We start from the raw sequence: 52,958 nt of genomic DNA, 5'->3' as shown, positions 1-52,958 counted from the left end.
TGATTGCCTCGGTCTCGGCCACGGACGCACCTTGGGTGCAGCCCGGGTCGCGGCGACTATATGAAGTTCGCTGTATAGGGGCAAGCGGTTTTCGCGTGGGGAAGGTGACGTCGGTGCGCCCGGCGATGTGCATCGGAATGCGCCCGGCAAAGCGGCCGTCGCGGAACGGCCGCTGGGCAGGGCGGGGGCGCGGCCGCGGATCGCGGCGCAGGCCGCCCGGCGCCGGCCGGGGGCCGGCACCGGCGCGGGAAAAGCGGGCCGGTCAGCCGGCCTCTTGCATCAGGGCATCGACCGCCTTCTGCCAGGGCTTGAGCTTCGGCAGGGCGCCGAAGAGATCGTTCTTGCGCAGGAACTTCGCCATCCGGCCCCGCGCGCGGCTGGCATCGACGAAGAACGGCTCGAGATCCGGATCGCTCACCTTGTGCGCGATGCTCTTCACCTGATTGTCGAGATCCGCCGCGGTCTTGCGGATGTGATCGATGGTCTTCTCGGCCTTGAAGCCGGCCTTCCTGGCTTCCTCGATGATCTTGTCGAGTTCCTTCAGCGCCAGCAGTGCCGACTTGAAATCGTAGTTCTCGACCTCGGCCGGATCGGCGTCGTAGAGCGCCTTGCGCACGGTGCTGGTGAGTCGGTCGACCGGGCGTTCGGTCTTCTTTCCGGTCTTCGTGTCGGCTTCCTTCAGCTTGGCGAGCGCGCCCTCCAGCTCGTCCTCGATGCGCTCGAGCTTGGCGATCAGGTCCTCGGCCTCGTTGCGCTTGGCGACGGGGTCGACCGGGATCTCGTCGACCTGCGGGTCGTCCTTGTGCTCGATCAGCCAGCTGACCTGGCTGAGGAACTTTAGCGCGAGGGCGTAATCGCCGTCATCGGCGAGCATCTTCGCCGTCGACCAGTAGCAGAGCATCGATTCGTGGTCGCCCTCGCCGTTCCGCCGCATCTCGACGACCTGGGAAATGATCGGCGGTGCCGAGCGCTCCCATTTCTGGCGGTCCGGCTCCGGGCCGGGGGTGTATTTCTCGAGCATCCGCTCGATCGCCGCGGCGGCCTTCAGCGCGCTGTCGAACTGCCCCTTCTTGGCGCCGGCGACGGCCGCCTTCCACATGCCCTGGACCTTCTTGTAGGGGCCCCAGGTGTCGGCGACACAGCGCTCGACCTTGCCGGCGAGCGCGATTCGCTTCTTCTGCCAGGCCAGCAGCTCGGGGGAGAGCGCCTGCGCGCCCTCCGGCGCCGGCTTCACCGCGGCGGGTTTCGGCGGCGGCGGCGCCTTCGGCGGCGGCGGGGGCGGCGGCGGCGGAATGTCCGCCTGCTGCATCGCCTCGTATTCCTCCTTGGAGAAGGAGCTCTTGACCGTGTTCGGGTCCTCCTCCTCGACCTCGAGATCGAGCGCGTCGAGATCCTCCGCCTCGATCTCCTCGGTCGGCAGCTCGTCGCCCTCCTCCGCCGTCGAGGCCTCGACCTCCTCGCCGTCCTTGATCACCACGACGTTGTTGAACATCGAGATGCCGAAGGCCTTCAGCGTCACCCGGACCCGGCGGGCGAAGCTCGGCACCATCGGGCCCTGCACCACCAGCACCAGGGTTGCGGCGGGGTAGCTCGCGCCCTCGTAGATGCCGCCGCCATAGGCAATGCCCCAGGTCAGCTTGCGCGGGGTGACGTCGTTCTTCAGCGTGTTGGCGAGGCTGCGCGGCGCCTTCTTGTTGTGGAACAGGAAGCGCTGGTCGGTCGGCTCCTGCGCGACGAGCGCAAAGCCGAAATGGAAGGGCAGGCGCTTCAGCCGCGGCATGGTGCGCTTGAGATAGGCGCTGTGCGCGGCCGGCGTGACCATCGGCGCGTCGACCGCATCGCCGTCGAAGCTGTCGAGCATCTCGTTGAAATCCTGCACCGCGGCAGGCACCGTGCTCTTCAGGATCCTGGCGAGCACCTCGTAGGTCTTGCGCTCCTCGACGAGCTTCTTGTCCTTGGCCTTGAGGAGATCCTTGGCCCGCTCGGCGCAGTAGTCCATGAACTCCTTGCGCGGCTTCTCGATCTTGACGATCAGCTCCTTGGCCTTGCGCAGCTCGGCGAGGTCGGTGCTGGAGAGCTGGTCGTCGCCGGCCTGGATGTCGAGCCGGCGCTCGGCATCGCCGAAATCGTCCATCGCGTCGATGAAGCGCGTGAACTTCTTCTCGCGGAACAGGTCCTTCGGACACTGCTTCTTCCACCACGTGCTGTCGAACTTGATCTTGGAGTTCGCATTCAGCGCCATAGCTACCTCCTCGCCTGCACGGAGGCGGGGCCGCTCGCCCGTTCGCGCACGCCCCGCAGACCCGATGCCGAGGCTAGCGGAGATCGCGCCGCTTTGCCATTCTGAATTGCGCGGCGGCAGCCATTGCCGCCGGGAGGGAACATGCCGGCCATGCAGCGGACGGCCAGCGGGGAGGGCGGCACGCCATGATCGGGCTTCCGGCCCAGTTCGACATCGTCGCCGGGCTCCTGTTCTGCGCCGGCACGGTGGCGCTGGCGCTCGCAACCTATGGCCTGGCGCGCCTCGTCGCCGCGCCGCGGCTCACCGCCGACACCCGCGCGCTGGCCGACAGCATGGTGTTCCGCATCGGCGCGCTGCACGGGCTGATCCTCGCGCTGGTCTTCGCGCAGGAGCTCTACGAGCACCAGCAGATCCGCGACCAGACCCGGCTCGAGGCCACCGCCATCGCCGACATCTATTTCGACGCCGGCCGCCATGGCGGCGAAGGATCGGCGGAGATCCGCGACCGCATCGCCGCCTATCTCCGCCTCGCCGCCGGCGCGGAGTGGCAGGGGCTCGGCAGCGAGAAGCGGCTGTCCTCCGATGCCTGGGCGGCCTGGGACGGGGCCTATGGCGCGGCGCTCGACCTCGCCGCCGACACGCCGCGGGCGGAGTCGCTGCGCGCGCATATCCTAGAGCGCATCCACGACATCGCCGAGCTGCGCGTGGCCCGCGAGAACGCCGCGCTGCACCGCATCAGCCCCTTCTTCTGGTTTGCCGCCTGCGTCGGGGTGGTGCTGGTGGCGCTGCCCTATTTCAGCTTCGCGCCGAGCGGGATCAACCTGATGCTGCTCGGCCTCTTCGCCGGCTATACCGGGCTCGTGCTGTCCTTCATCTATGCCTTCTCCGACCCCTATGTGCCGCCGGGCGCGCTGGCGCCGGTGGCCTTCGAGCGGGTGCTGGAGGGCGAGATCGGCCGCCACGGCGGCGCCGGCGGCTAGGGCGGCGCGGCGCGGCTCCGGGCCGGGAGGATCGCCGCCGCCAGGGCGCAGAGGGCGAGCAGCGCCGGGGCGTCGAAGAGCAGGGTCTTCAGCCGGATGTTCGGCAGGAAGACGAAGGCCACCGCCGCCGCCGCCAGCAGCGACAGCCCCACCGCCGCGGGGATGCCTGCCCGCCCGAGCCAGGCCAGCGCCAGAGCGGCGCCGAGCGCGGCCAGCGTGAAGCCGGCCTGCAGCCAGTCGGCCGGGCCGCGCAGCGAGAAGCCGAAGGAATGGGCGAGCTTGGCCGCGCCATAGCGCGCCTGCCGGAGCGGGTCGTCCGCCCAGGCCGCGGCGGCGAGGCGGCCGGCGAGCGCCTCGCGGCCGCGCACCCGGGCCTGCCGTTCCGGGCCCCCGGCGGCGGCCTTGGCCGCGCGCTCGGCGGCGATCATCGCGGCGGCCTCGGGGCCGGGCAGGGCGGTGCGCGTGTCCCCGACCTGCCGGAGCGCGGGGAGATGCCGCTGCCGCCAGGCCTCCGGCAGCCCGCCATTGCCCGCCGAGGCGCTGCCGAAGCCGAAATCGTGGTGCCCGGTGCCGAGCAGCAGGTTCTTCGCGCCGCTGGTGGTGAGCCGCGGCGCGCCCATCTCGGCAGTCACGAAGGCGACCCATGGGGCCAGCACTGCGCCGGTGCCCAGCGCCATCACGGCCGCGAGCCCGGCGCCCCGCCCGAGCCCCCCGCCGGCCCGCGCCGCGAGGCAGGCGGCCAGCGGCAGCAGCATCAGCGCCGCATTGGCCTTGGCCAGCGTCGCCAGCCCCACCGCCGCCCCGGCCGCCAGCGCGCGCGGCAGGGCCGGCCCGGGGCGCAGCGCGAGCGCCAGCCCGAGATTGACCAGGAAGAACCCCGGCGCCTCGGCCATGGCGGCCTCCGCCAGCAGGTGGAATGGCGGCCAGAGCGCCGTCGCGGCCGCCATCAGGTGAAACATCCGCCGCTCGGGACCGCTGGGCGCCAGCGCCCACCAGAGCGCCGGGATCGCGGCGGCCGTGAGGATGTTGGCGAGCCGCGCCGCCCCGGCGAGCGCCTCGGCCGGCACCAGCCGGTCGAGCCCGGCGATCAGCAGCGGCAGGAACGGCGGGCGGTAGCCGTCGGCCAGCGCGGCCCAGCCCTCGCGGGCGAAGCCGGTGCCGCGGGCGAGATAGTCGGTCTCGTCTCCCGCAGGAGCGGCGGCGAACACCCCGAGTGCCAGTGCCGCGCCGAGCCAGAGCGTTGCCGTCAGCCCGAAGAGCGCGAGCGCCCCGGCACCGCGGCCCATGCTCAGCCGCCGGTGGTCGACATGTGCCGGCCGACCTGGCCCTCGACGCGCTGGCGCGAATAGTCGAAGTCATGGCCCTTCGGCTTGCGCGCGATCGCCTCGCGGATCGCCGCCGCCAGCGCCTCGTCGGAGGCGCCGCCGCGCATCACCGCGCGCAGGTCGGCATCGTCGTCCTGCCCGAGGCACATGTAGAGCTGGCCGGTGCAGGTCAGCCGCACCCGGTTGCAGCTTTCGCAGAAGTTGTGCGTCAGCGGGGTGATGAAGCCGATCCGCTGCCCGGTCTCGGAGACGCGGAAATAGCGGGCCGGGCCGCCGGTGCGCTCGGCGGTCTCGGTCAGCGTCCAGCGGGTGGCGAGATCCGCGCGCAGCCGGTCGAGGGGATAATACTGGTCGAGCCGGTCCTCGTTGCCGAGATCGCCCATCGGCATCACCTCGATGAAGGTGAGGTCCATGCCCCAGTCGTTGCACCACTCGACCAGCCGGTGGATCTCGTCGTCATTGGTGCCCTTGAGCGCCACGGTGTTGATCTTGACCCGGAGCCCGGCCGCCTGCGCCGCCTCGATGCCCTGCAGCACCTGCGCGAGCCGGCCCCAGCGGGTGATCTCGGCGAACTTGCGATCGTCCAGCGTGTCGAGCGAGACATTGACGCGCCGCACCCCGGCGGCGGCGAGATCCGGCGCGAAGCGCGCGAGCTGCGAGCCGTTGGTGGTGACGGTCAGCTCGTCGAGCGCGCCGCTCTCCAGATGCCGGCCCATGCGGTCGAAGAAGGTCATGATGCCCTTGCGCACCAGCGGCTCGCCGCCGGTCACGCGCAGCTTGCGCACGCCGAGACCGATGAAGCGGGTGCAGAGCCGGTCGAGCTCCTCGAGCGTCAGCAGATCGCGCTTCGGCAGGAAGGTCATCTGTTCCGCCATGCAGTAGACGCAGCGGAAGTCGCAGCGGTCGGTCACGCTCACGCGCAGATAGGTGATCGCGCGGGCGAAGGGGTCGATCAGCGGCGGGGTCTGCATGGCTCTCCCTCGGTGATTTCAGTGAACCTAAGCGGCGGCCCGGCCGAGTGCAATCCCGCCCGCAGGGGGCAGGGCCCCGGCGCTGGACATGCGCGGCCGGCCCGGGCCAGATGGCCGCCGAGTGAAGGGGAGGGATACGATGATTCTCTACGGACGGAACCTGTCGCCCTATGCCCGGCGGATCGCGATCTGGTGCGCGCTGCAGGGCCGCGAGGTCGAGCGCCGGATGATCGCGCCGATGGGCGAGACCTGGGACGAGGTGCGCGCGCACAACCCGGTCGGCCGGGTGCCGATCCTGATCCTCGACGACGGCACCGAGATGATCGAGACCTTCGCGGTCTGCGACTGGCTCGACGAGACCGCGCCCGAGGGGCGGCGGCTGGTGCCCGCCACCGGCGATGCGCGGCGCGCCTGCCTGCAGCGCCTGGCGCTGGCCAACTCGCTCTCGGAGAAGGCCGTGGCGATGGTCTACGAGAAGAACCGCCGCCCCGAGGAGTTCCAGTGGCCGGCCTGGCAGGAGCGGCTGACGACGCAGATCCGCGGCGGGCTCGCCGGGCTCGAGGCGCTGGCGCCGGAGGCCGGCTTCATGGGCGGCGAGGCGCCGGACGGCTCGGACATCGCCGCGGTGATCGCGCTGCAGTTCGTCGAGGCGACCAATCCCTGGCTGATCGAGCCGGCCTGTCCGCGGCTCGCCGGCCTCGCCGAGCGGGCGCTGGCGCTGCCGGCCTTCGCCGAGACCCGGCCCGAGGTCTAGCGCCGCCGCCGGCTGACCCTTGCGGCAGGGGCTGGCCAAACGCGCCGCGCTCGCGTATGCACGCTGCCCATCTTGTCTGGAGGATAGCGATGCAGGCGTGGCGCGGCGTGGGCCTTGGCGTGGCGGCGATGGCGGTGGTGGTCACCGCCTCGAACATCCTGGTGCAGTACCCGGTCGGCGACTGGCTGACCTGGGGCGCCTTCACCTATCCCTTCGCCTTCCTGGTGACCGATCTGGCGAACCGCGCCATGGGGCCGGGGGCGGCGCGCCGCGTGGTGCTGGCGGGCTTCGCGCTGGCGGTGGTGCTGTCGATCTGGCTCGCCGGCCCGCGCATCGCGGTCGCCTCGGGCACCGCCTTCCTGGTGGCGCAGCTGCTCGATGTCCAGGTCTTCCACCGGCTGCGCGCGGGCTCCTGGTGGCGCGCGCCGCTGGTCTCCTCGACCATCGGCTCGGCGCTCGACACCGCGCTCTTCTTCTCGCTGGCCTTCGCCCCCGCCTTCGTGATGTTCGGCGACGATGCCGGCTGGGCGCAGGAGACCGTGCCGCTGCTCGGCCAGGGGCCGGCGGCGGCGCTCTGGGTCAGCCTCGCGGTCGGTGACTTCCTCGTGAAGATGACGCTGGCGCTGCTGGCGCTGGTGCCCTTCCGCCTCGCCCTCGCCCTGGTACCGGCCCGCCCCTGAGCCGATGCTCCGGATCACCGACCAGATCGCGATCCAGGACTGGGAGATCACCGAGAGCTTCGCCCGCGCCTCCGGCCCCGGCGGGCAGAACGTCAACAAGGTCGAGACCGCGGTGGTGCTGCGCTTCGAGGCGCAGCGCTCGCCCAGCCTGAGCCCCGAGGTCAAGGCGCGCCTGCGCCGCCTCGCCGGCCGGCGCTGGACCCAGGACGGCGCGGTGATCATCCAGGCCGATGCCCACCGCAGCCAGGCGCGCAACCGCGAGGAGGCCCGCGAGCGCCTCGCCGCGCTGATCCTCGCCGCCACCCACCGGCCCAAGCGCCGCGTGCCGACCCGCCCGACGCTGGCCTCCAAGCGCCGCCGGCTCGACGCCAAGACCCAGCGCGGCGTGGTGAAGCGCCTGCGCGCGCCGCCGGAGACCGAGTGAGCCGGCCGTGGCAAGACGGCACGGCTTGATCGAAGTCATGTCCCGTCCGCGCGGCGGCACCCTATCTTTCCCGTGAGGTCCGGCGCTCGGCATCCGGGCGCTTCCAGATGCCGCAGCCATGCGTGTTGTTGCGCAGAGGCCGGGCGGGGCATATCAGTGACCGTTGAGCACGGTCGTACGGTCGGGAGATGGCGATGGACTACGAGGGTTACTTCCAGGAGCGCCTCGAGGCGCTGAAGGCGGAGGGCAACTATCGTGTCTTCGCGAATCTCGAGCGCCATCTCGGGCAGTTCCCGGCGGCCACCCGGCGCAGCGGCGGGCGCGAGCACCCGGTCACCGTCTGGTGCTCGAACGACTATCTCGGCATGGGCCAGCACCCGAAGGTGATCGCGGCGATGCAGGAGGCGCTGGCGACCTGCGGCGCCGGTGCCGGCGGCACGCGCAACATCTCCGGCACCAATGTCCACCATGTCGCGCTGGAGGCCGAGCTCGCCGATCTGCATGGCAAGGAGGCGGCGCTGCTCTTCACTTCCGGCTATGTCTCCAACTGGGCGGGCATCGGCACGCTGGCGGCGAAGATCCCCGGGCTCGTGGTGCTGTCGGACGCGCTGAACCATGCCAGCATGATCGAGGGCATCCGCCATTCCCGCGCCGAGAAGCGGATCTGGAAGCACAACGACCTCGAGGATCTCGAGCGCCAGCTGGCGGCGCTGCCGGCCGAGGCGCCGAAGATGATCGCCTTCGAATCGGTCTATTCGATGGATGGCGACATCGCCCCGATCGCCGAGATCTGCGACCTTGCCGACCGCTACGGCGCGATGACCTATCTCGACGAGGTGCATGCGGTGGGGATGTACGGGCCCCGCGGCGGCGGCGTCGCCGAGCGCGAGGGGCTGATGCACCGGATCACCGTGATCGAGGGCACCCTCGGCAAGGCCTTCGGCGTGATGGGCGGCTATATCGCGGCCAGCGCGGCGCTCTGCGACTTCGTCCGCAGCTTCGCCAGCGGTTTCATCTTCACCACCGCGCTGCCGCCCGCCGTCGCCGCGGGGGCCTGCGCGGCGATCCGCCATCTCAAGGCGAGCGACGCGGAGCGCGCCGGCCAGCGCGCCGCGGTGGCCGGGCTGCGCGCGCGGCTCGACGCGATCGGCGTGCCGCATATCGACAACCCTTCCCATATCGTGCCGGTGATGGTGGGCGATCCGCACAAGTGCAAATGGCTCTCGGACCTGCTGCTCGAGGAGTGGGGGATCTACGTGCAGCCGATCAACTATCCCACCGTGCCGAAGGGCACCGAGCGGCTGCGCTTCACCCCCGGCCCGCTGCACGGGGAGGCCGAGCTCGACCGGCTCGCCGCGGCGCTGGAGAGCCTCTGGAGCCAGTGCCAGCTGGCCCGCATGCCGAAGGCCGCCGAGTAGCCATCCGGCGCCGACGCGCGGCGGGGCGCTGCCCGGCGCCCGTTTCCGCGCCGCGGCAGCAGCCGCAGCGGAAAGGTCCCCCCGGAGGTCCGAGCGGGAGGTTCGCCCCGGAGGTTCTGCCGGGAATGCCTCCCGGAGGTTCGGGACGAACATCTGTTCCGGCGCATCCGAACCCCGGCCCCGGATGCCGGATCGCCTGCCATACCGAACCCATACCGAAACCATACGCCGCGTTTCCGCCTCCCCGGCGGGCGGATGCTTTACGGTAGCTCCCTGCGACGGACGATGTTACCCTCGCGGCTGAATTGCCTCGACAGGAGACGTCCATGCGCCGTACCGCCCGTCTTTCCGGCCTGCGCGCTGCCCTCGCCGCCGGCCTGATCGCGCTCGCGGCACCGGCCGGGGCGGGCACGCTCACCTTCTCGGATCCGTGGGGCGATCCGGGCGTTGTGATCACCGGCACGCCGGTGGGCGCTGTGCTTGACTTCGACTTCGAGGTCTCGCTCCGCGTGCCGCTGCTGCCCGGCACGGCCTATTCCGACCCGGCCATCGCGGTGATCGAGTACAATGTCTCGCGCTTCCTCGACCACGGTAACCCATCGGGATTCCTGGAGTTTCTGCTCCAGAGCGAGGACATCAACATGGGCGCGCCGGTCGGCGGCGCGCAGTTCTACGGCAATGGCGGCGGGCTCGACTTCATCATCGCCGCCGGCGCGGATCTCTCGGACGGGCTGCAGGCCAGCGAGCTCGAGACGCTGCCGGATCTCGGCTACGACAACCTGATCGACCTCTCGAACCCGGCGATCCTGACCCCGCCGCTGATCCCGCTCAACGACGACAACGCGATCCTGGTGCTCGATGCCCGCGAGGACGGGACCGGGCGCTACCACCCGCCGCTGCTGGTGCTGAAGAACGACGGCACCGGGTTCATCATGAACTCCAACAACACCGGCGTGAACGGGCAGACCATGCGCGACATCGTGGCGACCGACGGGCTCGATTACGGCCTCGAATACATCGTCACCTTCACCTTCAACCCGGCGGAGCTGACGCTGGTCTCCGACCCCGTCAACGCCAATGTGCCGCTGCCGGGCGGGCTGGCGCTGCTGGCCGGCGGGCTGGCCGCGCTCGGGCTCCGCGCCCGCCGCCGCCGCGCCCCCGCCTGATCCCCCGCAACGCCGTCATTGCATCGCGCCTTGCCGCAGCCTATATATGCTCACTGTGAGCATATAAGCCCGGGAGGACCCAGCGATGCTGATGAACACCCAGACCCCGATCGCCGATGCGCGGGCGACCCTTGCGGCGCATTACGACCTCGCGCCCTCGCTGGCCGCGGCCGAGGCGCTGGCGGACCGCTATGCCCGCGTCGCCCGGGTGATCCCGCAGGCGGAATGGGCCGTGCACGCGCCCTATATCCGCGAGATCGACCGGCTGAAGCGCGAACGCGGCGCGGTGATCCTCGCGCACAACTACATGACGCCGGAGATCTTCCACGGCGTCGCTGATGTCTCGGGCGACAGCCTGGCGCTGGCCATCGAGGCGACCCGCGTGCCGCAGCAGGTGATCGTGCAGTGCGGCGTGCATTTCATGGCGGAGACCTCGAAGATCCTGAATCCGGAGAAGACCGTGCTGATCCCGGATGCGCGGGCCGGCTGCTCGCTGGCCAGCTCGATCACCGCGGCCGACATCGCCGCGATGCGCGCGCAGTATCCCGGCGCCAGGGTCGTGAGCTACGTCAACACCACGGCGGCGGTGAAGGCGGCCTCCGACATCTGCTGCACCTCGGCCAATGCGCTCGAGGTGGTGGAGGCGATGCCGGGCGACACGGTGATCATGACCCCGGACGGCTTCCTCGCGCGCAACGTCGCGGCGAAGTCCACCAAGCGGATCGTCTGGTGGGAGGGCACCTGCATGGTGCATGAGCGCTTCACCGCCGAGGAGCTGCGCGCCTATCGCGCGGCGGACCCCGACATCGCCATCATCGCCCACCCCGAATGCACGCCCGAGGTGGTGGCGGAGGCGGACTATACCGGCTCGACCTCCGCGATGATCGGCTGGGTCCGGGCGAATCGCCCGCGGAAGGTGGTGATGGTCACCGAGTGCTCGATGTCCGACAACGTCGCCGCCGAGCTGCCGGAAACCGAGTTCGTCCGCCCCTGCAACATCTGCCCGCACATGAAGCGGATCACGCTGGAGAACATCCTCTGGTCGCTGCACACGATGACCGAGGAGGTGACGGTCGACCCGGCGCTGATCCCGAAGGCCCGCGCGGCGGTGGAGGCGATGATCGCGCTCGGCCGCAAGCCGGGCTGAGGGCGGCAGCTATGGCGCGCAACCGCATCCTGCTGCTGATCCTGGTGCTCGGCTGCGCCATCGTCGGCCTGCTCGTCTGGCTTTCGGTGGAGCTCGGCCCGATGCCGGTGGCGGCGGCCGGAGGAACCACCCTCGCCGCCGCGCCGGCCGGGGCGAACGGCTGAGGACACCGCCGCGGCCCCTGCCGGCGCGCGGCCTGCAAACGGACGGATCCGAGATGACCGAGACCAGTTACCAGACCGGCGGCGCCCTCGTGGTGGGTGCCGGGCTCGCCGGGCTCTTCACCGCGCTGAAGCTGGCACCGCTGCCGGCGCTGGTGCTCTCGCCGCAGCCGCTGGGGCAGGGCGCCTCCTCGGCCTGGGCGCAGGGCGGCGTCGCCGCGGCGCTGGCCGCCGGCGACAGCGCGGCGGCCCATGCGGCGGATACCGTTGCGGCGGGCGCCGGCACCGTCGATGCGGGTGTCGCGGCGGCGGTGGCCGCCGAGGCCGCGGCGCGGATCATGGATCTCGTGGCGCTCGGCACGCCCTTCGACCGCGATGCCGGCGGCGCGCTCGTGCAGTCCCGCGAGGCGGCGCATTCGGCGGCGCGCGTGGTGCGGGTGCGCGGCGACACCGCGGGCCGCGCGATCATGGAGGCGCTGATCGCGGCGGTGCGCGCCACGCCCTCGATCCGCGTGCTCGAGGGCGTGGCGGCCGAGTCGCTGCTGCTGGAGGCCGGCCGGGTCGCCGGGGTCCGGGCGCGGGCCGGGGGGCTGCGGTTCGCGCTCCGGGCGCCGGCGGTGGTGCTGGCCACGGGCGGCATCGGCGGGCTCTATGCGGTCACCTCCAACCCCGCGGGCGTGGCCGGCCAGGGGCTCGGCATGGCGGCGCGGGCAGGAGCGGTGATCCGCGACCCGGAATTCGTGCAGTTCCACCCCACCGGTCTCGCGGTGGATGCCCGCCCCGTGCCGCTCGCCTCGGAGGCGCTGCGCGGCGAGGGCGCTTGGCTGATCGACGAGACCGGCGCGCGGGTGATGGCCGGCATCCCCGGCGGCGAGCTCGCGCCGCGCGACGTGGTGGCCCGGGCGCTGCACCGGCACATCGCGGCGGGCCATCGGGTGTTTCTCGACACCCGCGCGGCGATCGGCGCGGCGATCGACCGGCAGTTTCCCACCATCGCGGCGTCCTGCCGTGCCGCGGGGATCGACCCGGTCGCCGAGCCGATCCCGGTGCAGCCGATCCAGCACTACCACATGGGCGGGGTCGCGACCGATGCCGAGGGGCAGACCAGCCTGGACCGGCTCTGGGCGGTGGGAGAGGTCGCCTGCACCGGCCTGCACGGCGCGAACAGGCTGGCCTCCAACTCGCTGCTCGAGGCGCTGGTCTTCGGCGCGCGGGCGGCGGCGGCGATCCGCAGGGCGGTGCCCGAGGCCGCCGGTCCGGGCGACGCGATCAGCCTTCCCGCAGGCGCTGCGCCGGGGCCGGGAGATCCCTGGCCGGAGGCGCTGCGCCTGGCGATGACGGCGGAGGTCGGGCTCGAGCGCGATGGCCCGGGGCTCACCCGTGCGCTGGCGGAGATCGCCCGGCACGAGGCGGCCTCGGCGGAACCGGGCCTGCGCAACATGACCGCGGCGGCCACGCTGGTCGCGGCGGCGGCGCTCCGGCGCAGGGAGAGCCGCGGCGGCCATGCCCGGCGCGATCATCCGGAACCGTCCCCGGCGCAGGAAAGGCCGACGCTGCTGACGCTGGCCGAGGCCGAGGCGGTTCGCAGGGACGCGGCGCAGGACCGCGCGGCCTGAGGCGGCGCGGGTCCGTCAGGGTCAGCGGCGGGAGAGGCGCACCCGGCGGCGGTAGAACATGTGCTCGCCGATCTTGGCGGTGCGCACCAGCTTGCGCGACCATTTCGGGGTGACGTGCAGCGCGTGGTAGTGGGTCGCCTTGTCGGTGAGAATGCGCGGCTTGCCCTGCAGCATCACCCAGGCGACCTTGCCGACCCGCTCGAAGGCTGCCCGCTCGGCCGGGTGGTCCGACTGCCCGTCGCAGCGATAGGAGAACTGGCAGGCCCGGCCGCGGTCCTCGCCCTGGCTGACGACACCGCAGACGCTGTTCGGGTAGCGGCTGCTGTCGACCCGGTTGAGGATCACCTCGGCCACGGCGAACTGGCCGAGCAGGCTCTCGCCGCGGGCCTCGAAATAGAGCGCCTCGGCGAGGCAGGCCCATTCGCGGGTCTGCTCGCCGATCTCCACGCTGTCGATCGCCGCGAGATCCACGGCACCGCTGCCATCGGCGCTGAACAGGGCCTCGGAGGCCCGGTCCTGTGCACCGCGGATGGCGTCGGCGGCGTCCTCGTCCTGCGCCGCGAGATCGTCGAGCCGGGCGCGGGCGCGGGCCCAGGCGCGATCGGCCTCCGGGCTCTGTCCGGCGCGCGCCTGCAGGCGGCTGACCTGCCGGAAGGTGTCGGATGCGGTGAAGGCGGCGAAGGAGGCGCGCTCGGTGTCGAGGGCGCTCAGCACGGGCGTCAGGCCCGCCTGGCTGCGGCTCGCCGCGCCGGCGCCGAGCGAGCCTGCCACGGTCCCCGCGACGCTGCCCGCCGGTGCCGTATCCGCCAGCGCCGTGAGCGCCAGCGGCCCGGTCAGCGCGGCGCCCGCCGCGATGGGGAGCAGGGCGCGGAGCAGCGCCCGAGCGAATCGGATTGTGACGAAGCGGCGCGCGCGCAGCCTGTTGGCCATGACCTAACCTCTCACCGTACCAGCGAAAAACCGTCGCGGGGTCCCACGGACTCCCACGGCACGGTTGCGCTGAAATTCACATCACCCGGGGGTGATACCCCAGAACGCCTTCAAAGAAAATCCCGGCGCCGACGTCAAGGGAATTGCTGCGGTGCAGCAGAGATCTCGGCCAGCACATGTTGCAGTGCAGCATCAAATCTGCCGCTGCGCCGGGCGGCGGCGGCGAAGGGGGCGGGCTCGGGCGGGCTGCCGGGCCGGCGCACCAGCGCGGCAAGCCCGGCCCGGCCGAATCGGTGGAGCACCTGCGTCTCCTCCCAGGCGGCGATCTGGGCGGCATGGGCGGCGCGCCGGGCCGCCTCCGGCCGGACCGCGGCCGCGTCCACCGCCCCGGCGAGCTCGGCGAGCCCGCCGCCGCCCTGCGCCGATACCGCGAGCACCCGCGGCGCCGCCGCGCCCTGCCGCCCGGCGGTCACCGAGAGCGCGCCCTTGAGATCGGCCACCGTGCGCGCGGCCAGCGGCCCGAGATCGGCCTTGGTCACGGCGACGATGTCCGGCACCTCCATGATCCCGGCCTTCAGGAACTGCAGCGCATCGCCGGAGGCCGGCTGCGCGCAGAGCAGCACCAGGTCGCAGAGCCCGGCGATCGCGGTCTCGGACTGTCCGACCCCGACGGTCTCGACGATCACCCGGTCGAACAGCGCGCGCATCAGCACCATCGCCGGGAAGGTGATCTCGGCGATGCCGCCGAGCCGGTCCCGCGCCGCCATCGAGCGGAGGAACACGCCCTCGTCCTCCGGGTCGGTGGTGATCCGCGTGCGGTCGCCGAGCAGCGCCCCGCGCGAGCGCGCCGAGGAGGGGTCGACCGCGATCACGCCCACGCTGCGCCCTTCGCCGCGCCAGTGCCGGATCAGCCCGTCGGTCAGCGTCGACTTGCCGACGCCCGGCGGCCCGGTGAGCCCGAGCGCAATGCCCCGCGGCGCGGCATAGGCGGCATCGAGCAGCGCCGTCGTGTCCGGCGCCTCCGGCCGCGCCTCGATCTCGGAGAGCGCGCGCCCGAGCCCGGCCTTGCCCCGGGCGGCCAGCGCCGCGAGCGCCGCGGCCCCGCTCACGGTGCCACCCCGAGCCGCGCCTGCGCCGCCGCCAGCCGCGCCACCGGCACCCGGTAGGGCGAACAGGAGACATAGTCGAAGCCCGCGCGTTCGCAGAAGTCGATCGATCCCGGCTCGCCGCCATGCTCGCCGCAGAGGCCGATGGAGATGCCGGGCTTCACCGCGCGGGCGCGCGCGATGGCGATGCGGATGATCTCGCCAACGCCCTCCTCGTCGATGCGGTGGAAGGGGTCATGGGCGAACACGCCCTTCTCGACATAATCCGGCATGAAGCGCCCGGCATCGTCGCGGGAGAGGCCATAGAGCATCTGCGTCAGGTCGTTGGTTCCGAAGCTGAGGAAATCGGCGTTGCGGGCGATGTCGCCGGCGCGCAGGCAGGCCCGCGGGGTCTCGACCATCACGCCGACGGTGTAGGTGAGCGGCCCCGCGGTCTCGGCGCGGGCGGTGATGCGGGCGGCGACCGCGTCGATCCGCTCGCGCAGCATCTCGAGCTCGCGCACCGCCGAGACCAGCGGCAGCATGATCTCGGGGCAGACCGGCTGCCCGGTCAGGCTGGCGGCCTCGACCGCCGCGGCGAAGATCGCCTCCACCTGCATCTCGTAGATCTCGGGATAGGCGATGCCGATGCGGCAGCCGCGCTTGCCGAGCATCGGGTTGAACTCGGCCAGCTCGGCCGCGCGGTTGCGGATCCGCGCCACCGGCACGCCCAGCATCTCGGCGATCTCGGCCATTTCGTCCGGCCCGTGCGGCAGGAACTCGTGCAGCGGCGGGTCGAGCAGGCGGATCACCACCGGCAGCCCGGCCATCTCGCGGAACAGATCGACGAAATCGCGCCGCTGCATCGGCGCCAGATGGGCGAGCGCGGTGCGGCGGTTCTCCGGCGTCTCGGCGAGGATCATCTCGCGCATCGCCGCGATCCGGCCGCGCTGGAAGAACATGTGCTCGGTGCGGCAGAGGCCGATCCCGGCGGCGTTGAAGCCGCGCGCGGTGGCGGCATCCTGCGCGGTGTCGGCATTGGCGCGCACGCCGAGCCGGCGGGCCTCGTCGGCCCAGCCGAGCAGCGTCGCGAAGGCGCCGGTGATCTCCGGCGGGCGGGTCTCCACCGCGCCGGCCAGCACGCGGCCGGTGGCCCCGTCGACGGTGATCATGGCGCCGGGGCCGAAATCGCGCCCGTCGCGGGTGGAGAGCCGTTCTGCCGCGCGGTCGAGCGACAGATCGCGGGCGCCGACGACGCAGGGCCGGCCCAGCCCGCGTGCCACCAGCGCGGCGTGCGAGGTCATGCCGCCGCGCACGGTGACGACGCCGAGGGCGGCATGCATGCCGCGGATGTCCTCCGGCCCGGTCTCGGTGAGCACCAGGATCGAGGGCCGGCCGGCGGCGGCGGCGGCCTCCGCGGCATCGGGGCTGAAGACGATCGGCCCGGAGGCGGCTCCCGGTGAGGCGGCGAGGCCCTGGCCGATGGTCTCGGCCCGCGCGCCGGGCAGGATGGTCGGGTGCAGGTGCTCGTCGAGCTGCACCGGCGCGATCCGGGAAAGGGCCTCGGGCCGGGCGATGGCGCCCCCCTCGGCGAGCTCCACCGCGATGCGCAGCGCCGCGCGCGAGGCGCGCCGGCAGGGGCGCAGATCGAGCAGGCTGAGCGCGCCGTCCTCGAGCGTGAAGGCGATCTCCAGCGCCTCGCCGAGGGCGCTCTCGAGCCGGTCCTGCAGCGCGGTGAGGGCGGCATGGGCGCTCGGCGCGCGCTCCTCCAGCGACGGCGTGCCGAGGCCGAGCCGGTCCCGCTCCTCGCGGCTCAGCACGGCGGGGGTGCGAAGGCCCATCAGCGCCTCCTCGCCCTGCGCCTGCGGCAGGTAGCGCCCGGTCTGCCGGCGCGCGCCGGTGGCCTCGTCGCGCAGCCCCGCGATGCCGGCCCCGGAGGCGCCGGGGCCGAGCCCGATCGCCATCACCTGCAGGATCACCTGCGGCGGCGCATCCGGCGCGAGCCCCCGCGCCAGGCGCCGGCGCGCCGCCCGCGGGCTCTCCCATCGGCCGAGCATGGCACCGAGCGCGGCGGCGAGCTGGGCGGCCGGATCGATCGGGATCTCGCCGCCCTCCGACGCGATCAGCGCGCGGCAGCGCTCGGTCAGCGCCGCGAGATCGTCCGGGGCGAGTTCCGCCTCGCTCTCGGCGCCGCGCGCCTTCAGCGCGTCGTAGAGCGCGAACTCGAACTCCTCGCGCTCGATCCCCTGGACATTGGCGCCCCAGGCCTGCACCAGCCGGCGCTCGAGATCGGCCGCCGCCCAGTTGCCGTGGCGCGCGGCCAGCGCGGCCAGCATCCCCGGCGCGAGGCCGAGATTGAGCAGCGCCGGCGTGATCGCCCCGGCCCCGTGCGCCCCGGGGCGCAGCGCGAACAGCACCGGCCGGCCGGGCACGATCGCGGCGCGCGCGGTCAGCTCCGCCATCAGCGCCGCCATCCGCCGCGGCTCGGCCGCCGCCCGCGCCGCCTGCCCGCGCAGCAGCAGCGCTGCCGGCACCGGCGCGCCGGCCGCGGCGGCGCGGGCCAGCCAGTCCGCCCGGCTGCCGAAGCCGCCCGGAGCGGGCGTTGCCGCCCCGCCGCCGATCCAGCAGATGTCGCTGTCCGATCCATCCATCCTGAGGGCTTTACTGCGCGCCCCCGCCTCGCCACAAGGCCCGCCGCGCCGCCGCGCCCCGCCACGCTTGCGAAATCCGCCCGAGAAACCCATGGTCCCGGTGCCGGCGATCGGCTAAGGGGCGGGCATCCGCCCGGCTCGGGCGGGCGAGGGGCAGCGGCGAGGGGAAAGCGGCATGAAGGGCATCATTCTGGCGGGAGGCTCGGGCACCAGGCTCAACCCGATCACCCTCGGCGTCTCCAAGCAGCTCCTGCCGGTCTACGACAAGCCGATGATCTACTACCCGCTCTCGGTGCTGATGATCGCCGGGATCCGCGACGTGCTGGTGATCACCACGCCGCAGGATGCCGAGCAGTTCCGGCGCCTGCTGGGCGACGGCAGCCAGTGGGGGCTGAACCTCGGCTACACCGTGCAGCCGGAGCCGGAGGGGCTGGCGCAGGCCTTCATCCTAGGGCGCGGGTTCGTCGGCAACGATCGGGTGGCGCTGGTGCTCGGCGACAACATCTTCTACGGCGGCGGCTTCTGGGAGCTGCTGCAGCGCACCGCGGCGCGGCAGCAGGGTGCCACGGTCTTCGGCTACCAGGTGACCGACCCCGAGCGCTATGGCGTGGTGAGCTTCGATGCGGCGGGCCGTGCCGCCACCATCGAGGAGAAGCCGAGCCAGCCGAAATCCAACTTCGCGGTGACCGGGCTCTATTTCTACGACAACGACGTGCTCGACATCGCCGCCGCGGTGCAGCCCTCGGCGCGCGGCGAGCTGGAGATCACGGATGTCAACCGCGTCTATCTCGAGCGCGGCGACCTCTTCGTCGAGCGCATGGGGCGCGGCTATGCCTGGCTCGACACCGGCACCTTCGACAGCCTGCTGCAGGCGAGCCAGTTCGTGCAGACCATCGAGGCGCGGCAGGGGCTGAAGATCGCCGCGCCCGAGGAGATCGCCTGGCGCCAGGGCTGGCTCGACGACGCGGCGCTCGTCGCCCTTGCCGAGCCGCTCCGGAAGTCGGGCTATGGCGACTACCTGCTGCGCCTGCTGGAGACGGGACGGGACTGACAGGGGCGAACCCCGGGCCATGCGCGGCGGCCGCGATCCGCGGGCCCCGCCCACCCTGCATCCGTCGCGCCGGGCTTCACCGTTCCGCTCCCCTTCGCCCGCGGATCGCGGCCGCCGCGCAGGGCCCTCGCGGCCGGGCCGGAGCGGAGGGCACGGGGTCCCGCGGGCTGTGGGGGAGCGAGACCGCGGGTTCCCTTGAAACGGCTGCCGGGGTGGGTGGGCCCGTGGGACCCCGTGCCCGTGTTCTTGAGGCCCCGTCCCCCGGGCCGGTGCCGGCGCTCCGGCTAGCCGCGCCCGATCTTCTCGAACAGGCGGTCATAGGCCGCCAGCAGCCTCGGCGCCGAATGCGCCCAGGAGAGCTCCGCCTCGATCCGCGCGCGGCCGATCTCGCCCATCCGCCTGCGCGCCTCCGGGTCGTCCATCAGCGCCGCGATCTTCTCGGCGAAATCCGCCGGATCGTTCGCCGCCGCGTAGAGCGAGGCCTCGCCCGCCGATGCCCGCCCCTCCTTCATCTCGAACTGCACGATGGGCTTCTTCAGCGTCATGTATTCCATGATCTTGTTCATCGTGGAGAGGTCGTTCATCGGCGTCACCCGGTCCGGGTTCACGCAGATGTCGGCGGTGTTGAGCATGTCGAGGAGCATCTCGTCCGGCGCGCGGCCGGTGAAGGTGAAATGCGCATCGAGACCCCGCGCGCGGCAGTCCGCCTGCACCGCCTCGAGTTCCGGCCCGCCGCCGACGATGCCGAAATGCACGTCCTCCCGGCCCATCTTGCGGATCAGGTGATCCGCCGCCTCGAGCAGGAGATCGAGCCCCTCCTGCCGGCCGATCACCCCGACATAGCCGATCAGGAAGCGCCTGCCCCGCTTCAGCTCGGGGCGCGGCGGGCGCAGCTCCAGCCGGTCGATCTTGGGCCCCGAGCGCACCACGAAGACGTCCTCCGGCGCCATCCGGCCGCGCCGGATCGCGATCTCGCGATAGCTCTCGTTGGTGGCGATGGAGACCGTGGCCATCGCGAAGGTTATCCGCTCGAGCCAGAGCATCGCCCGCCAGAGCAGGCCCTTCCTCTCGAACTTGGTCTCGAAGAGCTCGGGGCAGATGTCGTGGTGGTCGAACAGATAGCGCACGCCGAAGGGGCGCAGCGCCAGCGCGTTGAGGAAGATCAGGTCGGGCGGGTTGCAGCCGTGGATCACGTCGATGCCCTGGCGCCGCAGCACCGTCACCGAGAGCCGCAGCTGATGGAACAGCGCCGCCGCATACTCGCGCAGATAGCCGAGCGTGCCGCGTGCCTCGCGCAGCGGGTGGCGGTGGATCTCGATGCCGTCGATCACCTCGAAGCGCGCTTCGTGGCCGCGCCCGGTGGGGCAGATCACCGAGACCGCGTAGCCCGCCGCCTTCAGCGTGGTGGCCTCCGACCAGACCCGCCGGTCGAACGGAACCGGCAGGTTCTCGACGATGATGAGGACGCGCCGGGGCCTTGCCGCGCGGCCCGGCGCGCTCACCAGTTGACCCCGTCATAGCCGGCGCCGATCGCCTCGAGGCCGGCCAGCCGCACCAGGTCGAGCACCCGCTGGCCCGGCGACAGCAGCTCCGGCAGGCGGCGGAACTCCGGGTCGGAATTGCCGAGGATCACCAGCTCGCCATGGGCCGCGACGCCGGCCAGATCCTCCGAGAGCAGCCGCGAGATATGCGGGATGCGGTCCTCGATATAGGCGCGGTTGGCGCCGACGAGGCGCGCCAGATGCACGTTGCGGTCATAGATCCGCAGGTCGAGCCCCTTGCCGATCAGCCGCTCGACCAGCGCCACCTGCGGGCTCTCGCGCAGATCGTCCGTGCCGGCCTTGAAGCTGATGCCGAGCATCGCGACGCGGCGCGCCCCGGTCTCCAGCACGCGCTCCACCGCGCGGTCGATCTGCACCGCGTTCGAGCGCATCAGGCTCTCCAGCACCGGCAGCTCGAGATCGAGCTCGCGGCCCTTGTAGGTGAGCGCGCGCAGATCCTTGGGCAGGCATGAGCCGCCGAAGGCGAAGCCGGGCCTGAGATAGGCCGGGGAGATGTTGAGCTTGCGGTCCTCGCAGAAGATCTCCATCACCTTGTGGCTGTCGATGTCGAGCGCCTTGGCGATGTTGCCAATCTCGTTGCCGAAGGCGACCTTTGCCGCGTGCCAGGCATTGTCGGCGTATTTCACCATCTCGGCGATCTCGAGCTCGGTGGCGAATTTCGGCCCCGGGATCCGCTCGTAGAGTGCCATCACTGCCGCCGCGGTCTCGGGCTCGGCGGCGCCGACCACGGTTTTCGGCGGCGCGTCGTAATCCGCGACGGCGGTGGATTCGCGCAGGAACTCGGGGTTGTTGGCGATCTTCAGAAGCGCCGCCGCACCGCCGGCCGCGGCCTCGAGCGCCGGGATCACGAGGCCCCGCATCGTGCCGGGCAGCACGGTCGAGCGCATCACCACGAGATGCGGCTTGCCGGCGGCGGCGACCGCGGCGCCGATCTGGCCGCAGACCCGCTCCACCGCGCCGGTATCGAGGCTGCCGTTCCTGCGCGAGGGGGTGCCGACGCAGACGAGGCTCATCTCCGTCGCGGCGACCGCCTCGGCCGGGTCGGAGGTGGCGCGCAGGCGCCCGGCGGCGACCGCATCGGCCACCAGCCCGGCGACGCCGGCCTCGATGATCGGCGGCTGCCCGGCATTGACCAGCGCCACCTTCTCGGCCTGCGGGTCCACCCCGATGATCTGGTGGCCGTCGCGGGCCAGGCAGGCGGCGGAGACCACGCCGACATAGCCGAGGCCGAAGACTGCAATCCGCATGGGTTCGCTCCCGCTTGTCCTGCCTCTTGATGGCCGCGGCGGGTTGATACCGGCTTTACGCGGGCTTGGCCAGCAGCGGCGCGGCCCGGCCGCGGTCCCGCATGGTCGCAGGGGAGGACGCTTGGCGGGCGGCGGCGGCCCGGCCGATGCCCCGCCCGCCCACCCGCATCGGCCGGGCCGCCTCGTGCGGCAGGTCCGGCCGGTTTCGCGGTGGCGGCGTCGCGTTGGCGGGGATCACTCGGGCGCGCGCAGCTCCCAGACCACCGTGACCTCGGCCTGCAGCGCAAGCTCGCCGCCCTGGATCGGCACGGCGCTCGACGACTCCGCGGCGAAACGCGCCGCCGCCTGCGGCATGGGCCGGCCGCCGCCGCCGGCGCGGATCTCGCGGATCGGGCCGAGTGCCAGCCCCGCCGCCTCGGCGATCGTCTCGGCCGCCAGCCGGGCCTCGGCCACCGCCGCGCGGCGCGCCTCGGCCTCCAGCGGCGCCGGGTCGGCGATGCCGAAGGCGAGCTGGTCGATCCGGTTGGCGCCGTCCTGCACCACCCGGTCGAGCAGCGCGCCGAGCCCGCCGAGATCCTCGATCCGCGCGACCACGTTGTTGGAGACCTGAAAGCCGTCCGCCTCGCGCCCGTAGCTCGATTTCGAGCCGTAGACCGGGTGCACCGCGAAGCCCTGGGTCTGGATCAGCCGTTCCGGCACGCCGGAGGCCCGCAGCGCGGCGATCAGCCGGCCGGCGGCCTCGGAGTTCTCCGCCAGCGCCTCGGCCGCGCTGTCGGCCCGGGTCTCGACACCGATGCGCAGCGTCGCGATGTCCGGCCGCCCGCTGGCCGTGCCGTGCCCGGTCACGGTGATCGCGGCGACCTCCTCGGCCGCGGCCTCAAGGCTGCCCGGCATGCCCGCCCCCCAGATCGGCAGGGCCAGAAGCCCCGCAAGCACCGCGCCGCGCCAGCCGCGGCGCCTGCCGTCCCGCCGCCGCGCCATGGTCACACCCGCTCCACCGCGACGCGCTCATGGGCAAAGGCGATGTGGCCGCGGATCGCCTCGGCGCCCGCGAGCGGGTCCTCGTAGGACCAGCCGGCATCCTCGATCCGGCCCGACTTCGCCTCGATGTGGTAGTAGCTCGCCTCGCCCTTGTGCGGGCAGGTCGTCCGCGTCTCGGAGCTGTCGAGGAAGGCCATGCCGATATCGGCACGCGGGAAGTAGATGACCGGCTCGTAACCCTTCTCCTTCAGCACGAGGGCACTGGAGGTCTCGGCGATGACGGCGCCGCCGGCGCGGACGACATGGATGCCGGGCGCGGGCTCGATCGTGAACTGGTCGGACATGGCTGCTCTCCCCCTATGTCCCCTCGGTCGGGGCGGAGCCTAGCCGATGCGGCGGGGCGGGAGCAATTGCCGAAGCCGCCGCAGCCCGAATGCCGCAGCGGCAACCGGTCGTGCTAGGATGCCTGCTGACGCGAGGGCAGAACCAGGGCCGCCATGGCCCGCGAGGGGAGGAGCCAAGATGATCCTGAGAATCTTCCGCGCCGTCGTGCAGGAGGGCCAGCAGGCCGCCTTTCGCGACTTCATCGAGAACACCGCGCTGCCGCTCACCCGGCGCCAGGACGGGCTGGTCTCGGTGACGATCTCGGCGCCGCACGCGATCTCGCCGAACGAGTTCAGCATGGTCTCGGTCTGGCGCGATCTCGACGCGCTGAAGGCCTTCACCGGCGAGAGCTGGCAGGAGGCGGTGGTGCTGCCCGAGGAGGCGCATCTGCTCGCCGCATCGCATCTGCACCACTACGAGGTGCTGGCCACCGAAGGGCCGGCCTGAGCGCGGCGCGGCACCGGGCCGGCGGCGGCACGGGGTCCCGCGGGCCCCGCCCGCCCGGGCAGCCGGTCAGCGGGAGGCGGCGTTACGCCTCCCACCGCCCGCGGGACCCCGTGCCGCCGCCGGCCGCCCCAGCGCGCGGGCTCAGGCGAGCAGCGGCCGTGTCGCGCCGAGCAGCCAGCCGCGGGCATCCTCCGGCAGCTCCGGCGCCAGCGCCTCGGCGACGCGCCCGTGATAGCCGTCGAGCCAGGCGATCTCGGCGCCGGAGAGCAGCCCGGGCAGGATCATCCGCCGGTCGAAGGGGCAGAGCGTGAGGTCCGAGAAGCCCAGCATCTCGCGCTCGCCGCCCTCGGGCACCGCCGCCGGCGCCACCACCACGAGGTTCTCGAGCCGGATCCCGAAGGCCCCGGCGCGGTAGTAGCCCGGCTCGTTGGAGAGCACCATGCCGGGCTCGAGCGGGATCTTGCCCGAGCGGCGCGACAGCGAGACCGGCCCCTCGTGCACGTTGAGATAGGCGCCGACGCCGTGCCCGGTGCCGTGGTCGTAGTCGTAGCCCGCGCGCCAGAGCGCCGCCCGCGCCAGCGGATCGAGGTCGCGCCCCGTAAGCCCCGCCGGCCAGCGCGCGGTGGAGATCGCGATCAGCCCCTTCAGCACCAGCGTGTAGGGCCTGCGCGCGTCCTCCCGCACCGGGCCATAGGCCATGGTGCGGGTGATGTCGGTGGTGCCGTCGCGATACTGCCCGCCGCTGTCCACCAGCAGGAGCTCGCCCGGCTGCAGGTTCCGGTCGGTCTCGCGGTTCACGCGGTAGTGCACGATGGCGCCGTTCGGCCCGCTGCCGCAGATCGTGTCGAAGGAGATGTCGCGGAGCTCGCCGGTCTCGGCGCGCATCCCCTCCAGCGCCTCGGCGATCTCGATCTCGCCCGGGGTGGCGCCGGCCTCGGCGCGGGTCTCCAGCCAGTGCAGGAAGCGCACCATCGCCGCGCCGTCGCGCAGATGCGCGCGCCGCATCCCGGCGAGCTCGGCCGGGGTCTTGCAGGCCTTGGGCAGCAGGCAGGGGTCCTGGCCCCGGTCGGGCTTGGCGCCGGCCGCCTTCAGGCGGTCGAGCACCCAGAGCGGGCAGCTCGCGCCGTCCACCCGCACGGTCTCGCCCGCGAGCCGGTCGAGCGCCGGGCCGAAGCTCTCCGGGCCGGCCACCGCGACCGCGTTGCCGAGATGCTCGCGCACCGCGCCCGAGAGCTTGTCGGGCGCCATGAAGAGCTCGACCCGGCCCTCGGCATGGAGGATCGCGAAGCCGAGCGCCACCGGCACATGGGAGAGGTCGGCACCGCGGATGTTGAGCAGCCAGGCGATGCTGTCGGGCAGGGTGAGCACCGCCGCGGCACAGTCCTCCTCGGCCAGCCCGGCGCCGAGGCGGAGGCGCTTGTCTTCCGCGCTCTCGCCGGCCAGCGCCTCGGGATGGATCTCCACCGCGCCCATCGGCGCCGCCGGGCGGTCCTGCCAGAGCGTGTCGATGGGGTTGGGCACGAGCGGCACGAGGCGCGCCCCGGCGGGGCCCAGCGCCTCGGCCAGGCGGTCGATCTCGTCCGGCCCGTGCAGCCAGGGGTCGAAGCCGATCTCGCAGGGGCCGATCTCCCCGAGCACCTTCGCCAGCCAGTCGCCGGGCCGGGTCTCGTGGGTGGCAACGATCTCGAAGGCCTCCGCATTCACCTGGACCGCCGCCTGCAGTGTATATCGTCCGTCGACGAAGACCGCGGCGCGCTCGGCCAGCACCACCGCGAGCCCGGCCGAGCCGGTGAAGCCCGTCAGCCAGGGCAGCCGCGCCTCGGAGGGGGCGATGGTCTCGCCCTGATGCGCATCGGCCCGCGGCACCAGCATGCCGCCGACACCGCGCGCCGCCAGCGCCTCGCGCAGCCGGGCCAGCCGCTCCGCCGGCGCCGGACCCGTCCCGATCGGCTCGAAACTCTGAAACATGCCGCCTCCCGCTGCCATGCCGGCGGGGGACAATCAGGCGCCGCCGGTCGTTGCCGGCAACCTGCCCGAGCCTGCCACGCCCCGCAAGCGGCAAGCGCGGTGCCTCAGTCCGCGCCCGGCCAGGCGAGCCCGGCCCCGGCGCTCGCCGCCAGTTCGGCCGGCGAGAAGCCGATCAGCAGCACCGCCCGCCGGCCGGAGGCGTCCTCGAGATAGATGCGCTCCGCCAGCCGCCCGCGGCGGAAGCCGACCGCCTCGCGCCGCCCGGTGAGCCGGGTGCCGTCGGCCAGCAGGGTGAGCGCGGCCGGGCCGTGGGAGAGCGGCGGCTCCGCGGCGGGCGCGATGCCGGAGGTGGCGCCGAGGCTGGCGGGATCGGGCAGGGGCGGGGCGGCCGCGCTGCCGGGGCGGGACAGCCGCGCCACCGGGCCGCGCAGGTCGCGCAGCAGGGTGGTGCCGCCCGGCTCGTCCTCGGCGATCAGCACGCCGTCGATGCCGAGCCTCGGGGCACGCAGGCGTGCGGTGATGCCGGTGGCATAGGCCATCTCGCCGCGCGCGACGGTCAGCACCCGGTCGAGCGCCACCAGCCCGCAGCCGCAGGGCTCGGCACCCGGGCGCTCGGGCAGGGCGGCGAGGCAGCGGCGCAGCGCCGTCGCCGCTGCCGCGGCGCGGCGCTCGGAGGGGCGCATCGTGCCCGGCCCGGGATCGGTGGCCAGCCCGACCGCCGGGCAGCGCGCCGCGGGCACGCCGCGGGCCAGCGCGCGGGGCGGAGCGGCGGCAAGAAAGCGCCGGCCGACCTCCGATCCGGTGAGCCAGGGGAGCGAATCGGCGCGGATCTGCCGCGCCCCGTTGCGCCGGAGCAACGCTTGCGGGTCCAGGCTGCGCGCGAATCGCTCGGCATGCGCGAGCCCGCCGGGCTCAGACACTACAATTTGAGGAGAAGTGGGGAGAACAACCATAAGTTGTTCCCGGAGCTCCGCCTCGGTGCGTGGCCTGGCGGACCCACCCGCGCCGTCCGGCGCGTCGCAACCGGCGAGCGCCGCGGCCAGCGGGAGCGCCAGCCAGGTCAGTTTTCCATGCGTCTGGTGTATTATTGCGGCGGCGAACCGCCGGACCTGCCCAAAAATCGCCATCTTACCCGCCCCGGCTAGGCTTTTTTTCAGATTAGGGGTTTAGCAGGGCGGAAATAAAGCCATAATGAGGCGAGCGATATGGGTGTGGTGCAATCTTTAGCCGACGGAGTGACGCTTGAACGGATTGGAGAATGGCGCGGGCAGTGTCGTATCGGGCCGGGTAAAGTGGTATGACGTCATCAAGGGCTACGGGTTCGTGGTCCCTGACGCGGGCGGCCCTGACATCATGGTTCATGCATCTTGCGTGCGGGCCTTCGGGAAGATGGCGTTGCCGGAAAACGTCTCGGTCCGTCTGATCGCGATCCGCGGCGAGCGTGGGTTGCAGGCCCGAGAACTACTTGAGGTTGACGACGACGGCGAGGCGGAGGAGCCGGAAGGCTTCGCGGAACGGGTCCGCCCCACCGAGTTCCTCGGCCCCGACGTGCAGACCGGCCCGCTGATGCCGGCGCGTGTCAAGTGGTTTGACAAGCAGAAGGGCTTCGGCTTCGTGAATGTCTTCGGGCATCCGGAGGACGTCTTCGTGCATATGGAGACGGTGCGCCGCTGCGGCTTCCAGGATCTCTCGAGCGGAGAGGGCATGGCCTGCCGGACCTTCCGCGGTCCGCGGGGGCTCATGGTGGCCGAGCTTCGCCTCTGGGAGGCGGCGAACGACGCCGCCGATGCCGTGGTGCCGCAGCCGAGCGGCCCCGAGCAGGAGACGGACCCGATGCCGGCGGTCCACGAGACCGGCGACCCGTGATGTCGCGGCAGGGTCGGGCGGCGGCGCTCGGCGCCGTCGTGCTGGCGCTCGGCATGACCCAGGTTCCCTGGGCCGTGCCGCTGGCGATGGCCGGAACCGCGAACACGGGCGGCACGGATGACGGCGCCGCCACCGCCACCGCCGGCGGCGGGGCGCTCGGCTGCGCGGCCGAGCGGATCACCCTTCTTGCCGAGGGCGCGCCGGTGGTCTTCGACATCGAGATCGCCGACGATCCGGAGGAGCAGGCCCGCGGGCTGATGTTCCGCCAGAGCCTGCCGCGCGAGGCGGGGATGCTCTTCGTCTATTCCCGGCCGCAGCCGGCGAGCTTCTGGATGAAGAACACCATGATCCCTCTCGACATGATCTTCATCGACGACAGTGGCCGCGTGCTCAACATCGCCGCCGAGACGGTGCCCTATTCGCTGGCGGCGCGGTCCTCGGAAGGCGTCGTGCGGGCGGTGCTCGAGATCAATGGCGGGCTCGCGGCCGAGCTCGGCATCGGCCCCGGCACGCAGGCGCTGCACCCGGCCTTCGAGGCCGCGCCGGAAGGGCTCCGCTGCCCGGCCGAATGAGCGCCGCCCGGAACGGCGCCTTGGGGCCCGGCCGTTGAACCCTTTCCTTCCCCACCGGCACTCATGCTTGACGGCCAGAGGCTGCGTGCGACAATGCCGGCGGATCCTGCCAGGGTGAACCCCATGACCAGACCGCCGGAGGACACCGACACGGCGCTTCTCGCCGCCACGGCACGGGGCGACCGGACGGCGTTCGAGCGGCTCTTCAGGCGCTACCACGGACCCGTCTTCGGTTTCGCGCTCCGGCTGACCGGCCGGCCCGACCTGGCCGACGAAGTGGTGGGAGACACGATGATGACTGTGTGGCGCAAGGCGGAGGGCTTCGAGGGACGTGCGAAGCCCTCGACATGGATTTTCGGCATCGCCTATCGCGTGGCCGCCAAGGCCCGCGGCAGGCGGGCGAAGGACAGCCTGCACGACGAGCTCGACGACCAGTTCCCGGCGGCGCGTTCGGGCACCGAGGCGATGGAGGCGGTGTTCGACGCGAAGGCGGTGCGGGCGGCGCTCGCGACGCTTCCCGTGGAACAGCGCGCGACCGTGGAGCTGACCTATTTCTACGGCTACAGGCTCACCGAGATCGCCGAGATAACCGATTGCCCGGTGGGGACGGTGAAGACGCGGATGTTCCATGCCCGGGCCAAGCTGCGGGCGCTGCTCGGCGGCGATCTCGGGCCGGGGGAGGTGCGTCATGGCTGAGCGGGCGCGGATCTCCGAGCATGACGAGGTCTGGATGCTGATACCCTGGTACGTCTCCGGGGGCCTCGACGAGGCGGAGCGTGCGCAGGTCGAGGCGCATCGGGCGGGCTGCGCCGACTGTGCCGCGGAGCTCGAGCGGCAGGCCCGGCTTGCCGGCTGCGTCGCGGCGCTGGAAGTGCCGGAGCCGGATGCTGCGGCGGAGGACAGGGCCTGGCAGCGGCTGGCGCAGCGGATCGACACGGAGGCGGCCGTTCTGGCGCCCCGGGAGGCGCGTGGCGGCGGCCTTCTCGAGCGGCTGGCGGAGATGTTCCGCGGCGGCTGGCTGAGCTACGGCGTGCCGGCGGTCGCGGTGGTGCTGGCGGTGGCCGTCGCAATCTGGTGGCAGGTGGACGGGCCGGCGCCGAAATTCTACGACACGCTGACCGCGGAGGAGGGCGCGCCCGACGGGCCGGCGCTCCGCATCCGTGCCGCCGAGGGGGCCGACCCGGCGCGCATCGCCGAGCTGGCCGCGGTGGCCGGGTTCGCGGTGCGGGGCGGGCCCTCCGAGGGCGGTGTCTACACGCTCGTCCCGGCGGGCGAGGCGCCCGGCGAGGCGGCGCTGGCTGCGGCCGCGGCTACGCTCGAGGCGGCGCCGGAGGTGCTCTTCGCTACCGTGAGGCCGGGGCCGTGAGGGCACCGCGCCTCCTGGCCGGCCTCGCGCTCGGGCTGCTGGTCGGCTGCGCCGATGCCACCGCGCCCCCGGCGCCGGCACAGCCGCCCTGGCTGCTGCCGGCGGCCACCGAGGTCGCCGATGCGCGGCACCTGATCGTCACCGTGCCGCTGGACGAACCGGAGGCGCTGGCGCAGGTCGCGGCGGCGCTTGCGGCGGCACATCCGATCCGGCTGGTCGCGGAATGGCCGCTCGCCAGCATCCAGGTGCACTGTTTCGTCTTCCGCGTCACCGGCGGCGACCGGGATGCGGCGGTCGCGGCGCTGGCGCGCGATGCCCGCGTGCGCACCGTGCAGCCGATGGCCGCCTTCGAGACGCTGGCACGCGGGGCGCCGCGTGATCTGCGCGCGCTGCAGGACGGGCTCGCGGCGCTGGAGGCCGGCCGGCTGCACGGCATCGTCACCGGCCGGGGGGTGCGCGTCGGCGTGGTCGATACCTGGCCCGACGGGGCGCATCCCGATCTCGCGGGGCGCATCGCCATGGCGCGCGATTTCGTCGGCGCGGTGGACGCTCCCGAGCCGCCGCCGGAGCGTCATGGCACCGCGGTGGCCGGGGTGATCGCCGCCGGCGGCCGGTCGGGGCAGGGGCTGCTCGGCGTCGCGCCGGAGGCCGAGCTCTACGCGCTGCGCGCCTGCTGGGAGCGGCGCCCCGGTGGCCCCGGCACCTGCAGCAGCTTCTCGCTGGCCCGGGCGCTCAACTTCGCCATCGCCCGCGAGGTGGCGGTGCTCAATCTCAGCCTCGGCGGCCCGCATGACGATCTGCTGGCCGAGCTGGTCGCCGCGGCGCTTTCCCGCGGGATGGTGGTGGTGGCGGCCACCGGCGAGGGGCCGGCGCCGCGCTTTCCGGCTTCGGCCGAGGGGGTTCTGGCGGTGGCGGCGGGCACCGGCGGGGCGGAGGCGCTGGGCGCGCCGGGGCGGGACATCCTGAGCGCGGCGCCGGGGGGCGCCTACGATTTCTATTCGGGCAGTTCGATCGCCGCGGCCCATGTGGCGGGGCTGGCGGCGCTGCTGCGCGAGCTCTCGCCCGCGGCGGGGCCGGCGCGGATCGGCCGGGCACTCTCGGCGCGGGAGGCGAAGCCGGTCACCGCCTGCGCCGCGGCGATGGCGCTCGCGCCGGAGCGGGCAGGGGCGGCCTGCGGCGGCTAGCGATCAGGCGGGCTGCCGGTCCAGCGCCGAGGCGATCACCGCGGGAATTTCCGGGTCGGTGCCGATCGGCGCCATCACCGGGCCGCGAAACCCGCCCTCCGCGAGTGCTTCCGGCAGATCCTCCAGCACATGGCCGGCGCGGCCGGCGAAGAGCGGCAGGCAGATCGCCTGGCCGGCATCGCGGGCGGCCTCGGCGAGGAAGGGCGGCTCGTCGACGAAGCCCATGCGGATCTCGCGAAACGCCCGTTCGGCCGCGATCGCCGCCCCCACCGCGCGGGCGGCTGTCCCGGCGCGGGGGTCGGAGGGCGAGCCATGCGCGGCGATGAGAAGGCCCGTGGCAGCGGGCGCAAACCCGGCAGCCCCGGCCGCCTCCCGCGCGCGCGCGAGGCAGAGCGGCGGCAGCGCCGGATCGAGCCCGAGCGGCGGCAGGATGCAGAGCTTGTCGCCGCCGCTTTCGGCCAGCCGCCGGGGCAGCTCGTCGGAGACGAACCAGCCATCCGCCATGAAATGCGGATAGACCGCGAAGCCGCGGCCGCCGAGCGCCGCCACCGCGGCATCGAGCGCCCCCGGCGCGGCCAGTGTCGCGCCGCGGATCGCCCAGCCGGGCAGGCGGCCCGCGACCGTCTCCGCCAGCGCCTCGATCGCCGCCTGCGGGCGTCCGGGCTTCGATGGCGAGCCGTGGGCAACGATCAGCGCGCGGCGCTGCGGCGGGACATCGGATGCGTCGGTCATGGCTCCTCCGGCGATGCGGCTGCCGCGCGAGATGGGGCGGCGCGCGGCGCCGGCCACCCGTCAGTCGGCGAAGGCGCCGGCGAAGGGCTCGGGCAGGGCGAACTCCGCCCGCACCCGCGCACGCCCCTCGGCCGACATCTTCCGCGCGGTCTTGGCCGCGATCCGCAGCACCTCCTCCGACGCGCGGCCCTCGGCGAAGCCCGCGAGATACCAGCGCAGGAAGACGAGGGCGATCACGTCCTCGAGCATCTGCACCTCCGGGTCGCGCTTGATCCCCTCCTTGCGCAGCATGGCGCCGACACGGGCGGTGTCCTCCGCGCCATAGCCGGCCTCGGCCATGATCTGGCCGACCCGCTCGGCATGGAAGGCGCCGAGATCCTTGCGCCAGGCGAGATAGCCGGCGCGGCCCTCGGGATAGCTGCTGCGGGGGCTGGTCCAGCGCTCGACATGCTGGCCGCGGGCGGCGATCCGGAGATGCTCCGAAGCGTCCGGCGCGATCCGCGCGAGCTCGGCGCTCATGCGCTGGCCATAGAGCAGGGCGGCGGGGCGCCCGGGGCCGGCGGCGCCGTCTTCCGGCTCCAGCGTCGGGTCGGCGGAATTGGCCGCGTCGATCGCGGCGAGGACGGTTTCCAGTCGGTCGGTCATGTCGTGTCTCCTTGCCCCGCTCAGAGCGGCCAGACGGTGAGGATCGCCGGCACCGCGATCGCCAGCACCAGCAGCTCCAGCGGCAGCCCCATGCGCCAGTAGTCGCCGAAGCGGTAGCCGCCGGGGCCCATGATGATCGTGTTGTTCTTGTGCCCGATCGGGGTCAGGAAGGCGCAGGAGGCCGCCACCGCCACGCCCATCAGGAACGGGTCGGCACTGACCTCGAGCCGCCCGGCGATCTGCACCGCCACCGGCGCCGCGATCAGGGTGGTGGCGACGTTGTTGAGAAAGTCCGACAGCGTCATGGTCACCACCATCAGCGCCAGCAGGATCACCCAGGCCGGCAGCCCCTGGGTGACATCGACGATGCCGCCGGCGATCAGCTCGGCCCCGCCCGAGGCCTCGAAGGCCTCGCCGAGGGGGATGAGGCTCGCCAGCAGCACGATCACCTTCCACTCGATCGCCTCGTAGACCTCGCCGCCACCGATCAGCCCGAGCCCGGCATAGGCCACCGCGCAGGCCGCCAGCGCCACCGGCAGATAGACGAGCCCCGCCACCGCCGCGAGGATCGCGGCCGCGAAGATGCCGATGGCGAGCCCGGCCTTGCGGCGCTGCACGACCCCGGTGCGCCGGCCCTCCAGCGGCAGGATGCCGAGCGAGCGGGCGGCGCCGTCGAGCCGCTCCGGCGAACCGAGGAAGAGCAGCACGTCTCCGGGCTCGATCTGCATCAGCCGCACCCGGTCGCGCACCTGCTGGCCGCGCCGGGCGATGCCGAGCAGCGTCACCCCCTCGCGATAGAGCAGCTGCATCCCCATCGCCGTGCGCCCGGCAATGCGCGCGCCGTCGGGCACGATGGCCTCCATCAGCGTGAGGCTGCCGCCGGTGATGCCGCCCTCGTGGCGCTCGGAGCCGGCGAAGTCGAGCCCCGCCTTGCCCATGAAGCCCTCGATGGCCTTCGGGTCGCCCTCCACCACCAGCGTGTCCTGCGCCTGGATCGGCTCGCGCCGCGAAAAGCCCGGCAGGCGGCGGCCGCGGCGGATGAGACCGAGCAGGTTGATGTCGGCCTCGTCGGCCATGGGGTAGAGATCGCCGAGGGTCACGCCGTCGGATTTCGAGCCCTCGCCGACCAGCAGTTCGGCGACGTAGAGCTCGGTCTCGGCCTGTTCGAGCAGAGCCTCGGCGCCGGCCCGGCTCGGCAGCAGCCGCCAGCCGATCAGCGTGACGAAGGCGATCCCGGCCACCGCGACGAGCAGGCCGACGGGCGCGAAGTCGAACATCTGGAAGGGCTCGCCGAGCGCGCCCTCCCGGTACTGCGCGATGACGATGTTGGGCGGCGTGCCGATCATCGTGATCATGCCGCCGAGGATGGTGGCGAAGGAGAGCGGCATCAGCGACTGTGCCACCGCGCGCTTCGCCCGCTCCGCCGCCTCGATGTCGAGCGGCATCAGCAGCGCCAGCGCCGCGACGTTGTTGATCACCGCCGAGAGCGCCGCCCCGGCCACCGACATGATGCCGATATGCGCGGAGGTCGGGCGGTCTCCCGAGATCAGCCGGCTGGCGATCAGCTCCACCGCGCCGGAGTTGGACAGCGCGCGCGAGACCAGAAGCACCAGCGCGATGATTACCACCGCCGGGTGGCCGAAGCCGGAGAAGGCGTGGTCGGTCGGCACCAGCCCCGCCACCACGCCGATGATCAGCGCCGCGAAGGCGACGAGGTCATAGCGGATCCGTCCCCAGACGAGGAGCGCGAAGACGCTGCCGAAGATCGCGAAGAGGCCGGCTTGCTCGGGCGTCACGCGGAGGCTCCCTGTGTCGGCGGGCCGCGGCCCGGGGCGAGGCTCAGCCTAGCCGTCGCCCGCGGGGGCTGACAATTGTGGATCGGGATCGCCGCGGGCGGCAGGGCGCGACCGGCGGCACCCGGGCTGTGCGTCGTGCGGATGCCGGGGGGTGTCTCGGCGCCCATCGCCGGGCGCCAGGCTGGTGCCGGGCAATGCCCGGCGGCCCGGCGCGCGCCCGCTCGGGGCGGCGCCGTCCTCACATCTCCGCCGGAAGCACCGGGCTGCCGAGCGCGATCCGCCCCGGTCGCAGCACCTGCGCGGTGACGCCGCCATGGCCGCGCATCGCGGAATATCCGCCGGGGCCGAGCGCCTCCTCCATCCGTGAGCAGGGGGCGCAGGGGCCGGTGATCTCGATCAGCGCCGTGCCGAGCGAGATCTGCCGCCCGCGCAGCGCCGCCAGCGAGATCCCGGCCACCGCGATGTTGCGCCGCAGCATGGCAAAGCCGGCGCACGGCGCGCGGGCCAGCGCCCGGATTGCCGGCAGATGCTCGGCCTGGATGATGGTGAGCGCGCGCTTGCCGGGGCGGCTGCGGTCTGCCGCGAGCCCGGCTTCGGTGATCTCGGCCTCGGCAAGGCTGTCCATCGCTGCGCGGCGCGCCGGGCGGCACCCGATCCAGACCACCCGGCCGCGGCCGGCATGGCTGCCGAGCAGCGCCGCGAGACCCTGCGGCGGGGTGCTCAGCGCTCGGTCCGCGTGGCGCGCAGGAGCAGGTAGCAGAGGGCGAGGAGCCCACCGATCAGAAGCCAGACCTGTGCCGGAATATCCGCCATGCGTGCCTCGCTCCCCGTTCACCCATTCCCTGACGGTTCTATACACGAAGCATGACGATTTAGGTACAAAAATAAGGCACGCGTGCCAAAATCTTTCCGCGCACCCAACCCCACTCGCCAAGCCATTATATCAAATGAAAAAAACGGCGCACGAAAAATCGTGCGCCGCAGCAAAACGGTCGGGATGGCGGGAGGATCACTCCTCGGGCGCGGCCTCCACGCCTCCGCCGAGGCTGTGGACATAGAGCGCGACCTGCTTGATCTCGGTGTCGCTCAGGCCCGAGGCGCCGCGCGCCTCCTCGTTCCACGGCGGCATGACGCCGGCCCGGGCATAGTGGATGCTCTCGATCACCTTCTCGCGCGAGCCGCCATAGAGCCAGATCGCATCGGCGAGGTTGGGCGCGCCGAGATCGTGGTTGCCGGTGCCGTCCTTGCCATGGCAGGCGGCGCAGTTGTCGGCAAAGAGCGCGGCGCCGTCCTCGTTGCCTTCGCCCTGGCCGGAGAGCGACAGCACATGGTCGGCCACCGCCGCGATCTCCTCCGCGCCCAGGATCTCGTCGGCGCCGAAGCGGGGCATCTCCGAGAGCCGGGCGTCATAGTCGAGCTCGTTCCGGATGCCGTGGCGGATGGTGTATTCGATCGCGTCGCGCGTGCCGCCCCAGATCCAGTCGTCGTCGAGCAGGTTGGGATAGCCCGAGGCCTGCACCCCCGCCGCGCCGGCACCGTGGCACTGCGAGCAGTAGGTGGCGAAGATCGCGGCGCCGCCGGCCTGGGCAAACTGCATCAGCTCGGCATCCGAGGCGACCTCGTCGATCGAGAGCTCGGCGATGCGGTCGGTATAGATCGACTGCGCTGCGGTATGCTCGGCGATCGCCTCGTGCACCTCCGCGCGGGAGCTGTAGCCGAGCACCCCGGCGGTGGCCGAGGAGATCAGCGGCCAGGCCGGGAACAGCACGGTGTAGACCAGCGCCCAGGCGATGGTGCCGTAGAAGGTGTAGAGCCACCATTTCGGCAGGGGCGTGTCGAGCTCCTTGATCCCGTCCCACTCGTGCTGGGTGGTCTCGGTGCCGGTGATGTCGTCGATGTCTTTCCGGTCGTGATCGGCCATGGCGCTCACTCCTTCGGTTCGTCGTTGCGGAGCGGGATGTTGGCGATGTCGTCATGGACCCGCCTCGACCCGGGGCGCAGGGTGAAGACCACCACGCCCAGGAAGAAGGCCGTCATCACGAGAAGCCACCAGCTGTCGGCGAACTGGCGCAGCAGGGAATAGGTGTCCATCCTGTCCTCCCTCAGCGCAGGTTGAGCTCGGCCGTGGCCTCATAGGTCGAGAAGTCGACCATGGTGCCGAGGACCTGCAGATAGGCGATGAGCGCGTCGAGCTCGGTGATCTCGGGCCGGCCGTCGAAGTTGCGGACCTGCGCCTTGGGATACATCTCGAGCAGCTCGTCCACCGCGTCGTGATCGGGATCGACCTGGGCCGAGAAGTGGATCCGGGCGCGGGCGATCTGCTCGTCGGTATAGGGCACGCCCACGACCCGGTTGGCGCGGAGATGATCGGCGATGTGCTCGCCGTCGATCACCGTCTCGCCGAGCCAGGGATAGCGCGGCATCACCGACTCGGGCACCAGCGCCTGCGGGTTGGTCATGTGATCGACATGCCAAGCGTCGGAATAGCGGCCGCCGACGCGGGCGAGGTCCGGCCCGGTGCGCTTGGAGCCCCACTGGAAGGGATGGTCATAGACCGATTCCGCCGCGAGGCTGTAATGGCCGTAGCGCTCGACCTCGTCGCGCATCGGGCGGATCATCTGGCTGTGGCAGACATAGCAGCCCTCGCGGACATAGATCTGCCGCCCCGCCAGCTCGAGCGGCGAGTAGGGCCGCACCCCCTGCACCTTCTCGATGGTGTTCTGCAGCCAGAACAGCGGCGCGATCTCGACGATGCCGCCGATGGTGACCACCAGGAAGGCCAGCACCATCAGCAGCGTGGCGTGCTTCTCGATGACCTTGTGTCGGTTCAGAATGGACATCTCGGCTCCCCCTTACTCGGCCGCGACGGCGCCGGCAGCCAGCGGTTCGCGCTCTTCGCGCAGCCGGCCGCGGATGGTCTGATAGAGGTTGACGCACATGATGACGGCGCCGGTGAGGTAGAGCACGCCGCCGAGCCCGCGCACGATGTACATCGGGAACTTGGCGCCCACGGTGTCGGCGAAGGAGTTGACGAGGAAGCCCTGGCTGTCGACCTCGCGCCACATCAGCCCCTCCATGATGCCGGTGACCCACATCGAGGAGGCGTAGAGCACGATGCCGATGGTCGCGAGCCAGAAGTGCCAGGAGACCATGGCAAGCGAGTAGAGCCGGGCGCGGTTCCAGAGCCGCGGCACCAGGAAGTAGAGCGCGCCGAAGGTGATCATGCCGTTCCAGCCGAGCGCGCCGGAATGCACGTGGCCGATGGTCCAGTCGGTGTAGTGGCTCAGGCTGTTGACCGCCTTGATCGACATCATCGGGCCCTCGAAGGTCGACATGCCGTAGAAGCCCACCGAGACCACCAGCATGCGGATCACCGGATCGGTGCGCAGCTTGTCCCAGGCGCCGTTCAGCGTCATCAGGCCGTTGATCATGCCGCCCCAGGACGGCATCCAGAGCATGATCGAGAACACCATGCCGAGGGTCTGTGCCCAGTCGGGCAGGGCGGTATAGTGCAGGTGGTGCGGGCCGGCCCAGATGTAGAGGAAGATCAGCGCCCAGAAATGGATGATCGAGAGCTTGTAGCTGTAGACCGGGCGCTCGGCCTGCTTCGGCACGAAGTAGTACATCATGCCGAGGAAGCCGGCGGTGAGGAAGAAGCCGACGGCGTTGTGGCCGTACCACCACTGGGTCATGGCGTCCTGCACGCCGGAGAACAGCGAGTAGCTCTCCGAACCCCAGACCGAGACCGGCCAGGCCAGGTTGTTCACCACATGCAGCATCGCCACGGTGACGATGAAGCTGAGATAGAACCAGTTCGCCACGTAGATGTGGCGCTCCTTGCGGTTGAACAGCGTGCCCATGAAGACGGCGAGATAGGCGACCCAGACCACGGTCAGCCAGATGTCGATATGCCAGGCCAGCTCGGCATATTCGCGCGACTGCGAGCCGCCGAGCAGATAGGAGGTCGCGCCGAGCACGATCACCAGCTGGAAGCCCCAGAACACGAACCAGGCCAGGTTGCCGCCCCAGAGCCGCGTCGCGCAGGTCCGCTGCACCACGTAGAAGCTGGTGCAGATCAGCGCGTTGCCGCCGAAGGCGAAGATCACGGCGCTGGTGTGCAGCGGCCGCAGCCGGCCGAAGCTGGTGTATGAGAGACCCCAGTTCAGGTCGGGGAAGGCGAGCTGGAAGGCGATGTAGGTGCCTGCCAGGAAGCCGACGACCCCCCAGAGTGCCGTCGCGATCACGCCATAGCGGATCACCTCGTCCATATATCCGGTCTCGGGCGCCGGCTTCGGCCGCCCCATGCTCCGGACGATATGGACGAAGAGCCCGAGCGCGACCGCCAGCACGGTGAGCGCGTTCGCCTGATAGGCGAGATCGCGCGCGAAGTTGACCCCCATCGCCGCGAAAACCGCGACGATGCCGAGGGCCACTAGCTTGAAGATATCGGCCATGTTCTTCCTCGATCCGTCCCAATGCGTAGCCAGGGGACTCCGCCCCCGATCCTGGTCCGCTTATGGGGAGAGGCTGGGAAGGTGCCCTTGATCTGCGTCAAGTGTGACCGGATTGGTCGCCGGCGGCAGCATTCAAGGGCTGCGACAATCCAGCCCAGCCACCAATCCGGTGGCCGGTCGGGCAGGCGCATCGGGGGAGGATGGCGTCAGGCGCCGCCGCTGCCGGGGCAGCCGGTGATGGCGCTGCCGGGGAAGATGGCGTCGATGCTGGTGGTGTCGCCGTCGCTGGCCTTGGCGTTGTTGATGTCGAGCGTGCAGGCCGCGATGTTCGTCCAGGTGCAGGCGACGTTGTCGATCGGCGGCACCGCCGAGATGTAGCGCGCCTCGTCGGTGGCGAGGATCGGCAGACGCTCGCGGAAGGCGCCGTCGGCGCCGTTGAAGAAGTTGTTGAAGAAGCTGAGCAGGCCGAGCTTGAGGCCGACCACCGCGCGCACCCGCACGATGTAGAAGGGGCGGTCGGCGCCGTCGGGGTCGGCGGTGGTCACCGAGCAGTCCTCGGAGATCGTCGCCTCGAACATGATCGCCGATTCCGGCACCTCGAGCCGGTCGGCGATCAGCTCCTCCGCCTTGTCGACGAAATGCTGCACCAGCAGCGGCGCGTCGTTCTCGCCGCCGGCGGTGATCGCCGGCAGGGCCGGGGCCACGGCAAGCAGCTGCACCGCATCGGCGACCGCGCTGTCCAGCGCCTCGCGGTTCGAGAGCGCCTGGCCGTATTCCGCGGTCAGGATCAGCGGCCCGAGCAGCAGCGGCAGGGTGACGACGAATTCCATGCTCGCGGTGCCGCGCTCGTCGCGGATGAACCGCGTTGCCGCCATGATCGAGGCCTTCAACATCCCCATCCCTTCCAGACTAGGCGCGGCCGGATTGCCAAGCCCCTGGTCCCAGAACGTGCCGCTACTGACGGAAACGACCGACCGGACCAATCCACGCCCGGCCGGGCGGCCCGCGCAAACCGGCGCAATGCAAGCCCGATACCACACACTCCCCACCCGGCACCCCGAGGGCGCCAGCATGCGGCCGATTAACGGGTTAACAGGTTTTACCGGCCTGCACCAGTCCGCCGCCTTCCGGGTGGGCATCTTCGCAGCGCTTGGCGCTTTGCATGTCACCTTTGCGGCACAGACTCGCGGCTCGGTCTCATTCCGGGAAAAGCTCCGATGTGGCGCCGAGATAGCCGTCCCAGGCGAACCAGTACGAGACATGGCCGGCGACCCGCGGCGCCCGCGCGCCGCCCGGGCCGACCAGCGCCGCCTCGGTCACCTCCCAGGCCGCGCCGCCGGCGAGCAGCCTGTCCGGCGCCGCGCCGGGGGAAAATTCCCGCCCGCCGCGGTCATAGGCGCGCACCGTGCGCCCCGCCGCGTCGCCGACCAGCACCACCGCGAGATCGCCCACCCGGTCGTTGATCACCCGCCCGCCGGCGAAGGCGTCGAGCGGCCAGGCCTTCGCCGCGCCGAAGCTGCGGATGCCGAAGACATGGGCCTTGGCCGCGAGGCGGCCATCGCCGGCGCTTGTCGGGAACATCAGGTCGGGGCTCGCGAAATAGTCGCGGTAGACCACGCCGGAGCCGTAGTCGCGGACATGCCCGGTGTTCTCCGAGAGCACCGTGGTGCCCGGATTGGCGGCGCGCCAGTCGGCCCAGCGCGCGATCGCCACCGGGCGCTGGGCGAGGCGGATGCCGCTTGCCGCCAGCGGGCCGATCACCGGCTCCCCGGTGAACTGGTTCCAGAGCGAATGCGTCTCGCGGTCGAACATCAGCTTGTTGGAGCGGTAGAGGAAGCCCGAGGAGCCGAAGACGAAGGGCGCCGCCCGGCCCTCCACCCGCGTCTCGAAGAGGATGCCGGCACCGCAGAGCGTGCAGTAGGCGAGCGCCACCGGCACGCCGCCGATCACGTCGTTGAACATCTCGTGCCAGCCCATGATGCGCAGCGGATAGGCGCGGATGTCGCCGTTGATCTCGATGCCGAAGACCAGATCGTCGTCGAGCAGGTAGCCGGCTGCCTCCGCCGCGATCATCTCCGGCCCGTCGAGCGCCGGGATGCCGTCCTTGCGCACCCCGCCCCAGGCGGCCTCCTCGAAACGGATGCGCATGGTCTCGGGCGCGAGGTGCTCGGGGCGCAGGAACACCGCGAAGGCCGGGTCGATGGCGAGATAGAGCCGCCGCTTCAGCGCGCCATAGCCGGCGCGCGGGACGATCTCGGGATGCGCCTCCTGCCAGAGCATCCAGCCGAACCAGTCATCGGCGTCGTGGCCGGTGATCGCGCGCAGCCTCGCGGCGATCGGGCGGGCACCGCCGCGGGCATAGCGCAGCGCGAGGATCAGCGCCGGCGCGATGTCGGGGTCGGTGTGGCCGGCCAGCTGTTCGAGCGCCGCGCCGCGCGCGAAGGCGCCGCCAAAGATCAGCGCCGCCAGCGCCTCGTCGACGGCATCGGCGCGGGCCGGGCCGGGCAGCACCGGCAGGGCGAGCGCGGCGAGGGCGGGCAGGCTGCGGGCGAGCAGGGCGCGGCGGGTGGCGGGCATGGCGCGGCTCCGGTTGCGGCGGTCACGGATCTGCGCATCAGGATACACCGGGAGCGGCGCGCCGTGCGGTCACGCCTGCGCGCCGCACCGTGAACGAGCCGCGCCGTGAACGAGCCGCCCGCGGCCGCAGGGGCTTCAGGCGATCAGGCCGCCGTCGCTGTCCTCGCCCGCTGCCTCGAGCAGCGCCGCGAAATCCGGGATATGGATGTTGCGCGCATCCTCGAGCACGATCACGCCGGCCTTGCGCAGCGCGGTCATCTGCCGGCTCACGGTCTCGATGGTGAGGCCGAGATAGTCGCCGATCGCCTCGCGGGTGATCGGCAGGGCGATGCGCAGGCTGCCGCCGCTGTCGCCCGCGGCGGCGGCGCGCCGGGCGAGGATGGTGAGGAAGCTCGCGATCTTCTCCTGCGCGGTCTTGCGGCCGAGCAGCAGCATCCAGTCGCGCGCCGCGTCGAGCTCGTCGAGGGTGATCTCGAGCAGCCGCCGTTCGAGCGCCGGGATGTCGCGCATCAGCCGCTCGAACCGCGGGCGCGGGAACAGGCAGAGCGTCACCTCGGTGACGGCGAGGGCGTCGAAGGGCGCCACCGGCACGTTGGGCCGGCCGATGAAGTCGGAGGGGAACATCAGCCCCACCATCTGGCGCCGGCCGTCGGCCATGGTCTTGGAGAGGCTCACCACGCCCTCGACCACCGAGCCGATCGCCGTGCTCTCCTCGCCGGCGGCGACCACCTCGCTGCCCGGGGGATAGGTCTTGTAGTACTTGATCGCGTTCAGGCGGTCGAGCTCGTCGCGGTCGGCATAGGAGCACACCGCCCGGTGCCGGATCGGGCAGTCGGAGCAGTGGATGTGCTTCGTCGGAGCGGGCTTGATCATCTGCCGGCCTTCATTGCCTCTTGCAGCCGGATGATGGGCCCGACGTTGACCTCGGTCAATGCGGCTGCGGGGTCGCAGGCCGACAACCGGGGGCATGACCGGCAATCCGCTTCATTCCCCCTTCGACCCGACGGCGCTGGAACGCATGGTTCCCCGGTATGTCAGCTATCCGACCGAGCCGCATTTCACCGCGGCGGTGGACCATGCCGCCTATGCCCGCTGGCTCGGCGGGATCCCGGCCGGGCTGCCGCTGGCGCTCTATGTCCATGTGCCGTTCTGCAGCCGGATCTGCTGGTTCTGCGCCTGCCGCACCCAGTCGGTGGTGCGGGGGGCCGGTCTGCGGCGCTACGTCATGGCGCTGGTGCGCGAGGCGGCGACGGTGGCGGCGGCGCTGCCGCCCGGCTGCCGGGTGAGCGAGATCGCCTGGGGCGGCGGCTCGCCGAGCGTGCTGGAGGCGCCGGAGATCAGGGCGCTGTCGGCGGTGCTGCACCGGGTCTTTCCGGGGGCGGCGGAGGCGCCGCTCGAGGCCGAGCTCGATGCGCGCGACCTCGACCCGGCGCGGCTCGCCGCGCTGGCCGAGGCCGGGCTGGCCGCCGCGACCGTCTCGCTCGGCGACATCGACCCGGGCGTGCAGGCGGCGATCGGCCGGCACCAGGACCATGCCAGCACCATCCGCGCGGTCGATGGGCTGCGCGCGCACGGCGTCGGACGGATCACGGTGGACCTGCTCTACGGCCTGCCGGCGCAGACCTCGGCGACGCTGGCGCGCACGGTCGAGGCGGCGCTGGCGCTGGCGCCCGACCGGGTGGCGCTCTACGGCTATGCCCACATGCCCTGGCAGGCGCGGCGCCAGGCGGTGATCGACGCGCGCGCGCTGCCCGATCTCGCGGCCCGGCGCGACCAGGCGGCGGCGGCGCGGGCGCAGCTCGTGGCTGCCGGCCTGGTGCCGGTGGGACACGACATGTTCGCCCGGCCCGGCGATGCGCTGGTCGAGGCGGCGCAGGCCGGGCGCCTCGCGCGCTGCTTCGCGGGCTACCGCCCCGACACGCCGCGGGCGCTGATCGGGCTCGGCGCCTCGGCGGTGGGCGCGCTGCCGCAGGGCTATGTGCAGAACGCGCGGGCGACGGCGGGCTATATCGGCGCGGTGGAGGCCGGGCGGCTGGCGACCTCGCGCGGCCATGCGCTGCGGCTCGACGACCGGCTGCGCCGCGATGTCATCGGGCAGATCCTCTGCGGCGGCGGCCTCGATCTCGATGCCCTCGGCGCGCGCTACGGCGATTTCGTCCGGCCGGTGGCAGCGCATGCGGCGGCACTGATGGCGCGGGCGCCGGCGGGGGTGCTGGTGCCCTGGCGCGGCGGCTTCCGGGTCGATCCGGCCTGGCAGAGCCATCTCCGGCTGATCGCCGCGGAGTTCGATGCCTATCGGAGGCAGGGCGCGGCCCGCCACCCCATCGCGCTCTGAGCGGGGCCGCGGGCCGCGGGTTCTTCCCGGCCGGTCTCAGCCGTAGACCGCTTCCTTGCCGAAATACTTGGTCAGCAGGTAGTAGACCACCGCGCGGTACTTGTTGCGGTTGGACTTGCCATAGGTCTCGAACACCGCGTCGATCGCCGCGTCCAGTTCCGGCCCGTCGGCCAGCCCGAGCTTCTTGACCAGGAAATTGGTCTTCACGCGCTCGACCTCGCTGCTGTCGGAGCTCGAAACGGTCGAGCTGTCGGCGTTGTAGATCGCCGGCCCGCAGCCGATCGTCACCTTGCGCAGCAGCTCCATGTCCGGGTCCTGCCCGCATTTCTTCTTGAGGTCGTCGGCGTATTTCTCGATCAGGTCGTCGCGCTTGCTCACGGGATCCCTCCACTCTCCGGTTGCCCGCAGGGTGACGCGGCGGCGCCGGGGCGGGCGCGAACGAATATGTCGCATCCGGCTCGGCTTTGCAGCAGTTTTTGTCGTTTCCTCGCAGGGTTTTGCCCGGCGAATGCGGCAATGCTTGACAAATCCCGCCGCGCATCCCCGTGTCGGGGGCAAACGGAGGGAGGCGCGGCGATGCGGATTGCGGTACTCGGGGCAGGGATCACGGGGGTGGCGACGGCGGAATGGCTGCGCCGCGACGGGCACGAGGTCGAGCTGATCGACCGCATCGAGCCCGGCGATCCGAGGCAGACCAGCTTCGGCAATGCCGGCATCCTCGCGGCCAATGCGGTGGTGCCGGTGCCGGTGCCGGGGCTGCTGGCCAAGGCGCCGCGGATGCTGCTCGACCCGGACGGCCCGCTCTTCCTGCGCTGGAGCTACCTGCCGCGGCTGCTGCCCTGGCTGACCCGCTTTCTCGCGCATGGCCGGCTCGCCGAGGTCGAGCGGATCTCGCGCATGCTGGGTGCGCTGGTGCTCGACAGCGTCGACCAGCACCGCCGCCTCGCCGAGGGCACCGGCGCCGAGCGCCATATCGGCGACGGGCACTACACCTTCCTCTACCCCGACCGGGCGGCCTGGGAGAAGGACAAGCTCGGCAACCGCCTGCGCCAGGAGGCCGGCATCCGCTGCGAGACGCTGGACCGCGCGGCGCTCACCGCGGCCGATCCCGAGCTCGGACCGGATTACGGCTTTGCCGCGACCTTCCGCGACAGCGGCAACGTCACCGATCCGGGCGCCTACACGGCCGCGCTGTTCGCGCATTTCATCCGCGAGGGCGGGCGGTTCCGCCGCGCCGAGGTCGAGGATGTCCGCCCCGACGGCGAAGGCGTCATGATCCGGGCCGGCGGCGAGGAGATCGCCGCCGACCGGGCGGTGCTGGCGATGGGGGCCTGGTCGGGCCGGCTCGCCGAGCGCCTCGGCCACCGCGCCGGCATGGAAAGCGAGCGCGGCTATCACCTGATGCTGGAGAACCCGAGCCACATGCCGCCGGGGCCTTACATGCTGACCGACCGGAAATGCGCTGCCTCGCCGATGGAGGGCGGGCTACGGCTGGCCGGGCTCGCCGAGTTCGGCGGGCTCGCGGCCGGGCCCTCGGCGGCGCCGACGGCGCTGCAGCGGCGCGCGGTACGCCGGCTCTATCCGCGCCTCACTTGGGAAGGCGAATCGGTCTGGCTCGGGCACCGGCCGAGCACGGTGGACAGCCTGCCGATGCTCGGGCAGGCACCGAAGGCGCCGGGGGTCTATTTCGCCTTCGGCGCGCAGCATCTGGGCCTGACCATGGCACCCAAGACCGGGCGCCTGATCGCCGACATGATCGCCGGGCGCCCGCCCAACATCGACCTCGCGGACTGCCGCGTCGGCCGGTTCGACTGACCGTGGCGCGGCTTCTGCTCGCAGGGCTCGGGGCGATCGGCGGGCGCGCCCGCTGGGTGCTCGCGGTGGGGGTGATGCTGGCGCTGCTGCTGCCGGGGCTCTCGGCCGGGCTGCGGCCCTTCCTGCCGGGGCTGGTGGTGCTGGTCTTCGCCGTCGCGGTGGCGCGGCTCGACATGCGGGATGCGGCGCGGGCGGCGCTGCGGCCGCGGCGGATGCTGCGGCTCGCGGCGCTGGTGCTGGCGCTGCTGGTGGTCACGCCGGCGGTGCTCTGGGGGCTCGGGCGGCTTGCCGGGCTCGGGCCGGAGGGGCTCGAGGCGCTGGTCTATACCGGCGCGGCGCCGCCGATCACCTCGGCCGCCGGGCTCTGCCTGCTGATGGGGCTCGACGCGGCGCTGGCGCTCGAGCTCACGGTGGTGGCCTCGGTCGCCGCCCCCTTTCTCGGCCCGGCGGTGGTGGCGGCGCTGCTCGGAGACGCGGTGCCGATCGATGCCTGGGCGCTGGCGCTGCGCATGGGGGCGATGATCCTGGCAGGCGGCACGCTCGGCCTGCTGATCCGCCATCTCGCGGGGCCGGCGCGGATCGCCCGCGAGGCCCGCGCCTTCGACGGCATCGGCGCGCTGGCCATGCTGTTCTTCGTGGTGCCGCTGTTCGACGGGGTCTGGGAGATCATCCTGCGCGAGCCGGAGCGGGCGCTGGCGATGTTCGCGCTCGCGGTGGCGGTGAATTTCGGCATGCAGGCGGTGGTGGCGCGCGGCGCGCGGGGCGCTGCGGGGCCGGGGCGGGCCGGGGCGACGGGGCTCGCCTGGGGCAACCGGACGGTGGCGCTCTATGTCGCCGCGCTGCCGCCGGACGCGGCCTTCGGGCTCTATGTCGCGCTCTACCAGATCCCGATGCTGTTCACGCCGCTGCTGATGGGGCGGGTGCTGGGGGCGCGCCGCAATGCGTGACGGAATTGCCCCTTCGCCTGCCATAGCGTAATCTTTGCGGGATGCAACAAGCGTGGAGGTTGCGCCATGGCCGGGACGGACCGCACCCACAAGGTCGCCAAGGGTGACACGCTGATCGGCATCGCGAAGAAGTACAAGCACAAGAGCTGGAAGACGATCTGGAACGACCCGAAGAACAAGGGCGTCAGGTCGAAGCGCAAGGAGCCGGACCTGATCCGCGCCGGCGACATCCTGGTGATCCCGCCGACCGAGGCCGAGAAGAAGAAGGCCGAGGCCGAACAGGCCGCCGCCGCGGCAACGATGGTGCAGGAGACGATGCTCTCGGCCCATCTCGGCGCCAAGGGCGCGGCGCTCGAGGCGGCGGTGAAGGCGGTCGGCAATGCGCTCAAGCTGATGCAGGCGTCGGTCAAGACGGTGGACGGGCAGATCCTGGCGGTGGTGCAGGCCAAGCAGCTTCCCTTCGTTCCGCTGCCGGATGTCCAGATCCGCCAGCTCAAGGCGCTTTGCACCGGGCAGCTCGCCCTGGTCGCGACGGCGGCGCGGGCGGCGCTGAAGGAGGTCGGCAAGCAGGCCAAGGATGCCGCCAAGCTCGGCGCCGGCGGCGGGGCGGGCAGCGCGGTCGGCGCGGCGGGCAAGAAGGCGGCGACGGCGCTGCTCGGCAAGACCACGCCGGAGCTCGACACCATGTCGAAGAGCCTCGAGCGCATCGCCAAGTCGGCCGATGCCGCGGCAAAGAACGCGCTCTGGAAGAAGGCCGAGAGCTTCGCGGGCAATCCCCAGTTCTACGGCATGGGGGCGTGGCAGCTCCTGGACAAGGACATGAAGGGCCTGAAGCTCTCGCTGCAGGGCGTGCTGGCGCAGGTCAAGCTGCTGAAGTCCGGCCAGGTGCAGCCGCTCTCGGTGCATCTCGCATTGGCGGCGGCCAGGGCCACGGTCTGCAAGAACGAGGCGAAGAACGCCCAGAGCCGCGCCAGGGATGCGGAGAAGGCGCTCGGCAAGTTGGAGAAGGCCGCCGCCTGAGCCGGAGGCCGCGCCGGCCGCCGCGCCGGTCTCCGCGCCTGGCGCGCGGTCGTCGGACACCGTTCCGATACAATTGCAAAGCCCGCCAAGGTCCGACTGATACATTGGCCGGCTAGTCTGCCCTCCGACGGAAACCCGCGCAGCGACCGTGCGGCACCGATGCGAAAGGGCGGCAGGATGTCGACACTTCTGGATCTCATCCCGGACAGCACGGCCAAGAAGCTCGGCAAGGCGCTCTTCGTCGAGCACAAGGGAAAGATCGACGCGGTGATCGGCGCCTCGGAGGCCACCGCGGACGAGCTGAAGGACCCGGAGAAGCTCAAGAAATGGTTCGGCCTGCCGGATGAGGGCAGCGTCGGCAAGAAGACCGTCACGATCGGCGAGGGCAAGGCCAAGTTCAAGATCACCGTGACCATGGTGGACTATGTCAAGATCCGCAAGGCGCTCGACAAGGGCAACAAGTGGTTCGAGCAGGTCGCGCGGTTCGACCCGACCGCGGCGCTGGAGGCGCGCAGGAAGAAGGTCTGGGCCTTCGAGCTGAAATTCGAGAAGTCGGTCCACCACAACGGCCAGCATCAGGAGCTGACCGTTAGCCGCGCCAAGGAAGCCTATCCGCATGTGCGCGATTTCGCGCTCGAGCTCACCGACCTGGTCGGCTGGCTCGGTGCCTGCAAGGCGGTGTTTCCGAAATATCGGAAGATCTATGCCGGCTATGCCGACATCTTCGGCGAATGCGAGGCGACCTTCGACAAGCTGATCAAGACCATTCCCCTGCCGCCGGAGATCCAGACCGAGATGATGGTGCACTGGCGCGCCTGCCAGCAGCTCAAGGCACGCTGCATCACCGCGCGCCGGCACTGCGCCGCGATCGAGAAGATGGCCAAGAAGCACCATGCGACCGCGCGCGGCTATCAGCTTCTGGTGGAGGGCTGGACCGGGCGCCTCGGCAAGACCCTGACGCCGGTGGTCGTCAAGGAGGCGGCAAAGGCGGTGCAGGGCGCCGTGAAGCCGCTGCTCGGCCCGTTCAAGAAGCTCTTCGGCGTGACCTGAGGGGCGGCCTCAGTCGAAATCCGGGATCTCGCCCATCGCCCAGGCCGAGAGCACGATGCGCGCGATCGCGCTCACCCGCGGCGCGGCGAACTGCTGGTGCTTGCCGGCGAGGATGTCGGGCAGGTCGGACTTGTTGACCCAGGTCGCGTCCTCGAGCTCCTGCGTGTCGATGGTGATCTCGGTGGAGAGCGCCTCGGCCGCGCAGGCCAGCATCAGCGAGGACGGGAAGGGCCAGGGCTGGCAGGCGAGATAGCGCACCCGGCCGATCTCGATGCCGGCCTCCTCGCGGGTCTCGCGGCGCACCGCGTCCTCGATCGACTCGCCCGGCTCCATGAACCCCGCGAGCAGCGAGAAGACCCGGTCCGCCCAGGCCTCCTGGCGGCCCAGCAGCACCCGCTCGCCATGGGTCACGAGCATGATCACCACCGGGTCGATGCGCGGGAAGTGCAGCCCGTCGCATTCGACGCAGCGCCGGCGCCAGCCGCCTTCCTCGGGCCTGCTCTCGGCGCCGCAGCGGGCGCAGAAGAGATGCGTCGCATGCCAGCCCAGCACGCCCTTCGCGGTGGCCGCCACGCTCGCCTCGCCGGCGGAGATCTCGCCGGCGACGCTGCGCAGGTCGTGCAGCTTGGCCCCCGCGATGAAGCTGCGCTCGAGCCGCTCCGGCGCGATGCTCGAGAAATCCGCCGCGAAGACCGGGGTGTCCTCGAAGAGGCCGAGGAAGATCGGCGCCTCGCGGGTGAGCTTCAGCGTGTCCGGCGTGGTCGGCACCCAGGCGAGCCGGTGCCAGCCGTCGCCCTGTTCCATCAGCACGCGGCCTTCGGACAGCGGCAGCAGCCGGGCCTGCTTGTCGCGCAGCAGCCGTTTCGTTGCGCCGCGCAGATGGGTGGCGCGGTCGAGCTTGGCGCCGCCGGAGGCGAAGGTGACGGGGTGTGACAGGCTCATGGGATGCATTCCATTTCAGAGCGCCCTCATTGCCTCAAGCCGTGGCGCTTCGCAATGGCCGCGTCGGCACGGGCGCGAGATCGGTGCGCGGGAGATCTGCGCCGGGGTCCTTGTCCTCGGCGCCGCCATTGGCTACATCTGTGCTCGAGAGGTTGGCGCGGGCAGGCTCCTCGCCAACCCGGTCAGGTCCGGAAGGAAGCAGCCGTAACGAGGCCCGCTTGGGTCGCGTTCCAGCCTCTCACCCCAGGCGCCTCGGGCGATTCGGGGCCATGCGCGGCACGGGCCGCGGCTCGGGCGTCCTGGCCGGAAACGGCGCCGAATCGGGCAGCGAGGATCGCCCCATGCGCGCCGTGTTCGACTTTCTCATGGGTATCATCGGCGGCCTCGTGCTGGCTGCGGGGCTTCTGGCGCTCGACGTGGTGCTGGAGACCCGGCTCGCCGCGCATCACCGCGCGCTGTCCGGAGCGGCGGCAGGGCCTGCCGTGACCCGGGCCGTGCGGCTGCGCCGGCCGCCGGAGCCGGTGGGCGACTATGCCGTCCGCCGGCTGACCGCGCCGATCCCCGCCGAGCGCTATCGCCGCCGCCACGTGCCCCGGACCGAGGGGCTGCGGTCCGGGCAGGTGCGCGTGGGCGGGCGCGAGCGGCGCTACAGCCTTCTCGTGCCGCGGCGGGCGTGGTCGGGGGTCGCGAGCCCGGTTCTGGTGGTGCTGCACGGATCCGATGGCGGCGCCGCGGCGATGCTCGACATGTGGCGCGAGATCGCCCGGCCGGCGGGGCTGATTCTCGTCGCGCCGGAGGCGTTTGGCGGCAGCTGGCATCCGCGCCGCGACGGGCCGGAGTTTGCCCATGCGCTGCTCGCCGACCTGGCGCGCGACTATGCCATCGACCCGAAGCGGATCTATCTCTTCGGCCATGACAGCGGCGCCGGGCAGGCGCTGGCGCTGGCCAATGCGATGCCGGGGATGTGGCGCGCGGTGGCGGTGCATGGCGGCGCGGTGCCGGCGGCGCAGGTCGCGGCGGCGGAGGGCCCGCTGCCCGCCATCGCGCTCTATGTCGGCACCGAGGATGCGGTCTTCCCGGCGCCGGCCGTGCATCGCAGCGCCGCGGCGCTGGCCGGTGCCGGGCACGACGTGATGCTGGCCGAGATCGCCGGGCACACGCACTGGTATTTCGACATCGGCCCCTGGCTGAGCGACCGCGCCTGGGCCTTCTTCCGCCAGCATTGAGCGGAGCTCAGCCGCCGCCGGCTGCCGCGCGCGCCTCCATCCAGGCATTGAGCCGCAGCATCCCCCAGGCGGCGGCGATGGCGATGGCCCCCGCGGCGATCACCGTGAGCGGCTCGGTCTCCAGCCGCTCGAACCACTGCGTGTAGAAATGGATCGCGCCGAAGACCGCCGCCGCGTTCAGCACCGAGCGCCGGCCGGTCAGCCCGGCCCAGACCGCCACCGCCACCAGCAGCACCGCCCAGCCGAGCGCGAAGGCGCCCTCGGGGATTTCCACCAGCGTCTCGCGAAAGGCCCGGCGCGCCTCCCGGTAGTCCTGCGCCGTGGCGAAGGCGCTGCGCGGCGGCGCGCGCAGGCTCTCGCCCGGCCGGTCGCCCCAGAGCGATCCCACCCAGAAGGCGAGGTTCACCCAGATCAGCGCCATCAGCCCGAAGATCCGCCCGTGGCGCGCCCAGCGTTCGGCCAGCCGCGGCGCGAGCAGCGCGGCGAGGAGCGCCAGCCCCCCCATCATCACGATGGCGATGCCGGGCTCGTAGACGGCGAGGAGATAGCTCGCATGGTCATAGGCGGTGGTGGCCAGCGTGCCGGCCAGCGCGAAGACCGCGAGCGCGGTGAGCAGCCTGAGATCCAGCGCCAGCCCGAGCAGCAGCAGCACCGCCGCGGCATCGAGCATGGCGAGCCAGCCGAGCCCCGCGGCATCGTCGAGCCCGAAGGTGCCGGCCAGATGCGCGGCGCCGCCGAACACCGCCGCCCAGGCGCCCATCGGCCGCAGATGCGCCGGCCCGAACTGGCGCAGCGCCAGCCCGCCGGCGAGGATGGCCAGCCCGATCCAGATCGCCGGCCCGGTATCGCCCGCCATCTCGATGGCCAGCGACACCAGCCCGCCGGCAAGGCTTGCGAGCCCGATCACCGCACCGGCGCTGGCCGGCAAGCGGTGGCGGGCAGCGAGCCGGCCGAGCGCGGCGCCGGAGATCAGGGTCAGGGCGGCACCGGTCAGCGTCAGCCCCTCGGCGGTGGGCGACAGCGCCAGAACGCCGAGCAGCACCGTGCAGATGCCGCCGATCAGCAGGACGTTGATGCCGAAATCCATGGCCTCGGCGCGGGCGCGGGCCTTCAGCGCCTCGCCGGCCTCCGGGGCGAGCAGCCCCTCGGCCACGCCCCGGTCGATATCGACGAGCCATCTCATCGCCTGCGCCTCCCGCCTGCCGGCCGCCTTCCGCCGGCTGCCTCCTGCCGCGTGGGTCATCCATAGCGCGGCCGGCGGGGCTTCGGCCATCCCGGCCAGCCGCCGGGTTCCGGCGCCGCGGCGGTCAGCCGGTGAAGCCCTCGCGCAGGCGGGCGAAGGCATCGGAGGACGCCTCGGTGATCTTGTTCCAGCGGCGCTCGGCATTGTCGCGGAACTCGGCCCATTCGCTGTCTGCCTTGTCCCGCGCCTCGGTCAGTGATTCCGCGGCATCCGCCCGTATATTCCTGAGTTCGTCCAGGCGGTCGGCGTATTCCGACGCGGCGCGCTCGTTCGCCTCCGCCATTTTCTTCTCGTAGGTCGAAATTTTTTCATCGATATTGTCGAGCTGTGCCTTCATGCTCTCGATGAACTGCTTGCGGTCGGTCATCTGCGGGTCTCCTTTCATTTGTGTCCGGAGACTTTTTAGCTATGCCGCATGGCATGGATCTCAAGGGGGCTGCGGCTTGCGGAGGCCGGCCCCCGACCGATAGGGTAGGGCGCACGCCCCCTGCACCGGAGCCCAGCGCCATGTCCGACGCCCCTGCCTACCAGGTGCTCGCGCGCAAGTACCGCCCCGCCCATTTCCGCGACCTGATCGGGCAGGAGGCGATGGTGCGCACGCTGACCAACGCCTTCGCCTCCGGCCGCATCGCCCATGCCTTCGTGCTGACCGGGGTGCGCGGGGTGGGCAAGACCACCACCGCCCGGATCCTCGCCAAGGGGCTCAACTGCGAGGCGGCAGAGGGGCCGACCATCGACCCCTGCGGGGAATGCGAGGCCTGCCGCTCGATCTCGCAGGGGCGCAACACCGATGTGCTGGAGATGGACGCGGCCTCCAACACCGGCGTCGGCGATGTCCGCGAGATCATCGAGAGCGTGCGCTACCGGGCCAGCCAGTCGCGCTACAAGGTCTACATCATCGACGAGGTGCACATGCTCAGCACCTCGGCCTTCAACGCGCTGCTGAAGACGCTGGAGGAGCCGCCGGAGCATGCCAAGTTCATCTTCGCCACCACCGAGATCCGCAAGGTGCCGGTGACGGTGCTCTCGCGGTGCCAGCGCTTCGACCTGCGGCGGATCGAGCCGGAGGCGATGATGGCGCATCTCGGCCGCATCGCCGAGGCCGAGGGGGCCGAGGTCGAGCCCGGCGCGCTGGCGCTGGTGACGCGGGCCGCCGAGGGCTCGGTGCGCGACGCGCTCTCGCTGCTCGACCAGGCGCTGGCGCAGGGCTCCGGGCCGGCGACGGCGGAGGCGGTGCGCGCGATGCTGGGGGTGGCCGACCGCGGCCGGCTGATCGACCTCTTCGAGGCGGTGATGCGGGGCGATGCGGCGGCGGCGCTGGCCGAGCTCTCGGCGCAGTATTCCGAGGGGACGGACCCTGGCGCGGTGCTGCGCGACCTGGCCGAGCTGACGCACTGGGTCTCGGTGCTCAAGGTCTCGCCGGAGATGGCCGAGGACCCCACCGTGGCGCCGGACGAGCGGGCGCGCGGGCGCGACCTGGCGGCGCGGCTCTCGATGCGGGTGCTGACGCGGGCCTGGCAGATGCTGCTGAAGGCGCTCGAGGAGCTGGCGCTGGCGCCGAATGCGATGATGGCCGCCGAGATGGCGCTGATCCGGCTGACCCATGTCGCCGACCTGCCGCCGCCGGAGGACCTGGTGCGCCGACTGCTGGCCGAGGAGAGCGCCGGCGGCGGCGCGGGCGCCCCCCGCGCCGGCGGCAATGGCGGCAATGGCGGCGGGGGCGGCGCCCGCGCGGTCGGCGCCCCGGCCTCCAGCACGCGCCCCACCGCGCGGTCGATCTGCACCGCGTTCGAGCGCATCAGGCCCTCCAGCACCGGCAGCTCGAGATCGAGCTCGCGGCCCTTGTAGGTGAGCGCGCGCAGATCCTTGGGCAGGCATGAGCCGCCGAAGGCGAAGCCGGGCCTGAGATAGGCCGGGGAGATGTTGAGCTTGCGGTCCACGCAGAAGATCTCCATCACCTTGTGGCTGTCGATGTCGAGCGCCTTGGCGATGTTGCCA

Annotated in this window: 50 protein-coding genes, 1 other RNA gene and 1 pseudogene; 24 read left to right on the top strand and 28 right to left on the bottom strand. The window is 72.2% G+C overall.

The window, feature by feature from the left end; genetic code table 11:
• Positions 1-262: 262 nt before the first annotated feature.
• A complete protein-coding gene (locus QSJ97_RS19445; protein ID WP_285673785.1) occupies positions 263-2,242 on the bottom strand; it encodes a M24 family metallopeptidase in 1,980 nt (659 codons plus the stop codon).
• Positions 2,243-2,427: 185 nt separating this feature from the next.
• Here QSJ97_RS19445 and QSJ97_RS19440 point away from each other — a divergent pair, with 185 nt between their 5' ends.
• Positions 2,428-3,222 (top strand): bestrophin-like domain, encoded by a 795-nt coding sequence (locus QSJ97_RS19440; RefSeq protein ID WP_285673784.1) that lies wholly within the window; start codon positions 2,428-2,430, stop codon positions 3,220-3,222.
• Here QSJ97_RS19440 and QSJ97_RS19435 read toward each other — a convergent pair.
• Complete coding sequence (locus tag QSJ97_RS19435) at positions 3,219-4,508, bottom strand: hypothetical protein (RefSeq protein WP_285673783.1); 1,290 nt, start codon at positions 4,506-4,508, stop codon at positions 3,219-3,221. The two genes, QSJ97_RS19440 and QSJ97_RS19435, sit on opposite strands and share 4 nt — an antisense overlap.
• Before the next feature lie 2 nt (positions 4,509-4,510).
• Positions 4,511-5,518, bottom strand: a complete 1,008-nt coding sequence (moaA, locus tag QSJ97_RS19430; RefSeq protein ID WP_285673782.1) for a GTP 3',8-cyclase MoaA — start codon at positions 5,516-5,518, stop codon at positions 4,511-4,513.
• A gap of 139 nt (positions 5,519-5,657) precedes the next feature.
• Between moaA and QSJ97_RS19425 the strand changes: the two genes are divergently transcribed.
• The 8 genes from QSJ97_RS19425 (at position 5,658) to QSJ97_RS19390 (ending at position 12,884) form a co-directional block, all read left to right on the top strand.
• Positions 5,658-6,272 (top strand): glutathione S-transferase family protein, encoded by a 615-nt coding sequence (locus QSJ97_RS19425; RefSeq protein ID WP_285673781.1) that lies wholly within the window; start codon positions 5,658-5,660, stop codon positions 6,270-6,272.
• Between the two features lie 89 nt (positions 6,273-6,361).
• Complete coding sequence (locus QSJ97_RS19420; RefSeq protein WP_285673780.1) at positions 6,362-6,952, top strand: queuosine precursor transporter; 591 nt, start codon at positions 6,362-6,364, stop codon at positions 6,950-6,952.
• A gap of 4 nt (positions 6,953-6,956) precedes the next feature.
• Entirely contained in the window at positions 6,957-7,376 is a 420-nt protein-coding gene (gene arfB, locus QSJ97_RS19415) for an alternative ribosome rescue aminoacyl-tRNA hydrolase ArfB (RefSeq protein ID WP_285673778.1), read from the top strand.
• Positions 7,377-7,570: 194 nt separating this feature from the next.
• Positions 7,571-8,794, top strand: a complete 1,224-nt coding sequence (gene hemA / locus QSJ97_RS19410) for a 5-aminolevulinate synthase (protein ID WP_285673775.1) — start codon at positions 7,571-7,573, stop codon at positions 8,792-8,794.
• A gap of 326 nt (positions 8,795-9,120) precedes the next feature.
• Complete coding sequence (locus tag QSJ97_RS19405; RefSeq protein WP_285673774.1) at positions 9,121-9,960, top strand: hypothetical protein; 840 nt, start codon at positions 9,121-9,123, stop codon at positions 9,958-9,960.
• An 85-nt stretch (positions 9,961-10,045) separates the two neighbouring features.
• Positions 10,046-11,107 carry a quinolinate synthase NadA gene (gene nadA / locus QSJ97_RS19400; RefSeq protein ID WP_285673772.1) on the top strand — a complete coding sequence of 354 codons (1,062 nt, stop codon included), beginning with the start codon at positions 10,046-10,048 and terminating at the stop codon, positions 11,105-11,107.
• 11 nt (positions 11,108-11,118) lie between these two features.
• Entirely contained in the window at positions 11,119-11,271 is a 153-nt protein-coding gene (locus QSJ97_RS19395; protein ID WP_285673771.1) for a hypothetical protein, read from the top strand.
• A gap of 53 nt (positions 11,272-11,324) precedes the next feature.
• Positions 11,325-12,884, top strand: coding sequence for an L-aspartate oxidase (locus QSJ97_RS19390; protein ID WP_285673770.1), 1,560 nt, complete (start codon positions 11,325-11,327; stop codon positions 12,882-12,884).
• 21 nt (positions 12,885-12,905) lie between these two features.
• On the opposite strand, the gene QSJ97_RS25075 is transcribed toward QSJ97_RS19390, so the two are convergent.
• From QSJ97_RS25075 to ppdK, 3 genes are all read right to left on the bottom strand, one after another.
• Positions 12,906-13,814 (bottom strand): cell wall hydrolase, encoded by a 909-nt coding sequence (locus QSJ97_RS25075; RefSeq protein WP_352231121.1) that lies wholly within the window; start codon positions 13,812-13,814, stop codon positions 12,906-12,908.
• 134 nt (positions 13,815-13,948) lie between these two features.
• Positions 13,949-14,923: an ArgK/MeaB family GTPase gene (locus QSJ97_RS19380; protein WP_285673769.1), complete on the bottom strand. Its 975-nt coding sequence runs from the start codon at positions 14,921-14,923 to the stop codon at positions 13,949-13,951.
• Complete coding sequence (gene ppdK, locus QSJ97_RS19375) at positions 14,920-17,550, bottom strand: pyruvate, phosphate dikinase (RefSeq protein WP_285673768.1); 2,631 nt, start codon at positions 17,548-17,550, stop codon at positions 14,920-14,922. Before ppdK ends, QSJ97_RS19380 begins: the two co-directional genes overlap by 4 nt.
• Positions 17,551-17,725: 175 nt before the next feature.
• Here ppdK and rfbA point away from each other — a divergent pair, with 175 nt between their 5' ends.
• Complete coding sequence (gene rfbA / locus QSJ97_RS19370) at positions 17,726-18,601, top strand: glucose-1-phosphate thymidylyltransferase RfbA (RefSeq protein ID WP_285673767.1); 876 nt, start codon at positions 17,726-17,728, stop codon at positions 18,599-18,601.
• Positions 18,602-18,885: 284 nt separating this feature from the next.
• On the opposite strand, the gene QSJ97_RS19365 is transcribed toward rfbA, so the two are convergent.
• The 4 genes from QSJ97_RS19365 to QSJ97_RS19350 all read right to left on the bottom strand — a co-directional run bounded on the left by QSJ97_RS19365 (position 18,886) and on the right by QSJ97_RS19350 (position 22,735).
• A complete protein-coding gene (locus QSJ97_RS19365; RefSeq protein ID WP_285673766.1) occupies positions 18,886-20,103 on the bottom strand; it encodes a glycosyltransferase family 4 protein in 1,218 nt (405 codons plus the stop codon).
• Positions 20,100-21,410 carry a nucleotide sugar dehydrogenase gene (locus QSJ97_RS19360; RefSeq protein ID WP_285673765.1) on the bottom strand — a complete coding sequence of 437 codons (1,311 nt, stop codon included), beginning with the start codon at positions 21,408-21,410 and terminating at the stop codon, positions 20,100-20,102. The genes QSJ97_RS19365 and QSJ97_RS19360 overlap by 4 nt, the downstream gene beginning before the upstream one ends.
• 234 nt (positions 21,411-21,644) lie before the next feature.
• The gene (locus QSJ97_RS19355) at positions 21,645-22,304 is read right to left on the bottom strand and encodes an SIMPL domain-containing protein (protein ID WP_285673764.1); all 660 of its coding nucleotides are present in this window, start codon (positions 22,302-22,304) and stop codon (positions 21,645-21,647) included.
• Between the two features lie 89 nt (positions 22,305-22,393).
• Entirely contained in the window at positions 22,394-22,735 is a 342-nt protein-coding gene (locus QSJ97_RS19350; protein WP_285673763.1) for a DUF427 domain-containing protein, read from the bottom strand.
• A gap of 178 nt (positions 22,736-22,913) precedes the next feature.
• On the opposite strand from QSJ97_RS19350, the gene QSJ97_RS19345 reads away from it, so the two are divergent.
• On the top strand, positions 22,914-23,222 hold the full coding sequence (locus tag QSJ97_RS19345; RefSeq protein ID WP_285673762.1) for an antibiotic biosynthesis monooxygenase family protein: 309 nt from the start codon (positions 22,914-22,916) through the stop codon (positions 23,220-23,222).
• A gap of 141 nt (positions 23,223-23,363) precedes the next feature.
• On the opposite strand, the gene QSJ97_RS19340 is transcribed toward QSJ97_RS19345, so the two are convergent.
• Positions 23,364-25,190: an aminopeptidase P family protein gene (locus QSJ97_RS19340; RefSeq protein ID WP_285673761.1), complete on the bottom strand. Its 1,827-nt coding sequence runs from the start codon at positions 25,188-25,190 to the stop codon at positions 23,364-23,366.
• Positions 25,191-25,294: 104 nt separating this feature from the next.
• On the bottom strand, positions 25,295-26,047 hold the full coding sequence (locus tag QSJ97_RS19335) for a hypothetical protein (protein ID WP_285673760.1): 753 nt from the start codon (positions 26,045-26,047) through the stop codon (positions 25,295-25,297).
• Positions 26,048-26,432: 385 nt separating this feature from the next.
• Here QSJ97_RS19335 and QSJ97_RS19330 point away from each other — a divergent pair, with 385 nt between their 5' ends.
• From QSJ97_RS19330 to QSJ97_RS19310, 5 genes are all read left to right on the top strand, one after another.
• Entirely contained in the window at positions 26,433-27,056 is a 624-nt protein-coding gene (locus QSJ97_RS19330; RefSeq protein WP_285673759.1) for a cold-shock protein, read from the top strand.
• Complete coding sequence (locus tag QSJ97_RS19325; protein ID WP_285673758.1) at positions 27,056-27,628, top strand: DUF192 domain-containing protein; 573 nt, start codon at positions 27,056-27,058, stop codon at positions 27,626-27,628. The genes QSJ97_RS19330 and QSJ97_RS19325 overlap by 1 nt, the downstream gene beginning before the upstream one ends.
• A 123-nt stretch (positions 27,629-27,751) precedes the next feature.
• The gene (locus QSJ97_RS19320; RefSeq protein ID WP_285673757.1) at positions 27,752-28,324 is read left to right on the top strand and encodes an RNA polymerase sigma factor; all 573 of its coding nucleotides are present in this window, start codon (positions 27,752-27,754) and stop codon (positions 28,322-28,324) included.
• Positions 28,317-28,994, top strand: a complete 678-nt coding sequence (locus tag QSJ97_RS19315) for a zf-HC2 domain-containing protein (RefSeq protein WP_285673756.1) — start codon at positions 28,317-28,319, stop codon at positions 28,992-28,994. Before QSJ97_RS19320 ends, QSJ97_RS19315 begins: the two co-directional genes overlap by 8 nt.
• On the top strand, positions 28,991-30,178 hold the full coding sequence (locus QSJ97_RS19310) for a S8 family peptidase (protein ID WP_285673754.1): 1,188 nt from the start codon (positions 28,991-28,993) through the stop codon (positions 30,176-30,178). Before QSJ97_RS19315 ends, QSJ97_RS19310 begins: the two co-directional genes overlap by 4 nt.
• Before the next feature lie 3 nt (positions 30,179-30,181).
• On the opposite strand, the gene QSJ97_RS19305 is transcribed toward QSJ97_RS19310, so the two are convergent.
• From QSJ97_RS19305 to fnrL, 11 genes are all read right to left on the bottom strand, one after another.
• Complete coding sequence (locus QSJ97_RS19305) at positions 30,182-30,910, bottom strand: sirohydrochlorin chelatase (RefSeq protein ID WP_285673751.1); 729 nt, start codon at positions 30,908-30,910, stop codon at positions 30,182-30,184.
• A 60-nt stretch (positions 30,911-30,970) separates the two neighbouring features.
• Entirely contained in the window at positions 30,971-31,555 is a 585-nt protein-coding gene (locus QSJ97_RS19300) for a DUF4202 domain-containing protein (RefSeq protein ID WP_285673750.1), read from the bottom strand.
• 20 nt (positions 31,556-31,575) lie between these two features.
• A complete protein-coding gene (locus tag QSJ97_RS19295) occupies positions 31,576-33,351 on the bottom strand; it encodes an SLC13 family permease (protein WP_285673747.1) in 1,776 nt (591 codons plus the stop codon).
• Between the two features lie 238 nt (positions 33,352-33,589).
• The gene (locus tag QSJ97_RS19290; protein ID WP_285673745.1) at positions 33,590-33,976 is read right to left on the bottom strand and encodes an MOSC domain-containing protein; all 387 of its coding nucleotides are present in this window, start codon (positions 33,974-33,976) and stop codon (positions 33,590-33,592) included.
• A 384-nt stretch (positions 33,977-34,360) separates the two neighbouring features.
• Entirely contained in the window at positions 34,361-35,272 is a 912-nt protein-coding gene (gene ccoP, locus QSJ97_RS19285; RefSeq protein ID WP_285673744.1) for a cytochrome-c oxidase, cbb3-type subunit III, read from the bottom strand.
• A 5-nt stretch (positions 35,273-35,277) separates the two neighbouring features.
• Positions 35,278-35,442, bottom strand: coding sequence for a cbb3-type cytochrome c oxidase subunit 3 (locus QSJ97_RS19280; RefSeq protein ID WP_285673742.1), 165 nt, complete (start codon positions 35,440-35,442; stop codon positions 35,278-35,280).
• Between the two features lie 11 nt (positions 35,443-35,453).
• On the bottom strand, positions 35,454-36,191 hold the full coding sequence (gene ccoO, locus QSJ97_RS19275; protein WP_285673741.1) for a cytochrome-c oxidase, cbb3-type subunit II: 738 nt from the start codon (positions 36,189-36,191) through the stop codon (positions 35,454-35,456).
• A gap of 12 nt (positions 36,192-36,203) precedes the next feature.
• Positions 36,204-37,805, bottom strand: a complete 1,602-nt coding sequence (gene ccoN / locus QSJ97_RS19270; RefSeq protein ID WP_285673740.1) for a cytochrome-c oxidase, cbb3-type subunit I — start codon at positions 37,803-37,805, stop codon at positions 36,204-36,206.
• A 206-nt stretch (positions 37,806-38,011) separates the two neighbouring features.
• Complete coding sequence (locus tag QSJ97_RS19265; RefSeq protein ID WP_285673739.1) at positions 38,012-38,680, bottom strand: TadE/TadG family type IV pilus assembly protein; 669 nt, start codon at positions 38,678-38,680, stop codon at positions 38,012-38,014.
• A gap of 322 nt (positions 38,681-39,002) precedes the next feature.
• Positions 39,003-40,382 carry a DUF3179 domain-containing protein gene (locus QSJ97_RS19260; RefSeq protein WP_285673738.1) on the bottom strand — a complete coding sequence of 460 codons (1,380 nt, stop codon included), beginning with the start codon at positions 40,380-40,382 and terminating at the stop codon, positions 39,003-39,005.
• A 135-nt stretch (positions 40,383-40,517) separates the two neighbouring features.
• The gene (fnrL, locus tag QSJ97_RS19255) at positions 40,518-41,255 is read right to left on the bottom strand and encodes a transcriptional regulator FnrL (RefSeq protein WP_285673737.1); all 738 of its coding nucleotides are present in this window, start codon (positions 41,253-41,255) and stop codon (positions 40,518-40,520) included.
• A 94-nt stretch (positions 41,256-41,349) separates the two neighbouring features.
• Between fnrL and QSJ97_RS19250 the strand changes: the two genes are divergently transcribed.
• Complete coding sequence (locus QSJ97_RS19250; RefSeq protein WP_285673735.1) at positions 41,350-42,717, top strand: radical SAM protein; 1,368 nt, start codon at positions 41,350-41,352, stop codon at positions 42,715-42,717.
• Positions 42,718-42,753: 36 nt separating this feature from the next.
• Here the strand turns inward: QSJ97_RS19250 and QSJ97_RS19245 are convergent, their stop codons facing one another.
• The gene (locus QSJ97_RS19245; RefSeq protein WP_285673734.1) at positions 42,754-43,095 is read right to left on the bottom strand and encodes a DUF2853 family protein; all 342 of its coding nucleotides are present in this window, start codon (positions 43,093-43,095) and stop codon (positions 42,754-42,756) included.
• 198 nt (positions 43,096-43,293) lie between these two features.
• Here QSJ97_RS19245 and QSJ97_RS19240 point away from each other — a divergent pair, with 198 nt between their 5' ends.
• The 4 genes from QSJ97_RS19240 (at position 43,294) to QSJ97_RS19225 (ending at position 47,549) form a co-directional block, all read left to right on the top strand.
• On the top strand, positions 43,294-44,532 hold the full coding sequence (locus QSJ97_RS19240; RefSeq protein WP_285673733.1) for an NAD(P)/FAD-dependent oxidoreductase: 1,239 nt from the start codon (positions 43,294-43,296) through the stop codon (positions 44,530-44,532).
• A gap of 2 nt (positions 44,533-44,534) precedes the next feature.
• Positions 44,535-45,479, top strand: a complete 945-nt coding sequence (locus tag QSJ97_RS19235; RefSeq protein ID WP_285673732.1) for a hypothetical protein — start codon at positions 44,535-44,537, stop codon at positions 45,477-45,479.
• A gap of 66 nt (positions 45,480-45,545) precedes the next feature.
• Positions 45,546-46,499 (top strand): LysM peptidoglycan-binding domain-containing protein, encoded by a 954-nt coding sequence (locus QSJ97_RS19230; RefSeq protein WP_285673730.1) that lies wholly within the window; start codon positions 45,546-45,548, stop codon positions 46,497-46,499.
• A gap of 177 nt (positions 46,500-46,676) precedes the next feature.
• Positions 46,677-47,549, top strand: coding sequence for a hypothetical protein (locus QSJ97_RS19225; RefSeq protein WP_285673728.1), 873 nt, complete (start codon positions 46,677-46,679; stop codon positions 47,547-47,549).
• Positions 47,550-47,558: 9 nt separating this feature from the next.
• On the opposite strand, the gene nudC is transcribed toward QSJ97_RS19225, so the two are convergent.
• Positions 47,559-48,491 carry an NAD(+) diphosphatase gene (gene nudC / locus QSJ97_RS19220; RefSeq protein ID WP_285673727.1) on the bottom strand — a complete coding sequence of 311 codons (933 nt, stop codon included), beginning with the start codon at positions 48,489-48,491 and terminating at the stop codon, positions 47,559-47,561.
• A 146-nt stretch (positions 48,492-48,637) separates the two neighbouring features.
• On the opposite strand from nudC, the gene ffs reads away from it, so the two are divergent.
• An RNA gene (gene ffs / locus QSJ97_RS19215) (signal recognition particle sRNA small type) lies at positions 48,638-48,734 on the top strand.
• 98 nt (positions 48,735-48,832) lie between these two features.
• Positions 48,833-49,717: a CE1 family esterase gene (locus tag QSJ97_RS19210; RefSeq protein WP_285673726.1), complete on the top strand. Its 885-nt coding sequence runs from the start codon at positions 48,833-48,835 to the stop codon at positions 49,715-49,717.
• Between the two features lie 7 nt (positions 49,718-49,724).
• Here QSJ97_RS19210 and QSJ97_RS19205 read toward each other — a convergent pair whose 3' ends face one another.
• The gene (locus QSJ97_RS19205; protein ID WP_285673725.1) at positions 49,725-50,900 is read right to left on the bottom strand and encodes a hypothetical protein; all 1,176 of its coding nucleotides are present in this window, start codon (positions 50,898-50,900) and stop codon (positions 49,725-49,727) included.
• Positions 50,901-51,024: 124 nt separating this feature from the next.
• The gene (locus tag QSJ97_RS19200) at positions 51,025-51,327 is read right to left on the bottom strand and encodes a sll1863 family stress response protein (protein WP_285673724.1); all 303 of its coding nucleotides are present in this window, start codon (positions 51,325-51,327) and stop codon (positions 51,025-51,027) included.
• Positions 51,328-51,467: 140 nt separating this feature from the next.
• Between QSJ97_RS19200 and QSJ97_RS19195 the strand changes: the two genes are divergently transcribed.
• A complete protein-coding gene (locus QSJ97_RS19195; protein ID WP_285673723.1) occupies positions 51,468-52,808 on the top strand; it encodes a DNA polymerase III subunit gamma/tau in 1,341 nt (446 codons plus the stop codon).
• Here QSJ97_RS19195 and QSJ97_RS25070 read toward each other — a convergent pair.
• Positions 52,808-52,915: pseudogene (locus QSJ97_RS25070) on the bottom strand (hypothetical protein); the annotation flags it as partial. The gene QSJ97_RS19195 and the pseudogene QSJ97_RS25070 overlap by 1 nt on opposite strands.
• Positions 52,916-52,958: the final 43 nt, after the last annotated feature.

Origin of the sequence: Paralimibaculum aggregatum, from assembly GCF_030270585.1 — a bacterium.
GTDB classification, from domain to species: Bacteria; Pseudomonadota; Alphaproteobacteria; order Rhodobacterales; family Rhodobacteraceae; genus Thermohalobaculum; species Thermohalobaculum aggregatum.
The sequence above is the reverse complement of the archived record's forward strand: the minus strand, read 5'-3'. Positions and strand labels throughout refer to the sequence as shown.

Excerpts from the sequence above, each read along its gene's own strand:
- QSJ97_RS19445 (WP_285673785.1), bottom strand. The coding sequence starts at position 2,242 with ATGGCGCTGAATGCGAACTCCAAGATCAAGTTCGACAGCACGTGGTGG.
- QSJ97_RS19440 (WP_285673784.1), top strand. The coding sequence starts at position 2,428 with ATGATCGGGCTTCCGGCCCAGTTCGACATCGTCGCCGGGCTCCTGTTC.
- QSJ97_RS19435 (WP_285673783.1), bottom strand. The coding sequence starts at position 4,508 with ATGGGCCGCGGTGCCGGGGCGCTCGCGCTCTTCGGGCTGACGGCAACG.
- moaA (WP_285673782.1), bottom strand. The coding sequence starts at position 5,518 with ATGCAGACCCCGCCGCTGATCGACCCCTTCGCCCGCGCGATCACCTAT.
- QSJ97_RS19425 (WP_285673781.1), top strand. The coding sequence starts at position 5,658 with ATGATTCTCTACGGACGGAACCTGTCGCCCTATGCCCGGCGGATCGCG.
- QSJ97_RS19420 (WP_285673780.1), top strand. The coding sequence starts at position 6,362 with ATGCAGGCGTGGCGCGGCGTGGGCCTTGGCGTGGCGGCGATGGCGGTG.
- arfB (WP_285673778.1), top strand. The coding sequence starts at position 6,957 with ATGCTCCGGATCACCGACCAGATCGCGATCCAGGACTGGGAGATCACC.
- hemA (WP_285673775.1), top strand. The coding sequence starts at position 7,571 with ATGGACTACGAGGGTTACTTCCAGGAGCGCCTCGAGGCGCTGAAGGCG.
- QSJ97_RS19405 (WP_285673774.1), top strand. The coding sequence starts at position 9,121 with ATGCGCCGTACCGCCCGTCTTTCCGGCCTGCGCGCTGCCCTCGCCGCC.
- nadA (WP_285673772.1), top strand. The coding sequence starts at position 10,046 with ATGCTGATGAACACCCAGACCCCGATCGCCGATGCGCGGGCGACCCTT.
- QSJ97_RS19395 (WP_285673771.1), top strand. The coding sequence starts at position 11,119 with ATGGCGCGCAACCGCATCCTGCTGCTGATCCTGGTGCTCGGCTGCGCC.
- QSJ97_RS19390 (WP_285673770.1), top strand. The coding sequence starts at position 11,325 with ATGACCGAGACCAGTTACCAGACCGGCGGCGCCCTCGTGGTGGGTGCC.
- QSJ97_RS25075 (WP_352231121.1), bottom strand. The coding sequence starts at position 13,814 with ATGGCCAACAGGCTGCGCGCGCGCCGCTTCGTCACAATCCGATTCGCT.
- ppdK (WP_285673768.1), bottom strand. The coding sequence starts at position 17,550 with ATGGATGGATCGGACAGCGACATCTGCTGGATCGGCGGCGGGGCGGCA.
- rfbA (WP_285673767.1), top strand. The coding sequence starts at position 17,726 with ATGAAGGGCATCATTCTGGCGGGAGGCTCGGGCACCAGGCTCAACCCG.
- QSJ97_RS19360 (WP_285673765.1), bottom strand. The coding sequence starts at position 21,410 with ATGCGGATTGCAGTCTTCGGCCTCGGCTATGTCGGCGTGGTCTCCGCC.
- QSJ97_RS19355 (WP_285673764.1), bottom strand. The coding sequence starts at position 22,304 with ATGCCGGGCAGCCTTGAGGCCGCGGCCGAGGAGGTCGCCGCGATCACC.
- QSJ97_RS19350 (WP_285673763.1), bottom strand. The coding sequence starts at position 22,735 with ATGTCCGACCAGTTCACGATCGAGCCCGCGCCCGGCATCCATGTCGTC.
- QSJ97_RS19345 (WP_285673762.1), top strand. The coding sequence starts at position 22,914 with ATGATCCTGAGAATCTTCCGCGCCGTCGTGCAGGAGGGCCAGCAGGCC.
- QSJ97_RS19340 (WP_285673761.1), bottom strand. The coding sequence starts at position 25,190 with ATGTTTCAGAGTTTCGAGCCGATCGGGACGGGTCCGGCGCCGGCGGAG.
- QSJ97_RS19325 (WP_285673758.1), top strand. The coding sequence starts at position 27,056 with ATGTCGCGGCAGGGTCGGGCGGCGGCGCTCGGCGCCGTCGTGCTGGCG.
- QSJ97_RS19320 (WP_285673757.1), top strand. The coding sequence starts at position 27,752 with ATGACCAGACCGCCGGAGGACACCGACACGGCGCTTCTCGCCGCCACG.
- QSJ97_RS19315 (WP_285673756.1), top strand. The coding sequence starts at position 28,317 with ATGGCTGAGCGGGCGCGGATCTCCGAGCATGACGAGGTCTGGATGCTG.
- QSJ97_RS19305 (WP_285673751.1), bottom strand. The coding sequence starts at position 30,910 with ATGACCGACGCATCCGATGTCCCGCCGCAGCGCCGCGCGCTGATCGTT.
- QSJ97_RS19300 (WP_285673750.1), bottom strand. The coding sequence starts at position 31,555 with ATGACCGACCGACTGGAAACCGTCCTCGCCGCGATCGACGCGGCCAAT.
- QSJ97_RS19290 (WP_285673745.1), bottom strand. The coding sequence starts at position 33,976 with ATGGACAGCCTTGCCGAGGCCGAGATCACCGAAGCCGGGCTCGCGGCA.
- ccoP (WP_285673744.1), bottom strand. The coding sequence starts at position 35,272 with ATGGCCGATCACGACCGGAAAGACATCGACGACATCACCGGCACCGAG.
- QSJ97_RS19280 (WP_285673742.1), bottom strand. The coding sequence starts at position 35,442 with ATGGACACCTATTCCCTGCTGCGCCAGTTCGCCGACAGCTGGTGGCTT.
- ccoO (WP_285673741.1), bottom strand. The coding sequence starts at position 36,191 with ATGTCCATTCTGAACCGACACAAGGTCATCGAGAAGCACGCCACGCTG.
- ccoN (WP_285673740.1), bottom strand. The coding sequence starts at position 37,805 with ATGGCCGATATCTTCAAGCTAGTGGCCCTCGGCATCGTCGCGGTTTTC.
- QSJ97_RS19265 (WP_285673739.1), bottom strand. The coding sequence starts at position 38,680 with ATGGCGGCAACGCGGTTCATCCGCGACGAGCGCGGCACCGCGAGCATG.
- QSJ97_RS19260 (WP_285673738.1), bottom strand. The coding sequence starts at position 40,382 with ATGCCCGCCACCCGCCGCGCCCTGCTCGCCCGCAGCCTGCCCGCCCTC.
- fnrL (WP_285673737.1), bottom strand. The coding sequence starts at position 41,255 with ATGATCAAGCCCGCTCCGACGAAGCACATCCACTGCTCCGACTGCCCG.
- QSJ97_RS19250 (WP_285673735.1), top strand. The coding sequence starts at position 41,350 with ATGACCGGCAATCCGCTTCATTCCCCCTTCGACCCGACGGCGCTGGAA.
- QSJ97_RS19240 (WP_285673733.1), top strand. The coding sequence starts at position 43,294 with ATGCGGATTGCGGTACTCGGGGCAGGGATCACGGGGGTGGCGACGGCG.
- QSJ97_RS19230 (WP_285673730.1), top strand. The coding sequence starts at position 45,546 with ATGGCCGGGACGGACCGCACCCACAAGGTCGCCAAGGGTGACACGCTG.
- QSJ97_RS19225 (WP_285673728.1), top strand. The coding sequence starts at position 46,677 with ATGTCGACACTTCTGGATCTCATCCCGGACAGCACGGCCAAGAAGCTC.
- nudC (WP_285673727.1), bottom strand. The coding sequence starts at position 48,491 with ATGAGCCTGTCACACCCCGTCACCTTCGCCTCCGGCGGCGCCAAGCTC.
- QSJ97_RS19210 (WP_285673726.1), top strand. The coding sequence starts at position 48,833 with ATGCGCGCCGTGTTCGACTTTCTCATGGGTATCATCGGCGGCCTCGTG.
- QSJ97_RS19205 (WP_285673725.1), bottom strand. The coding sequence starts at position 50,900 with ATGAGATGGCTCGTCGATATCGACCGGGGCGTGGCCGAGGGGCTGCTC.
- QSJ97_RS19200 (WP_285673724.1), bottom strand. The coding sequence starts at position 51,327 with ATGACCGACCGCAAGCAGTTCATCGAGAGCATGAAGGCACAGCTCGAC.
- QSJ97_RS19195 (WP_285673723.1), top strand. The coding sequence starts at position 51,468 with ATGTCCGACGCCCCTGCCTACCAGGTGCTCGCGCGCAAGTACCGCCCC.